This is a genomic window from Clostridium sp. HBUAS56010 (assembly GCF_007115105.1).
Taxonomy (GTDB): domain Bacteria; phylum Bacillota; class Clostridia; order Lachnospirales; family Lachnospiraceae; genus Lacrimispora.
The window spans coordinates 230,685-286,616 of sequence record NZ_SULJ01000001.1; the positions used below are offsets into that span (position 1 = coordinate 230,685).

At 40.1% G+C, this 55,932-nt stretch carries 65 protein-coding genes and 3 tRNA genes (2 of these 68 running past the window's edge); 54 read left to right on the forward strand and 14 right to left on the reverse strand.

Features of this window, described 5'->3' with window-relative positions:
• Positions 1 to 221, forward strand: partial view of a hypothetical protein gene (locus tag FAY33_RS01040; RefSeq protein WP_143318906.1) — the 3' portion only. The gene continues 31 nt to the left of window position 1, outside the view; only the last 221 of its 252 coding nucleotides appear in the window; the start codon falls outside the window, past its left edge; it ends in the stop codon at positions 219 to 221.
• Here the strand turns inward: FAY33_RS01040 and FAY33_RS01045 are convergent.
• Positions 208 to 657 (reverse strand): hypothetical protein, encoded by a 450-nt coding sequence (locus FAY33_RS01045; protein ID WP_143318907.1) that lies wholly within the window; start codon positions 655 to 657, stop codon positions 208 to 210. The genes FAY33_RS01040 and FAY33_RS01045 overlap by 14 nt on opposite strands.
• 108 nt (positions 658 to 765) lie before the next feature.
• On the opposite strand from FAY33_RS01045, the gene FAY33_RS01050 reads away from it, so the two are divergent.
• The 33 genes from FAY33_RS01050 (at position 766) to FAY33_RS20035 (ending at position 22,070) form a co-directional block, all read left to right on the forward strand.
• Positions 766 to 1,407 (forward strand): ASCH domain-containing protein, encoded by a 642-nt coding sequence (locus FAY33_RS01050; RefSeq protein WP_243126514.1) that lies wholly within the window; start codon positions 766 to 768, stop codon positions 1,405 to 1,407.
• Between the two features lie 3 nt (positions 1,408 to 1,410).
• Positions 1,411 to 1,563, forward strand: coding sequence for a hypothetical protein (locus tag FAY33_RS19225; protein WP_185967453.1), 153 nt, complete (start codon positions 1,411 to 1,413; stop codon positions 1,561 to 1,563).
• A 26-nt stretch (positions 1,564 to 1,589) separates the two neighbouring features.
• Complete coding sequence (locus FAY33_RS01055; protein ID WP_143318908.1) at positions 1,590 to 2,048, forward strand: hypothetical protein; 459 nt, start codon at positions 1,590 to 1,592, stop codon at positions 2,046 to 2,048.
• A 28-nt stretch (positions 2,049 to 2,076) separates the two neighbouring features.
• Entirely contained in the window at positions 2,077 to 2,337 is a 261-nt protein-coding gene (locus FAY33_RS01060) for a hypothetical protein (protein WP_143318909.1), read from the forward strand.
• A 222-nt stretch (positions 2,338 to 2,559) separates the two neighbouring features.
• A complete protein-coding gene (locus tag FAY33_RS01065; RefSeq protein ID WP_243126562.1) occupies positions 2,560 to 3,240 on the forward strand; it encodes a DNA methyltransferase in 681 nt (226 codons plus the stop codon).
• A gap of 100 nt (positions 3,241 to 3,340) precedes the next feature.
• Entirely contained in the window at positions 3,341 to 3,565 is a 225-nt protein-coding gene (locus FAY33_RS01070) for a YjcQ family protein (protein ID WP_143318911.1), read from the forward strand.
• Positions 3,566 to 3,677: 112 nt separating this feature from the next.
• A complete protein-coding gene (locus tag FAY33_RS01075; RefSeq protein WP_143318912.1) occupies positions 3,678 to 3,872 on the forward strand; it encodes a hypothetical protein in 195 nt (64 codons plus the stop codon).
• Between the two features lie 19 nt (positions 3,873 to 3,891).
• The gene (locus tag FAY33_RS01080; RefSeq protein ID WP_143318913.1) at positions 3,892 to 4,338 is read left to right on the forward strand and encodes a hypothetical protein; all 447 of its coding nucleotides are present in this window, start codon (positions 3,892 to 3,894) and stop codon (positions 4,336 to 4,338) included.
• A gap of 39 nt (positions 4,339 to 4,377) precedes the next feature.
• Positions 4,378 to 4,566, forward strand: a complete 189-nt coding sequence (locus FAY33_RS01085) for a hypothetical protein (RefSeq protein ID WP_143318914.1) — start codon at positions 4,378 to 4,380, stop codon at positions 4,564 to 4,566.
• Positions 4,567 to 4,581: 15 nt separating this feature from the next.
• Positions 4,582 to 4,818: a hypothetical protein gene (locus FAY33_RS01090; protein ID WP_143318915.1), complete on the forward strand. Its 237-nt coding sequence runs from the start codon at positions 4,582 to 4,584 to the stop codon at positions 4,816 to 4,818.
• 48 nt (positions 4,819 to 4,866) lie between these two features.
• Positions 4,867 to 5,340, forward strand: a complete 474-nt coding sequence (locus FAY33_RS01095) for a hypothetical protein (RefSeq protein ID WP_143318916.1) — start codon at positions 4,867 to 4,869, stop codon at positions 5,338 to 5,340.
• Between the two features lie 162 nt (positions 5,341 to 5,502).
• Positions 5,503 to 5,787 carry an HNH endonuclease gene (locus tag FAY33_RS01100; protein WP_243126516.1) on the forward strand — a complete coding sequence of 95 codons (285 nt, stop codon included), beginning with the start codon at positions 5,503 to 5,505 and terminating at the stop codon, positions 5,785 to 5,787.
• An 89-nt stretch (positions 5,788 to 5,876) separates the two neighbouring features.
• Positions 5,877 to 6,248, forward strand: coding sequence for a P27 family phage terminase small subunit (locus FAY33_RS01105; protein WP_143318917.1), 372 nt, complete (start codon positions 5,877 to 5,879; stop codon positions 6,246 to 6,248).
• A 25-nt stretch (positions 6,249 to 6,273) separates the two neighbouring features.
• Complete coding sequence (locus FAY33_RS01110; RefSeq protein ID WP_143318918.1) at positions 6,274 to 7,998, forward strand: terminase large subunit; 1,725 nt, start codon at positions 6,274 to 6,276, stop codon at positions 7,996 to 7,998.
• A gap of 1 nt (position 7,999) precedes the next feature.
• Complete coding sequence (locus FAY33_RS01115; RefSeq protein WP_243126517.1) at positions 8,000 to 9,193, forward strand: phage portal protein; 1,194 nt, start codon at positions 8,000 to 8,002, stop codon at positions 9,191 to 9,193.
• Positions 9,180 to 9,773 (forward strand): HK97 family phage prohead protease, encoded by a 594-nt coding sequence (locus FAY33_RS01120; protein ID WP_143318919.1) that lies wholly within the window; start codon positions 9,180 to 9,182, stop codon positions 9,771 to 9,773. The genes FAY33_RS01115 and FAY33_RS01120 overlap by 14 nt, the downstream gene beginning before the upstream one ends.
• Positions 9,751 to 11,223: a phage major capsid protein gene (locus FAY33_RS01125; RefSeq protein ID WP_143318920.1), complete on the forward strand. Its 1,473-nt coding sequence runs from the start codon at positions 9,751 to 9,753 to the stop codon at positions 11,221 to 11,223. The genes FAY33_RS01120 and FAY33_RS01125 overlap by 23 nt, the downstream gene beginning before the upstream one ends.
• Before the next feature lie 50 nt (positions 11,224 to 11,273).
• Positions 11,274 to 11,561, forward strand: coding sequence for a hypothetical protein (locus tag FAY33_RS01130; RefSeq protein WP_143318921.1), 288 nt, complete (start codon positions 11,274 to 11,276; stop codon positions 11,559 to 11,561).
• Positions 11,545 to 11,865: a hypothetical protein gene (locus tag FAY33_RS01135; protein ID WP_143318922.1), complete on the forward strand. Its 321-nt coding sequence runs from the start codon at positions 11,545 to 11,547 to the stop codon at positions 11,863 to 11,865. The genes FAY33_RS01130 and FAY33_RS01135 overlap by 17 nt, the downstream gene beginning before the upstream one ends.
• Positions 11,865 to 12,317, forward strand: a complete 453-nt coding sequence (locus tag FAY33_RS01140) for a hypothetical protein (protein ID WP_143318923.1) — start codon at positions 11,865 to 11,867, stop codon at positions 12,315 to 12,317. Before FAY33_RS01135 ends, FAY33_RS01140 begins: the two co-directional genes overlap by 1 nt.
• A complete protein-coding gene (locus tag FAY33_RS01145; protein ID WP_143318924.1) occupies positions 12,314 to 12,643 on the forward strand; it encodes a hypothetical protein in 330 nt (109 codons plus the stop codon). The genes FAY33_RS01140 and FAY33_RS01145 overlap by 4 nt, the downstream gene beginning before the upstream one ends.
• The gene (locus tag FAY33_RS01150; RefSeq protein WP_143318925.1) at positions 12,643 to 13,242 is read left to right on the forward strand and encodes a major tail protein; all 600 of its coding nucleotides are present in this window, start codon (positions 12,643 to 12,645) and stop codon (positions 13,240 to 13,242) included. The genes FAY33_RS01145 and FAY33_RS01150 overlap by 1 nt, the downstream gene beginning before the upstream one ends.
• Positions 13,243 to 13,251: 9 nt before the next feature.
• On the forward strand, positions 13,252 to 13,617 hold the full coding sequence (locus FAY33_RS01155) for a hypothetical protein (protein ID WP_143318926.1): 366 nt from the start codon (positions 13,252 to 13,254) through the stop codon (positions 13,615 to 13,617).
• A 110-nt stretch (positions 13,618 to 13,727) separates the two neighbouring features.
• Positions 13,728 to 13,874 carry a hypothetical protein gene (locus FAY33_RS19755; RefSeq protein ID WP_207705989.1) on the forward strand — a complete coding sequence of 49 codons (147 nt, stop codon included), beginning with the start codon at positions 13,728 to 13,730 and terminating at the stop codon, positions 13,872 to 13,874.
• Positions 13,871 to 15,541, forward strand: coding sequence for a hypothetical protein (locus tag FAY33_RS01160; RefSeq protein ID WP_143318927.1), 1,671 nt, complete (start codon positions 13,871 to 13,873; stop codon positions 15,539 to 15,541). The genes FAY33_RS19755 and FAY33_RS01160 overlap by 4 nt, the downstream gene beginning before the upstream one ends.
• The gene (locus FAY33_RS01165; RefSeq protein WP_143318928.1) at positions 15,541 to 17,292 is read left to right on the forward strand and encodes a DNRLRE domain-containing protein; all 1,752 of its coding nucleotides are present in this window, start codon (positions 15,541 to 15,543) and stop codon (positions 17,290 to 17,292) included. The genes FAY33_RS01160 and FAY33_RS01165 overlap by 1 nt, the downstream gene beginning before the upstream one ends.
• Entirely contained in the window at positions 17,285 to 18,388 is a 1,104-nt protein-coding gene (locus FAY33_RS01170; RefSeq protein ID WP_143318929.1) for a hypothetical protein, read from the forward strand. Before FAY33_RS01165 ends, FAY33_RS01170 begins: the two co-directional genes overlap by 8 nt.
• Positions 18,385 to 18,630 carry a hypothetical protein gene (locus FAY33_RS01175; protein WP_143318930.1) on the forward strand — a complete coding sequence of 82 codons (246 nt, stop codon included), beginning with the start codon at positions 18,385 to 18,387 and terminating at the stop codon, positions 18,628 to 18,630. Before FAY33_RS01170 ends, FAY33_RS01175 begins: the two co-directional genes overlap by 4 nt.
• Before the next feature lie 7 nt (positions 18,631 to 18,637).
• Positions 18,638 to 19,582, forward strand: a complete 945-nt coding sequence (locus FAY33_RS01180) for a BppU family phage baseplate upper protein (RefSeq protein WP_143318931.1) — start codon at positions 18,638 to 18,640, stop codon at positions 19,580 to 19,582.
• A gap of 367 nt (positions 19,583 to 19,949) precedes the next feature.
• Positions 19,950 to 20,246, forward strand: coding sequence for a hypothetical protein (locus tag FAY33_RS01185; RefSeq protein ID WP_143318932.1), 297 nt, complete (start codon positions 19,950 to 19,952; stop codon positions 20,244 to 20,246).
• Between the two features lie 88 nt (positions 20,247 to 20,334).
• Positions 20,335 to 20,697 carry a hypothetical protein gene (locus tag FAY33_RS01190; protein ID WP_143318933.1) on the forward strand — a complete coding sequence of 121 codons (363 nt, stop codon included), beginning with the start codon at positions 20,335 to 20,337 and terminating at the stop codon, positions 20,695 to 20,697.
• Positions 20,698 to 20,811: 114 nt separating this feature from the next.
• On the forward strand, positions 20,812 to 21,234 hold the full coding sequence (locus FAY33_RS01195) for a phage holin family protein (protein ID WP_243126528.1): 423 nt from the start codon (positions 20,812 to 20,814) through the stop codon (positions 21,232 to 21,234).
• A gap of 62 nt (positions 21,235 to 21,296) precedes the next feature.
• Complete coding sequence (locus tag FAY33_RS20035; protein ID WP_143318935.1) at positions 21,297 to 22,070, forward strand: N-acetylmuramoyl-L-alanine amidase; 774 nt, start codon at positions 21,297 to 21,299, stop codon at positions 22,068 to 22,070.
• A gap of 118 nt (positions 22,071 to 22,188) precedes the next feature.
• Here FAY33_RS20035 and FAY33_RS01205 read toward each other — a convergent pair.
• The 4 genes from FAY33_RS01205 to FAY33_RS01220 all read right to left on the reverse strand — a co-directional run bounded on the left by FAY33_RS01205 (position 22,189) and on the right by FAY33_RS01220 (position 25,000).
• Positions 22,189 to 22,261 (reverse strand) — tRNA-Thr (locus FAY33_RS01205).
• 245 nt (positions 22,262 to 22,506) lie between these two features.
• Entirely contained in the window at positions 22,507 to 23,148 is a 642-nt protein-coding gene (locus FAY33_RS01210; RefSeq protein ID WP_143318936.1) for a DUF4397 domain-containing protein, read from the reverse strand.
• Between the two features lie 315 nt (positions 23,149 to 23,463).
• A complete protein-coding gene (locus tag FAY33_RS01215) occupies positions 23,464 to 24,411 on the reverse strand; it encodes a flavodoxin family protein (protein ID WP_143318937.1) in 948 nt (315 codons plus the stop codon).
• Positions 24,412 to 24,929: 518 nt separating this feature from the next.
• A tRNA-Gly gene (locus FAY33_RS01220) sits at positions 24,930 to 25,000 on the reverse strand.
• A gap of 154 nt (positions 25,001 to 25,154) precedes the next feature.
• Between FAY33_RS01220 and FAY33_RS01225 the strand changes: the two genes are divergently transcribed.
• The 5 genes from FAY33_RS01225 (at position 25,155) to FAY33_RS01245 (ending at position 32,663) form a co-directional block, all read left to right on the forward strand.
• The gene (locus FAY33_RS01225; protein WP_143318938.1) at positions 25,155 to 27,074 is read left to right on the forward strand and encodes a DNA gyrase subunit B; all 1,920 of its coding nucleotides are present in this window, start codon (positions 25,155 to 25,157) and stop codon (positions 27,072 to 27,074) included.
• Positions 27,075 to 27,112: 38 nt separating this feature from the next.
• Positions 27,113 to 29,347, forward strand: a complete 2,235-nt coding sequence (locus tag FAY33_RS01230) for a DNA topoisomerase (ATP-hydrolyzing) (RefSeq protein ID WP_143318939.1) — start codon at positions 27,113 to 27,115, stop codon at positions 29,345 to 29,347.
• Between the two features lie 157 nt (positions 29,348 to 29,504).
• Positions 29,505 to 30,587, forward strand: a complete 1,083-nt coding sequence (asd, locus tag FAY33_RS01235; protein ID WP_143318940.1) for an aspartate-semialdehyde dehydrogenase — start codon at positions 29,505 to 29,507, stop codon at positions 30,585 to 30,587.
• 24 nt (positions 30,588 to 30,611) lie between these two features.
• Positions 30,612 to 31,673 (forward strand): aldose epimerase family protein, encoded by a 1,062-nt coding sequence (locus FAY33_RS01240; protein ID WP_143318941.1) that lies wholly within the window; start codon positions 30,612 to 30,614, stop codon positions 31,671 to 31,673.
• 78 nt (positions 31,674 to 31,751) lie between these two features.
• Positions 31,752 to 32,663, forward strand: coding sequence for a DMT family transporter (locus FAY33_RS01245; protein WP_143318942.1), 912 nt, complete (start codon positions 31,752 to 31,754; stop codon positions 32,661 to 32,663).
• Here FAY33_RS01245 and FAY33_RS01250 read toward each other — a convergent pair.
• From FAY33_RS01250 to FAY33_RS01270, 5 genes are all read right to left on the reverse strand, one after another.
• Complete coding sequence (locus FAY33_RS01250; protein ID WP_143318943.1) at positions 32,614 to 33,411, reverse strand: ATP-binding cassette domain-containing protein; 798 nt, start codon at positions 33,409 to 33,411, stop codon at positions 32,614 to 32,616. The genes FAY33_RS01245 and FAY33_RS01250 overlap by 50 nt on opposite strands.
• The gene (locus tag FAY33_RS01255; protein WP_143318944.1) at positions 33,398 to 34,309 is read right to left on the reverse strand and encodes an ABC transporter permease; all 912 of its coding nucleotides are present in this window, start codon (positions 34,307 to 34,309) and stop codon (positions 33,398 to 33,400) included. Before FAY33_RS01255 ends, FAY33_RS01250 begins: the two co-directional genes overlap by 14 nt.
• A 21-nt stretch (positions 34,310 to 34,330) precedes the next feature.
• Positions 34,331 to 35,338: an ABC transporter substrate-binding protein gene (locus FAY33_RS01260; protein ID WP_143318945.1), complete on the reverse strand. Its 1,008-nt coding sequence runs from the start codon at positions 35,336 to 35,338 to the stop codon at positions 34,331 to 34,333.
• 400 nt (positions 35,339 to 35,738) lie between these two features.
• Positions 35,739 to 37,037, reverse strand: coding sequence for a nickel-dependent lactate racemase (gene larA / locus FAY33_RS01265; protein WP_143318946.1), 1,299 nt, complete (start codon positions 37,035 to 37,037; stop codon positions 35,739 to 35,741).
• A gap of 38 nt (positions 37,038 to 37,075) precedes the next feature.
• The gene (locus tag FAY33_RS01270; protein ID WP_143318947.1) at positions 37,076 to 37,555 is read right to left on the reverse strand and encodes a YbaK/EbsC family protein; all 480 of its coding nucleotides are present in this window, start codon (positions 37,553 to 37,555) and stop codon (positions 37,076 to 37,078) included.
• Positions 37,556 to 37,711: 156 nt separating this feature from the next.
• Between FAY33_RS01270 and FAY33_RS01275 the strand changes: the two genes are divergently transcribed.
• Positions 37,712 to 39,766: a DNA topoisomerase gene (locus FAY33_RS01275; protein ID WP_143318948.1), complete on the forward strand. Its 2,055-nt coding sequence runs from the start codon at positions 37,712 to 37,714 to the stop codon at positions 39,764 to 39,766.
• A 12-nt stretch (positions 39,767 to 39,778) separates the two neighbouring features.
• The gene (locus FAY33_RS01280; protein ID WP_143318949.1) at positions 39,779 to 40,474 is read left to right on the forward strand and encodes a UDP-N-acetylglucosamine pyrophosphorylase; all 696 of its coding nucleotides are present in this window, start codon (positions 39,779 to 39,781) and stop codon (positions 40,472 to 40,474) included.
• A 62-nt stretch (positions 40,475 to 40,536) separates the two neighbouring features.
• On the opposite strand, the gene upp is transcribed toward FAY33_RS01280, so the two are convergent.
• Entirely contained in the window at positions 40,537 to 41,178 is a 642-nt protein-coding gene (gene upp, locus FAY33_RS01285) for a uracil phosphoribosyltransferase (RefSeq protein WP_143318950.1), read from the reverse strand.
• 4 nt (positions 41,179 to 41,182) lie between these two features.
• The gene (locus FAY33_RS01290) at positions 41,183 to 42,523 is read right to left on the reverse strand and encodes a uracil-xanthine permease family protein (RefSeq protein WP_143318951.1); all 1,341 of its coding nucleotides are present in this window, start codon (positions 42,521 to 42,523) and stop codon (positions 41,183 to 41,185) included.
• Positions 42,524 to 42,755: 232 nt separating this feature from the next.
• Here FAY33_RS01290 and FAY33_RS01295 point away from each other — a divergent pair, with 232 nt between their 5' ends.
• Together FAY33_RS01295 and FAY33_RS01300 are read left to right on the forward strand one after the other, a co-directional pair.
• Positions 42,756 to 43,301 (forward strand): GNAT family N-acetyltransferase, encoded by a 546-nt coding sequence (locus tag FAY33_RS01295; RefSeq protein WP_143318952.1) that lies wholly within the window; start codon positions 42,756 to 42,758, stop codon positions 43,299 to 43,301.
• A 383-nt stretch (positions 43,302 to 43,684) separates the two neighbouring features.
• Positions 43,685 to 44,326, forward strand: a complete 642-nt coding sequence (locus tag FAY33_RS01300; RefSeq protein ID WP_143318953.1) for a hypothetical protein — start codon at positions 43,685 to 43,687, stop codon at positions 44,324 to 44,326.
• A gap of 403 nt (positions 44,327 to 44,729) precedes the next feature.
• Here FAY33_RS01300 and FAY33_RS01305 read toward each other — a convergent pair.
• Positions 44,730 to 44,812: transfer RNA gene (locus FAY33_RS01305), tRNA-Leu, on the reverse strand.
• A 131-nt stretch (positions 44,813 to 44,943) separates the two neighbouring features.
• Between FAY33_RS01305 and FAY33_RS01310 the strand changes: the two genes are divergently transcribed.
• From FAY33_RS01310 to FAY33_RS01350, 9 genes are read left to right on the forward strand one after another with little or no spacing between them, the layout of a single operon-like run.
• The gene (locus tag FAY33_RS01310) at positions 44,944 to 45,291 is read left to right on the forward strand and encodes a zf-HC2 domain-containing protein (RefSeq protein ID WP_143318954.1); all 348 of its coding nucleotides are present in this window, start codon (positions 44,944 to 44,946) and stop codon (positions 45,289 to 45,291) included.
• Positions 45,292 to 45,302: 11 nt separating this feature from the next.
• Entirely contained in the window at positions 45,303 to 47,840 is a 2,538-nt protein-coding gene (gene polA / locus FAY33_RS01315) for a DNA polymerase I (protein ID WP_143318955.1), read from the forward strand.
• 16 nt (positions 47,841 to 47,856) lie between these two features.
• Entirely contained in the window at positions 47,857 to 48,450 is a 594-nt protein-coding gene (coaE, locus tag FAY33_RS01320) for a dephospho-CoA kinase (protein WP_143318956.1), read from the forward strand.
• Positions 48,447 to 49,244: an MBL fold metallo-hydrolase gene (locus FAY33_RS01325; protein ID WP_143318957.1), complete on the forward strand. Its 798-nt coding sequence runs from the start codon at positions 48,447 to 48,449 to the stop codon at positions 49,242 to 49,244. The genes coaE and FAY33_RS01325 overlap by 4 nt, the downstream gene beginning before the upstream one ends.
• Before the next feature lie 16 nt (positions 49,245 to 49,260).
• Positions 49,261 to 49,533: an ACT domain-containing protein gene (locus FAY33_RS01330; RefSeq protein WP_143318958.1), complete on the forward strand. Its 273-nt coding sequence runs from the start codon at positions 49,261 to 49,263 to the stop codon at positions 49,531 to 49,533.
• A gap of 39 nt (positions 49,534 to 49,572) precedes the next feature.
• A complete protein-coding gene (locus tag FAY33_RS01335) occupies positions 49,573 to 50,937 on the forward strand; it encodes a PFL family protein (protein WP_143318959.1) in 1,365 nt (454 codons plus the stop codon).
• Between the two features lie 22 nt (positions 50,938 to 50,959).
• Entirely contained in the window at positions 50,960 to 51,601 is a 642-nt protein-coding gene (locus FAY33_RS01340; RefSeq protein WP_143318960.1) for a histidine phosphatase family protein, read from the forward strand.
• Positions 51,602 to 51,624: 23 nt separating this feature from the next.
• Complete coding sequence (locus FAY33_RS01345; RefSeq protein WP_143318961.1) at positions 51,625 to 52,818, forward strand: SAM-dependent methyltransferase; 1,194 nt, start codon at positions 51,625 to 51,627, stop codon at positions 52,816 to 52,818.
• Complete coding sequence (locus tag FAY33_RS01350; RefSeq protein WP_143318962.1) at positions 52,805 to 53,149, forward strand: phenylpyruvate tautomerase MIF-related protein; 345 nt, start codon at positions 52,805 to 52,807, stop codon at positions 53,147 to 53,149. Before FAY33_RS01345 ends, FAY33_RS01350 begins: the two co-directional genes overlap by 14 nt.
• Positions 53,150 to 53,169: 20 nt before the next feature.
• Here the strand turns inward: FAY33_RS01350 and FAY33_RS01355 are convergent, their stop codons facing one another.
• Complete coding sequence (locus FAY33_RS01355) at positions 53,170 to 54,432, reverse strand: nucleotidyltransferase (protein WP_143318963.1); 1,263 nt, start codon at positions 54,430 to 54,432, stop codon at positions 53,170 to 53,172.
• Positions 54,433 to 54,592: 160 nt separating this feature from the next.
• On the opposite strand from FAY33_RS01355, the gene FAY33_RS01360 reads away from it, so the two are divergent.
• The gene (locus FAY33_RS01360; protein ID WP_143318964.1) at positions 54,593 to 55,162 is read left to right on the forward strand and encodes a phosphate propanoyltransferase; all 570 of its coding nucleotides are present in this window, start codon (positions 54,593 to 54,595) and stop codon (positions 55,160 to 55,162) included.
• Between the two features lie 21 nt (positions 55,163 to 55,183).
• On the forward strand, positions 55,184 to 55,932 hold the 5' portion of the coding sequence (locus FAY33_RS01365) for an acetate kinase (RefSeq protein ID WP_143318965.1). The gene runs 445 nt beyond the window's last position; 749 of the gene's 1,194 nt are visible here — the first part of the coding sequence; its start codon is at positions 55,184 to 55,186; its stop codon lies off the right edge, out of view.

The following is a 55,932-nucleotide window of genomic DNA, read 5'->3' on the forward strand; positions in this document are numbered from 1 at the left end:
TTGTTAAGAAACGGAAAGAGAATAAAGGCAATAGAAACCATGTGAAATCCGTAAGTAGCAGGTACCGGAAAGAAAATCATTTAGTGATTGTAATTGATTCAAAAACAGACAAATCATCTAAACGGTTAATGGAGGAACTAAAAAAGACGATCCAGAGAGAGAACCGTCTTTTGGAAGGTGGAGTTAGCTTTCAGATCAACTCCAATATTAGGAAATTTTAAACCCTTTTAAAAACTTTGCTAATTTGGCTTGCAAATTGCGGTAGGTTATGGAGGCGGTTTTTACATCGGAAAGCATATCTTTTGAAGTTTCAGGGTCATTCGATATTTCCTTAAAATATTCAAGGGAATTGCCTAAAGATTGTTTAATTGTGAGGATTTCACCGTAAGTAAAAGAAATAGTTCCGCAAAAATCATCTGCATGGAAATGTTCGGGAGTAGTAATGTCACTTTCGGTAGGAAAATCACAGGAATTAACACATTCAAAGTCTATACCTGCAAGATCCTCGTCAATGGCTTCAAAGGAAAGACCCAGAGGAAGACCGTCACCATCTTCATCTTCAAAGCCCTCAGATTCATTAACATCAACGTATTTGTATCCCTCGTTAATGATTTCAGAGATCATTTTTAACAGTTCAGCAGATTTGTATATAGCCATAATATAACCCTCCTTAGTATTTTATATTTCTAGTATAAATGGGGGAATGTAAAACATCAATATAATATTCAAATAAATGCAAGTTTACCAGAGGAAGGAGCGGAAATTGTGAGCGTAAAACCAATTTTATTTAATACAGATATGGTCCGGGCAATACTGGACGGAAGGAAGACGGTAACAAGGCGAAAGATTGATGTCGATATCTCAAACCAATTTGATATTGAAGTAGATGGAACTGTTATCTGTTACATAGATCAGGCAACCGGAGATAGTCATAATCATATTAACCTATGCAGATATCACCCGGGTGATATCCTCTATGTGCGTGAGACGTGGCACGAATACGTTAAGCGTGTTGGAAAAGGAGGAGACTGTTATTTGGCTGAGTTCTATGGGTATAAGGCAAGTGTTAAAAATTCGGAAGATGCAAATACACCATGGAAACCATCAATTCATATGCCAAAAGAAGCCGCCAGGATATGGATAAAGGTAACCGATGTACGGGTAGAGAAGTTGCAGGATATTACGGAAGAACAGGCAATTAAAGAGGGATGCTGTACATTTCAAGATAAAACCGGAAATGGAAAATTCAATGATATTATTGAGTTTGATTTGACCGCCAGGGACGCATTCGCTGAATTATGGAATAGTACTTTAAAAAAAGATTCTAATTGCACATGGGCACACAATCCCTGGGTATGGGTAATAGAATTTGAACGGTGTGAGAAACCGGGGCAGTGGGAGGAATGATATATGGATATGATGCAAGATGGAGTTGAGGTTTTCTGTTTACCGGACAGCACAAAATGCTGTGCAGACGAAGAAGGGAGAAGCCCTCTGGATATTGACGAATGCCCTATGGGATATGTTGAATGTACCGGGGATTGTAATTATTACGCTGAGTAGCTGCCAGGGCAGCAGGAAGGGGAACTATGGAGGATTTAACAACAGGAACAAGTGTCAAAGGCAAATATTATGTGCGTCCGGCTTCTTGGGCCGGGCAATGGAATAGCGAGGGCAAACTTGTATATGGAAATACCTTATTTGAATCAGAAAATAAAACTGAATGCACTGAGTATCTCAATCGCTATACATTGATCAAACTGATTAAGGAGAACCCAGAGCTTCCGGTACTTCCCATGGTGGCATATGAAGTGTGTGCTGGTGATGATTTCGCATATTGGGGTGGAAGCTGGGGAGCGGTGAAGATTGACAGCTATTTTATAGATGATGAGAGGGTTGTTTATAAAAGTGAAGATGAACCGGAAATAGTGGTGGAAAAAGCAGTGGGGCATGATGCTTTTATGAAAATGACTGATGAAGAGGTCAAGGAAGCGTGGGAAAATCTCCCCTGGATAAAAGCCATTGTGGTACATATTGAATTACCATAAAACCCGAATTTGGTGAGTAGGAGGAAACATGCTCGAAACAATAAAAACAACTGAATATTTTATGATGACGGAAGATGAACTTCTTTTCGTTCCAAGTGATGGAGAAACAACAGTAGAAGAAAGAAAGATATATAAAATTGGAACGACTCAAACTTTTTTTGATGATATGAATGAATACGAAGAAGAAAAGGAAGTTTTTGAGCGTTGGATTAAAACAGATTATCCTGAATCAAAACAAGTGGTAGCGTTAGAGACAGTCAATGGCAGAGTTGTGCTGATCTATGGTTAAATTAGGATTTGATTGATTAAAAGAAAGGGGTAAGGACATTTGCGGCCGCAATAAACCCGAATTTAACTGAATAAGAAAGGAGGCGGAACTCTGGCCAGAGTAATGTCATGACGGTTCCTTTCTAAAAATATGGGATTTGAAGTTTTTAACAATTATAAATGTGATGGACAGATAGAAATACCAGTATTGAGCAGTTTTATAAACGCAGACTGCAAAGACGTGATGAAGTTGTATCCAGACAATTATTTCGATTTGGCTCTCTGTGATCCTCAGTACGGTTTGAAGGAACATGGCGGGAAAAACAGGAGTGGATTTGTAAAACAGAAGAACGGTAGAAAAATTTATGTGAAAGATGGTAACTATGAAAATCGGGGCTGGGACAATGAACCTCCTGACAAGGAATACTTTGACGAGGTGATAAGAATATCAAAGCATCAAATCATATTCGGCTGCAATTACTTTGATTATCCTCTTGTCGGGGGCCGGATTATTTGGGATAAGTGCAATGATGGTTCCGATCAGTCAGATGCAGAGATTGCCTATAACTCCCTTAACAACCGGGTAGATATTATTAGGTACATGTGGCGTGGAATGATGCAGGGAAAATCTATTGAAGAAGGTTGGATTCAGCAAGGAAACAAAAAGCTGAATGAAAAGCGGATAACGCCTACTCAGAAACCCGTAGCACTGTACAAATGGATATTACAAAAGTATTTAAAACCAGGAGATAAACTCATAGATACCCATGTTGGTAGTGCCAGCAGCCTAATAGCCTGTGAGGATTTGGGAATCCAGTATGTGGGGACCGAAAAGGATACATACACATTCAATCTGGCGAACAATAGACTGCAGGAACATAAGTCACAGCTTGATATATTCTCCTATGGAGTGGAAAGGGTCTAATTATCTAAACTGAGATTTTGAAAGATAGGTAAATAGTACATTGACAATCGAATATGATAGTTGGATAATGAAGGAAATACTAAAGAAAGGGGGATGAATCATGAGTACAGATGAAATTATGAAAAAGATTATTCGGGGGATTAAAGATGGTAATTATGCGAATCCGAGTGATATAGGGCTAGACGGAAAAGAGTATTCACAAGTAATTGAAGATTTGCAGGAAGAAGGTTATATAAAAGGTGCTATAGTGGCCCAACTGGGGTCAGGAGTAATCTTGCAAAATGCAACGGTTACATTAAAGGGAAGACGCTTTATAGAAGAATAAATCCAAAACCAACTATCAATATTCGGTAGTTGGTTTTTTGTTACCATAAATCAGGTAAACGAAGGTTTACAGGAGTAAGCCAGAGACGGCAGCAGGACAGGAGGAAAACCAAATGGGAACAAAAAGAATATTCTCTTGCGATAGGTGTGGAAAAGAATGGCCAGAAGAGAATAACAATGGATTTGTAAATTATCCACGCCATGTAGATTATGAGGATTTGAAAAGGATTGATCTTTGCAAAGATTGCGAGAAAGAATTTTATAAACTCGTTGGAGGATTTATGAAAAAGGAAGATTTCCCGGAATAGTGGGGGAAGGAGATAAGAAATGAAAAGAATAATTATGTCAGGGAAAATGAGAGAGGCAATAAGAAATATAAGGCTAACGGAAGAAGAAATATTACAGGCCAGTAATGAAATATATGACATACTAAGGGGAGATGTAGCAACAGCAGAACAGCACAGAGGCAGAGATTACATAACGCAAGTGCCGGAAAGAAAAGTAGGGAAAACATACAATATAATAAAGATTGCAGCAGAGACAGGATATCCGGTAATTGTTCATAACTCAGCATGGGGGGATTGTTTAAAAAGAGAAGCCAAGAAAAAGTATGGATGGAATATAACGGTTATTAGCTACAGGTCAATACCAATGTATGCTGATGGTATGAAGTGTAGTGTAATGCTTAAAGACGAATTGGTAAATATTGTAGACGTAAGAGACAGACTGAATCAAGGTGGCTTAAATTGGATAAGCGTTGTAGGAATCAACTAATTTTCAGGAGTAAGCCGAAGAGGGCAGCAGGAGGCACGAATGAAACTTGAATGGGAATACACAAAAGCTGGTAAGCCAGTAGTACCATTAATTCCGGTAATGATTATACCTGAAAAATGGTATGGGGAAGTAATTGGAACCAGTAACAATCTGATTGGGGTATTGCTGAATACCGGAGAATATGTTGACGTACCAAATAATAGAGTCAGGCGAATACACAGGCCGTAAAAAAGGGGTGATCTTATGACGGCAGCAGAAATGCAGTTGATGCAGGAATGTGAATTCTATAGAATGAAAGCCGCTGAACTGGAAAAAAATGAAAATGCAGTAAACCAGATTAAAGATATCATTGAAAATGCAAAGCAAAGATATGGTGAAATAATGTGGAAAAAGGTTAATGATGTTCCATGGTTGCCAGAATTATATAAATGGAAAGCCTTAGATGATTTACAATGTGAAATTGAACAGATGCTAGAATAGCCTGCCGAATGGCAGGCAGGGCAGCAGGACCAGGAGGTGAAAAGAATAATGAAAGCAAAAGAATATCTGAGCCAACTGGAACAACTGGATCAGAAAATCAAACATAAAAAGCAGGAATTAATTGAAGCCAAGAGAAATAGGGGAATTTCAACAGCAGGAACGGAAACAGGGAAGATACAAACCACGTTAGCTGGATCAAGTGGAAAGCAAACAGAATCGCAGGCATTAAAAGTTGTTTCATTGGAGGAGATAATAGAGAGCCAAATTATTGAGTACATGGAACTAAAACATAAATACATAGATCAGATACATGATTTGAAAGATGGATTATATATAGATGTGCTGTATCGCAGATACATAAGGGGAGAAAAGAACTTTACTCAAATTGCTTGTGATATGGGTTATTCATATAAACATATTATTAATAAGCATGGAGAAGCACTAATTGCTTTTGAAAAAAGCCATCAGGATTTATTTGAAAACGAGGCTGTAACTGATGGAAAACTGATGGAAAAATTTTGAAATAGGTATGCTATAATAATATTATGTAGAAGGTGGTAAATAACATATGCTACATACTTCCTCCCCTGTAAATGGTTGATTCAACATTTCAAGAAATCATGTTCTCTCCAAAAAAACGCCTGTCAAGTGATGGGCGTTTTTTATGTAAAAGGAAGGATAATAATGGATTATAAAAGTAAACGCTGGTTAGCTAAAAGAGATAAAATTTTAAGGAGAGACAAATTCACTTGTCAGTATTATAAGCGTTACGGAAAACGAAAGGACGCAACCATGGTACACCATATCTATCCGGTGGAACAGTACCCGGAATTTATGTGGTGTGATTGGAATCTAATATCATTGTCTAACAAGGCGCATGAAAAGCTTCATGATCGTAAGACTGGAAAACTAACAGAGGAAGGAGAAAATTTGAAGAGAAAAACAATCCCCCCTCCCAAATTGAAATAAAAATTATCAAAATTTCACCGAGTCCCCCCGCCTTTTCCAATAGAACGAAAAAATTAAGTTGAAGTCCACATAGAAGGGAGATGTCAAAAATGGCTCCAAGGCCCACAAATAGAGAAACAATCAAAAAAAACACTGTTAATGATATGAGAAAATTAGGGGTATTTAAGGCCGAGTATACCCCCCTTATTGACATCTATTCAGAAATGATGGAACAATATATGAATTTGACAAAAAAATATAAAGATGGGGGATTTAAATATGATGAAGAAACCGATCGGGGAGGAACCAAAAAATCCACATTAGTTGCAACACTGGAATCGTTGCGAAAAGACTTATTAGCATATTCGGATCGCTTATGCCTTAATCCTAAGGCTTTGAGTGATAAGGATAAAAACAATAATAATAAAAAAGGGAAGGTGTCAGCATTGGCATTGGCACTGAAAGATATTGAAAAAGGATAAAATTTATCCCAATTATGAAATTGTCATGGAATATGCTAAGAGTATTGTGGAGGGCAGGAAAGTTGCATGTAAAGAGCAGATACAGGTGTGCGAACGTTTTATAGATGATCTGCAAAAACCAGATTATTATTTTAATCCCAAAGATGCGGAATTCGTAATTCAAATTATAGAACGTACATTCTGCCATCAGCAAGGAGAGAGGCTTGACGGTTCACCGTTGCGTGGTAAACCGTTTTTATTGGAACCATTTCATAAGTTTATTGTATACAATCTTCTGGGGTTTTACCGGGTAGGAACCAAAATTAGACGATTTAAAGAAGCCTTTATTTTTATTCCAAGAAAAAACATCAAAACGTCATTTGCGGCAGCTTTATCATGGGCTTTAGGTTTGCTAGAAAGGCGCAGCGGATCAAAAATATATATTGTGGGAGCGGCATTAAAACAATCTCTTGAAAGTTTTAACTTTATAAATTATAACTTGGAATGTATGGGGGAAAAAGAAAACTTCCGTGTAATCGACAACAACCAGGAACACAGTATAAGCGGAGATTTAGGAGATGGGGCTATTTATATACAGGCTCTTGCAGCTAATCCGGATAGGCAGGATTCATTGAACTGTAACATAGCTATAGCCGATGAAATTCATGCCTATAAGTCTCCCAAACAATATAACATCATAAAAGAAGCTATGAAGGCTTATACAAACAAGATGATGATAGGTATTACTACCGCCGGGGATAGCATGACTTCATTTTGTTACAGTAAGCTTGTTTATTGTAAAAAAATACTTGATAAAATTCTTACTGATGAGCAATATTTTATTTTTATTTGTAAAGCGGATCAAAATGAAAAAGGAGAGGTTGACTTTACAAATCCTAAAATTCACGAAATGGCAAATCCTGCTTATGGCGTTTCAATACGTCCAGAAGACATGATGAATGATGCGCTACAGGCACAAAATGATCCACAACAAAGAAAAGATTTTTTTGCAAAATCATTAAATATATTTACAGCTGCAATAAAGGCTTATTTTAACATTGATGAATTCAGGCACAGCGATCAGAAATACAATTGGACGCTGCAAGATTTAGCAAAATTACCGATTGTCTGGTATGGAGGTGCCGATTTGTCAAAACTATATGATTTAACGGCTGCAGCGTTATATGGGATATATCATTATGAATATGAAAAGGGGAAATTTAAAGATGTAAATATAATTATATCACATGCCTGGTTTCCAATTGTTGCCGCAAGTGAAAAAGCGGATAAAGACAATATTCCATTGTTTGGGTGGAAGGATGATGGTTGGTTGGATATGAGTAATAATCCAACAGTGAATCATGCTGAAATTGTAAACTGGTTTATAAAAATGAAAAAAAAAGGATTCAAAATCAAAGAGGTTGGTCATGATCGAAAATTTTGCCGAGAATATTTTATTGCAATGAAAAAGGCAGGATTTAAAATTGTTGATCAGCCTCAATATTTTTATAAAAAATCTGAGGGGTTTAGAAAAATTGAAAATGCTGCCAAAAATGCGGAGCTTTATTACTTGCACTCAGAGGCGTATGAGTATTGCGTGCAAAATGTTCATGCCATTGAAAAAACGGATGATATGATTCAGTATGAAAAAATCAAAGATGAAGCTCGAATTGATATATTCGATGCCTCCGTATTTGCGTGCATTAGAATGCTTGAAAACATGGAAACCAGCAAAATAAGTTCTGGATTTTTTGGAAAAAAAGGAGAATAACGTGCTTGGATTTAAAAAGAACAAAAAAAAGATACGGGCGGATACAAGTTATAAAGCCTATTTTATGTCGGATAGGGAAGACATACTCCCAATTGGATATACAAAAGTAAAAAACAATGAAGAGGTCAGGCTATGCGCCAACAGAATTGCTGATCTTGTATCAAGTATGACAATTATGTTAATGCAAAATGGGGAAAAGGGAGATAGACGAATAAAAAATGAACTATCAAGAATAATTGATATCGAACCAAATGAAACAATGATTAGAAAAACATTTATACATAAAATTGTTGTTGATATGGTCTTAAATGGAAATGCTGTTGCTGTTCCGGAATACAGTTATGGAAAATTGTTAAGGCAAACAATTTTAAATGCAGATCAATTGGTTTTTGAGGAAAAAGAACGTACATATTTGATTCGGTGTAATACAGCTTCTTTCGATCAAAGTGAAGTGCTTCATTTTCCGTTTATACCTGATGATGATAAACCATTTAAAGGTGTAGGGTATGTTGATCAGATTAAGACAACGGTAGAAAATTTAGTTCAAGCAAACGCTACGAAAAGTAGTTTTTTACGGTCTAAATGGAAGCCTCCGCTAATTATATCAATACAAGCCGATGAAGAGTTTTTACAGGACCCGGAGAAAAGAAAAGAAATACTTGGGAGTTACAGAGATGATACCGAAGAGGGGGAACCGTGGATTATTCCGGCTGGTGAAATTGATGTAAAATCAGTGCAACCGCTCACTCTTAATGATCTTGCAATCCAAGATGGTATTACACTTGACAAAAGAAGTGTTGCAGCAGCATTTGGTATGCCTCCGTTTATGGTCGGAGTTGGAGAATTTAACAAAACAGCTTATAACAATTTTATATCAACAACAATCATGCCAATTGCAATGGTAATACAGCAAGAATACACAAGGAAAATTAGTCCTCGTGATGATTGGTATTTTAAATTAAATCCAAGAAGTTTAATGCAATATGATATCCAGGAATTAACAAACCATGTAACAAACATGGTTACAACTGGCATGCTAAACAGAAACGAGGGCCGTTCGGAATTCGATTATGCTCCTGTTGATGCTCCGGGAATGGATGATTACGCAGTTTTGGAGAATTACATCCCTATAGATAAAATTGAAGACCAAAAGAAACTAGTGCAGAAAGGAGGCGTATTAAATGAAGATCAGTAAAAGAGGGGCAGTGTACCGAAGCAAAATCAAAACAAGGGAACTGGAAACAGGTGAGAGATGTATAGAAGGATATTTTGCAGTTTTTGATAAGAAGACAGAATTGTGGGAGGGATCGTATGAAATTTTAAAGCAAGGTTCATTTGCATCTTCAATAGCAATGAATGACATTAGATGCTTATTTAATCATGAGTCGGGAATTGTTCTTGGAAGACAATCAGCCGGGACATTAGAACTTAGAGAAGATGAAACGGGGCTGTGGGGAAAAGTAGTTATTAACCCCAATGATACTGCGGCACTTGATGTATATGCACGTGTGGCAAGAGGAGATATAACAGGGTGTAGCTTTGGATTTTATCCAGAAGATGAAACACCGGAAGAAGATAGTGACGGTGTTTTGTGGGTGATAAATTCGGCAAACACATTTGAAGTATCTATCTGCACCTTTCCCCAGTATGACGAAACACAGGTGCAGGCAAGAGATAAGGCATTTATAATCTGCCAAAAAAGAAAATTAGAAGAAAGAAGAAAAAAATTAAAGAGAAGGATTGGTGTAATCAATGAGAAAAAAAAGACTTATTAGAAAATTAAATACGTTAAAGGAAAAAAAGAAGGAGATAGAAAGAAAACGCTCCACGTTCGAACGCCGCAGAAAAAGACTTGAAAAAAGAAGCGAAGATGCAGAAACAGATGAGGAAATCACTCAGGTGGAAAAAGATGTTGACAAACTGGAAGAAGAAATTGCAACGTTTGAAGATAAGCTTGATGCTACGGAGGAAGAATTACAGGATCAGATTGAAGATATTATGGAAGAATTAGATGCGTTAGATGATGATCCTGACAAAGATCCGGAGGAAGAACCAACCGATGAAGAGGAAAAAACTCGTTCCAAAATTGGGAAAGCCAGAATGAATCAGAATGTACATAACATGGACAGCAGAACAATGCGGCGTACAAAAGTATGGGGGGCAATGACACGCTCTCAGGTAGAAAATTTTGTAAAAGATGAAAGGACAAAAGCGTTCCTCACACAGGTGCGTAGCCTTGGAGCACAGAAACGCAGTATCAAGGGTGCTGAATTGACGGTTCCAGACAATGTTTTGGAAATTTTAAGAGATACAACAAATAGATATTCAAAACTTATTAAACATGTTAATTTGAGGCACATAAAGGGTACGGCAAGGCAGACGATTGCACCAAATGTCACAGAGGCGATCTGGACAGAAATGTGTGCAACTTTAAATGAATTAACAATCATGTTTAATCAAGTAGAAGTAGATGGCTATAAAGTGGGCGGATATGTCGTCATTTGCAACTCTACTTTGGCAGATTCAGACATCAACATGGCGGAAGAAATTCTGGATGCGCTAGGTCAGGCAATCGGATATGCTTTAGATAAAGCAATCATTTATGGCAAAGGGAAAAAATCAAAAATGCCTTTGGGATATATCACAAGACTTGCGCAGACAGTAGAGCCGGAAGACTGGAACAAAAATGCACCAGAGTGGAAAGATTTACATTTGACACATATTACACAGGCATCAACAGACAAATTGACCGATACTAAACTTTATCAAGAGTTTGTAATGGCAACCGGAGAAGCAAAAAGCAACTATTCCAATAATGAAAAAGTGTGGGTTATGAATGAAAAAACATGGACCACATTACAATCAAAGCTGCTTTCATTTGCGGCAACAGGTGCTCTTGTATCTGGAATGGGTGATGAGATGAGAATGCCCGTTATTGGTGGAATTATCGAAACACTTGATTTTATCCCTAATGGAGATATTTCGGGTGGTTACATGTCAAACTATTTACTTGCTGAACGTGAGGGAGCGAACTTTGCACAGTCAGAACATGTAATGTTTATACAGGATAACACTGTATTTAAAGGGACTGGAAGATATGACGGCCTTCCGGTTTTCGGGGACAGTTTTGTAGCTTTTAATATTAACGGAACGCCTGTTACAACTAAAATGGCATTTGCTCCAGATAAAGCCAATGAAGAAACGGGAACACCTGAAACACCGTAAAATAAGGGGGGAGATATCTCTCCCCCTATTTTTATATGGAGGTAATAAAGATGGAAGAAGAGATGAAGAGAGTACTTACTCTTTTTAAACTTGATTTAGGGCTTACATCTACGGCAAGAGATGACTATTTTATAAGTATGATTGAGGCTTGCTGCAAAGAATTGGAAAAGAAGTTTAAGCTAAATATAAAAGAGACAGAAGACCTTATGATGTTGTGTGATTATGCCACTTGGAGATACAGGCACCGGATAAACGGAGAAGATATGCCGAGAAATCTAATGGATAGAATTAGAAATCGGTCAATAAGGGGGAGGTTGAGAAGTGGAACGTTCTCATGATGAAGAAATTTCATTAATTACACTGATCCCGGAAGAAACTGAAATACGAGAAAAGAAAGTTGATGTCTTTGCAACAAGGATTTCCACAACCAGAACCGAATTTTATGAGGCATATAGAAGCGGCCTAGATGCAAAATGGGTATTTTCTCTAAACAATGATGACTACTTGTTATCAAGAGAAACTATTGAGAGCAATACGGAAGTTTTTGCAACAATTGTTGAGTATAATGGAGTGCGTTACGATGTTGTACGGGTGTTTTGGGACGGGAAAGGAGATAGCGATATTGAATTGGTGGTGAAGTAATGAAGGTTGATATAGATTACAAAGAAAGCATTTTTGAAATTGATCAATTGATTAACAATCTTCCTAAAGAACTTGATGCAGAAGAAAAAGTAGTCCTTAAAAAGATCGGAACGATTGTAAAAAAATGGGTGATATACTTCCTGCATCGTAGTGACATTGAACAGAGAGCAAAAGAAAAGGCAGCGTCAAATTATGACGGCAGCAGGCCATATATACATGCTAAAGATGAGGTCTTATCTTCTGTTAGAAAAAGCAAAAATGGAGATCTCTATGTAAGCATCCGTGGCGGTAAAAAGACAGGATATAAATGGAACTTAATTAGCAATGGTCATGTGGCCAGAGATGGCAGGACTTGGGTGCCAGGGAACCATTTCATTGAAAAGGCATTAGCAAAAGCACAAACAGAAATAGATAATGCCATTAATGAGATGTTGAGGAAGGTGGTAAATTGAACCTTGTTGAACTAATAGAGGAAAGATTAAGCCTTAAAGTGTTATTAGATTTTGGCACATTGCTGCCACGCTCGGTTATGGTAGAAGAAATTAGTAACACTCCTGGAGTAGTCGGAAATGGAAAGACAGTAAATGAGGTTGTATCATACAATATAGTATTTGCTTATGCTGACAAAACGCAACTTGATAGAGATACAGCTATTATAAAAACTATGCTGATTGATCTGCCGAACTGCTCACTCCCGGAATGTGATAAGAGTAGTGATCCAAATAATAAAAAGTGGTTAGCAAATATTAGTTTTCAAATCCAGGAAGGAGATAATTAATGTTTTTTAAAGAAAAGCAACGGTCTTATAGAATTAATGTTAACAACCCGGTATATTGCAAAATGCTTACAGATGATAGTGCAGGAGTAACATATGAGCCGGAGATAAAGAGTTTAGGTGAAGCAATGCAAGTACAAGTAACTTCCCAGACTGCATCTGGAGAAATATTCGGAAATGGTATAAAAGTCAACAAAGAGGATCGATTGGTTGGTATGACGCTTGCTATGGATATTACAAAAATACCACCTGCGAGTGCGGCGGAAATTTTAGGTCATGAAGTAAAAGATGGTGTTGTAATTGATAATGCTGATGATGATGCTCCATACATAGCGATTGGTTATCAAGTAGATGGGACTGGCAAGAACAAAGAATGTGTTTGGCTGTTAAAAGGCAAGGCTCAACCGATTAATGATTCGGTACAACAGCGAACCACAACAATTAATTATAGTACCCAAACTTTAAACGTGAATTTTATAAATCGTAAATTTGACGAGAATTTACGATTTTATGCTGACTCGACACATGAGGATTTTACCGATGAGCAGGCAGACAAATGGTTTTTGGAGCCTCCTATCAAACCTGTGTTTAAACGGAGCTAAGGAGAATGTATGGCGAGAAGAATAACTGCAATGCCAGTAGAAGAAATTATTATTGCCTTTAATGACAAAGAAATGGTTGCAACCTTTAATATGAAGGCTGTAAGTTATATGCAACAGGAACTTTTTAAAAGTAAAAAGAAAAAAAATTCAATCACGGAGTTTGGGTCACTAGTGTTATACGGGGGAATTAAAGCCAATGATCCAAATTTCACAATTGAAGAAGCCAGAGCATTGGCATTGACGATAAATCCATCAAGCCTTAATGAAATTATAGAGGCTTACACGGAATCCATTGGGGCAAGTGCGGAAAATGAATTACTTGATGAAGCGAAAAAAAAAATCTTAGCGCAGATGATAACGAACCTTGTGAAATAAACACCGAGTCTTTGATTATAGATTTTGATTTATTGTTTTACAAGTACTGTTTTCAACTTCGGCGCACAGAAGTTGAATTCTTTTCCAGCTCACTTGAAAAAGTAGTAAAGATGATTGACATAGCCAAGGATGAAGAACTTTTAAGGGCGAGTATCATGAATGATGAACCGTACACACCAAGATATTTTAAGGTGGAAAACGGATATTCAAGTGATGTGGAAATAACAAGCATGAAGGAGGTCGAAGGTTTTGTATGAGCAGCCAGTATAAGAAAACAATTGTAATCGGGATGGATTATTCGGAGTTCTCTGGAGGTATTACTGAGATAAACCGAAAGATGGGCCTTCTTGATGCGGAGTTTAAACGTGCGACCGCAGAAGCTGATTTATATGGGAATTCAACAGATAAACTTGGCGTACAGCAAGAGATGCTTAGCCAGAAAATCGCATTGCAACAGAAAAAAGTTGAAGAAACAGCTAAATCTTACGATAAAATCGTGGCTGCACATGGCTATGAATCAAAAGCAGCCGATCAGGCAGATAAGGCTCTCTTGAACGAAAGAACAACATTGCTTAAACTTGAAAAGCAACTAGAGGATACCGGGGAGAAAATCAAAGAAACATCAGATGAAAGTAGATCATTTGGAGATACAATAAGAGATGTAGCAGACTACTTGGGAGTAAGCGCAAGCCCGGCAGTGGAGGCGTTTGCATCAAAATTTGATGGAACAAAAGAAAAAATAGGAGAAGCAATCCTTACTATAGGTACAATGGCTACGGTTTTGGGAACATTGACACTTAAAACTGCGGAAAGTGCAAAAGAAATAACTAATGTATCACAAAAAATGGGTATGACCACAGATCAGTACCAAGAATGGGATTACATCATGAAGATGGTGGGTAGCGATGCTGAAAGCATGACTGGTGATATTGCAGCTCTCGCAGAAAAAGCAGTGGAAGCCACAGATAAAACAAGTGATACGGCAAAAATGTTCCGCCTATTAGGCGTAAATGTTCGTGATTCGCATGGGGCAATGAAATCACAAAATGAAATTTTTAAGGATGTGATTACTGGACTGCAGAAGATGGAAGATGTAACCACTCGTAACGCTATAGCAAGTGAACTTCTATCTACCACTGGGGAAAATATAATACCAGTATTAAATATGACCAAGCAAGAACTTAATGGATTAAAGCAAGAGGCACATGATGTGGGATATGTAATGAGTAAAGATACGCTAGATGGATTTAGCGATCTGAATAGGGTTATGGGAAAATTCAAAGATTCAGCAGAAGGACTATCCAACAGCTTTGGGACAGCTTTATTACCTATGCTGACGGCATTTTTCTCTGTTTTGTCTTCCATCCCTGTTCCAGTTTTGCAATCAATAATTACAATAACAGGAATGATTGCAACTATGGTTAGCATTACAAATGCAGTTGAAAGTACTACGGGGTCATTCGAAAAATTCAAAAATTTCCTTGGAGGACTAGATGCTAAGACGATAAAAACTACTGCGATTATTTTAGGTGTAGTAGCTGCCCTGATTGCCCTTTTTGCTATTATTGCTGCAATAGTTGGCCAAGGAGATCAGGTTTCAAGAACCATGGACAGCGTAGGGACTAATGTTGGGAAAATCACTAAAGGAATCCAGGGACAGCAAAGCGGATCGCAGTATTATGCTTCTGGTACCGACTATGCTCCGGGTGGAGAAGCCTGGACAGGAGAGAATGGGCCGGAAAAGGTGATATTACCTAGAGGTGCACGAGTGTTGACTGCAGAAGAATCAAAACGCTCTATAGGAGGAAATACATACATAATTAATGCAAATATTGATGCTAAAAACATTAAGGATTGGACTGATGTTGTAAACTTCATGCAACAAGTAAAACCAGCAACAAGGGCAGGAAGGAGCGTGCTGTAATGGCTACTCAGATAATAGCTTGCAAGGCAGATACCACGGTTTGGACGGATAACCAGTTTCAGGACGATTATTACAACAACGATCCGGGTATATATCCGATGCGCATACTAACAAGCCGCCCCAATGTAGGATTTTTACAGTTTGATTTTCCCACTTTTCCAAATAAACAAATCACAAAAGCAGAGTTAAAACTATATTGCACAACCAAAAGGCGAAGAAATATATTAGGAGCAGGACAGTTTAACATCCCTATAAATATAAACACTTTAAATGGTCGCAAGTTTAAAAATCAGTATATTGATGCTGACATGGCTTGGAGTCCGACAGAATTAACCTCAACTTACGATCAAATATTTGATGCAAACGAATGGGTGTCATTTGATTTGACGAGCATTGTCGCGAATAGCCAGGGATTGGCTAATGCGGTAATTGCTTTAGTGGTGAATGAAGACACCGGAATGTCCGGTAGCTGGAGTTTTAATTCCATTGAGGCTGACTCAAACAAGCCATACATTGAGGTTACTTATAATGATGCCGTTCCAGACCTTCCGACAATCCTGTACCCCAACGGTGATGTAATTGAAAAAGGAAATGCGCTGACGTTTCAGTGGAAGCACAATTCACTTTATGACACAGGGCAGGTGAAATACGATTTCGGGTGGAGGCAGCAGGGCAACACATCTTGGGCGGATACATTAGGTGTCGTATCAACAACACAAAGCCGAACACTTGACTCCAACGCTCTACCAACAGGAATTATCGAATGGCGGGTGAGAACCTATAATGCCAACAACGCAGCTTCCGGGTATGCGTACGGTTCCTTTGAATTAACAGGAAGACCTACCGCACCTATTATAGACAGTATGAAGAACGATGCCATTACAGAAATAGCATGGCGTAGTAATGCAGCTGAAACGGCAATATATCGGCTTTGGATTTACCAGGGTGGAACATTGATTCATGACAGCGGCGAAAGACCGGGGGGCATATCAAGTTCTTATATTCCTAACATGATGTTCGCCAATGGTCAATATACGGTCAGAATGAGGATAGGGAGTGTTTACGGTGTGTGGTCTGACGAAAGTGCAAAAGTATTTACTCTGTCTGCTGCGATTCCTGCTGCGCCTGATATCACTCTATCAGCAGCGCAAGGCGGTATTTTGATTTCAACATCATCTACTGCAGCAGACAAGATAATTTACCGTTCAGAAGATGGGATTATATTTACACCGATTGGACGTTTTCCGGGGCAGACCTATACGGACTATGCTGTGAAGTCTGATGTGATGTATGAGTATTACATATGTGCACATAATGGAGGATTTGCAGACAGTGTCAAGCGGACAATGAGGATAAAATACAAAGGGTGCCTGCTCTCGGATGTAAATACACCAGACGATTTTATCAAGATGTACAAATCAGATAGTGACTGGTATAACATCATCAAAACAAGCCACGAAAACGAGGCTGAATTAATCCAGTACGAGGGGAGGATATATCCAGTAAAAGAGTCTGGTATACACCGCCAGTCGGAGTTCGGCACATCGTTTTACCTTGATAATAAAGATGCTTACAAAATGGAAGAAATGTATAAAAAGAATAGTATATATCTGTTTCGAAATGATGAGGTATGCCTTTGTTGTGAAATAAGCAATTATAATCACCAAAATACACTGTTTAACAAAGGCAAGAACGTGGAAATTTCCTTAATCAGAGTTGATTACAATAATGGGGTGAGATTCGATGTATAGCCTTGCGCAAGAAACATATACACATAATGATGTACTAAATATGCTTCAATCTGACAGATCTATAAACTTTAGATATGAGTTGCTTGATAAAAATGAAATTAAAATAAAAGACCTAGAAAACGTGAAAGGAAACATTAGATTTGACAGTTCGCAAGAAATAATGGGGACTGCGTCATTTTCAATAAAAGAGATTGGAGACATGGAGCTTAAAAGTGTCGATTTAAGGATACGTCCATTTATGTGTTTGCAAGCACCTACAGGTTGGATTGAATATCCTCTTGGTACTTATATAATGAGTAGTCCGGAACGATCAAAACAGGGGAGCAAAGTTGTGCAGCAAGTGGATTGTTACGATTATAGCACGATTCTTAAAGAGGACAAAATAACTACAAGAATGTTTGTCGCAACCGGAACCAATTATGTTTCCTTGGTGAGGAGTATTATAACTACGGCTGGTATCAAAAAAACGAATATCGAAACTTCCATACTGACAGTTAGTAAAGTTTTAGAATTTGAAATTGGCACAAGCAAACTTGATATTATAAATTCACTACTCACAGCAATAAACTATGAACCTTTACATTTTGACAATAGAGGGTATGCGGTAAGTCGGAGGTACATAGAACCGCTGAACAGGCGTACAGAGCAGGAGTATCAGACTAACAATAGGAGCGTGATTAAAAGCGGAGCAAAACAAAGCGTGGATATGTATAATGTGCCAAATATATTTATTAGATATACAAATGACCCGGACGGAGCGGAATTAAAAAGCCAGTATATCAATGATAGCGTAGCAAGCCCTATATCAACTATAAATAGAGGGCGTAATGTGGTAGATATTGAGAGCGTAGACGATGTAGCTGATCAGACAACGTTAAACGATTTAGTACGGCGCATTGCCATAGAAAAAAGTCAGACTTACGATGCCGTTATCCTTCCTACTGCTCTAATGCCGCATCACTCTTACCGCGATTGCGTTTTTGTAGGAGAGAGCGGACTTGGTGTTGGAAATAAATATATTGAGTATGCGTGGGAAATGAATCTTGTTGTAGGCGGTACTATGACGCACACTTTGAAAAGGGTGGTAAAATTATGATATACGGGAATCCAGGGGAACAACTGGATGAGTTGAAAGAAATATTTGCACCAGAAGTGGGGTATCGTATGGCGGTGGTTGATAGCATAATGGGCGGTAGACCTTACATCCGTTTTTATGGGGAAGATGTATCCAGTCAAAAACCTTATAAATATCTGCATTCATACACACCAGCAAAAGGGGATAAAGTTCTTGTTGCTCGTGTGGGAAAATCCTATGTAATCCTCGGAAAGGTGGTTTGAAAAGAAAATGAATTATGATGTAGTACTAAATGCAAATGATATCGCGGCACTGGAAACGCAATATGCGTTTACCCAGGGCGATTATGGCAATATACAATTCAGCGTCCGTGTAAAGGCTGACGGTCAGTATGTTACTGATGCGGGGCGTGCATATATAGTGTTTACTTTACCTAATGGTTTAATAGTTACTGGAGACGATATGCCTAAGAGCGTGGCAACATATACATACGTATTTCAAGGCAACGAATTACAATCGCCGGGTAAAGTTGTTGCGGATGTAAAACTGGTATATGCAACTGGTCAAATATCATCCAATAAATTTACTTTTGTATGTCGATATGATCCGCTTGCAGATAAAAATATACAGGCAGGTTCCTATATAACTGCACTCCAAAAAATAGTAAATGAGGGTCAAGAAAAGATTGATTATTTGCAGATGCTTATAGATACCCTACAAGAAAATCTTAACGAGACAGCATTGACAAGAAATGATCTACAGGATAGCAGGGAGCCTATAAATTCAGGGTTAAAAGCTTTAGATGCACATATGGCACAGTCTCTACTTTTAAAGAGTGAGTTGGCAAACAATGGCCTTACAAATCAAGAAGGTTTTGCTCTTGATGCTCGTTATGGCAAGACTTTAAAAGATTTACTTGATACGACAAATAGCAATTTAAATAACATTAGTAACGACCTAAGCAATAAAGCTGGTCTAGGGGAGAACGATTACAGTGGAAGGCAATCAATAACGTCAATTGTCGGTTTAGGAAACAATTCCTACACCCACGCTCAAGTCGCAGTAAGAGCACCATACAACCAGAATAATGCTGCTCGTGCTATGATCGGGTTTGAAAATGTGGGCAACACCGCAGGAATTTTGTATTTGGATACCGATGGTCGCCTAAAATGGCATGGTCACGATGGTATTAGAAAAGTAATTGATTGGACTTAAATGATCATTTAAAACAGTTGATGCCATGTTCCAACAGTATATGTAGTTCCATTTGTGGAGGCCATTCTCGCTATATATACATGGTCATCGTATAATTGATATGCTGTAAGCCACACAACCCAACTGTCTTGTAGCGGGGAGTAGGCTTGAAAAATAAATTCCTGAGTATTATCAGGCGTATACGCTTTATTCACAACAGAATACAAACCGCTACGCCGGATTAGGTCTAGCCATTCGATTGGTACCGCATCTTTATTAAGCTTCTGGTCCATTGAAGTATTCACATCTGCAACATTTGCCTTGTTAGCTAAATTGCTATTTAACGTAGAACCGGAGCTGTCCGTGAAACAGCAGAAAGGAAAAATAAATGTATTATTTAAGAAAAGAACCGTATGAAAAAACTATACCCGTAATTGAAAAAACTGACGGAACCATCATACCAGAAAGAAAGTATATGGTAGAAGACAGGGCATTATATAAAGCCAATGGATTGAGCAGATATTATAGGCAAGAATTTGTAGGGGATAAGCAGCCTGGATTTACTTTATATAAGGTGAAAAAAATATCAACAATTTTAAAACAACGAGAAGCGTTGTTTAATTATTGTGGTGAATGGTTTGACGTATACGATGAAAATGGAAAGGTAGAACTTCCAGTAAGTTAGTTGCTATTTACCAAACTAAATAAACTTGTAAACCAGTCCCATAAGGGGCTTATTTTTATGCCTGAGAATAGGCGGAAAGGATTTTTATATGAACAAAGAAAAAATGATTCTTAACGATGGAACAACAGTTGAATTGGAAACAAGCGCAAGCTTGACGGGACTTACCACAATCTTTCCAGACTGGACGGGGGCGGCAGTGCTGCAAAAGCTGACAAAAGAAAACCTTGCAAGCGTCCGGTTGGAGAATGGGGAAGGACTCACGGTAGGAAATTACACTGATCTTGTGCTGCAGCCAGGAAGCTGGCAAGTAAAAGAAGATGGTGTACATATCACGGTTTCCTTACGTGAAAAAACGGAAATTGAAAAGCGTCTGGACAATGTGGAGGCAGGACAGGAAACTCAGGACGGAGCAATTGAGGAACTGGCCGGAATGGTAGGAGGTGCGCAGTAATGGTGGCATTTTATTTGATGAGGATTGAAGCTGGCAAAATGAATGTGGAGGAAGTTCCTCCAAGATGGAACGATGAAGTTAAGGAAAAATTAAAGAAAGTGTGAGGAAATGAAAATGAAAAAAGAAGCAGTTTGCATGGTATTGGGTGCATTGGCATCGGCAGGAGTAAAATTATTTGGAGGGTGGACACCGACATTAAGCGTTGTCCTCATTCTAATGGCAATTGATTTTGCAGCAGGCTTTATTGTGGCAGCTGTATTTAAACAATCCCCTAAGTCGAAAACAGGAGCAGCAGATTCCATGTCCATGTTTAAGGGATTGTGTAAAAAGTTTGGTATGATATTTGTTATTGCGGCAGCGCACCAGATAGATATTGCTTTAGGAGTAGACTATATTATGACTGCTACAATATACGGCTTCATTGCCAACGAGGCACTTTCGATTGTAGAAAATGCAGGACTTATGGGTATTGTTAAATCAGAGGTGCTTATTAATGCCATAGAGGTGCTGAAAAGTAAAGGGAGTAAAACAGAGTAAGTATTAATTATTTGGGCCTAGGATAATCCTGGGCCTTTTCTTTGCGAAAGGAGAAAAATATCATGGATATTAGCAAACAGTTTATAAATGTCAGCAATTACAACAGACCGGGAACGAAAAGAAAAAACACTACCGCCGTAGCTTGCCATTACATAGGGAACCCTGGCACCAGTGCGCAGAATAATAGAAATTATTTTGAAAGCCTAAGAACAGTAGGGCCGCAGAAAGAAGCCAGAGGAGAAAAGGCAACAAAAGCAAGCTGCCATTACTTGATTGGCCTTGAAGGAGAAATTATTCAACTGATTCCGGAGGATGAAATATCATGGTGTACAAACAGTGCAAACAGCTACACTATATCAATTGAAGCCTGTCACCCAAAGGCAGACGGGGTATTTAATCAAAAGACCTATAATGCTTATGTAGAACTGTGTGCAGACCTTTGTGCAAGATGGGGGCTTGATCCTCTCCATGGGGGCTTGATCCGGCATTATGATGTGACGGGAAAAGTATGCCCTAAATGGTTTGTAGATGCTCCACAGGAATGGCAGAAATTTAAGGAAGCTGTTTCTGCAAAAATGAAACCATCATATGATTTGGAGTGGAATCATGATGCGAATGGCTGGTGGTATGCAGATACAGAAACTTCCTATTATAGGGCGAAATGGGAACTTATAAATAATCACTGGTACTATTTCAATCCAGATGGATATGCAGTTACAGGCTGGCAGGTCATTGATGGCAAGGATTACTATTTTGAACCGAGAGCAGGACACCCGTTAGAATGTGCGTTGTATGTATCAGACAGTAATGGTGTGCAGGCACCAGGTATATTTTAAGGTAGAAAAATAAAACAGTCGGATAATAGTCGGATTAACAGAGCTATTGAAGAAGGAAAGAATAAATAACAAACTGTAAAACAGGAAAAAGCCCTGATAAATCAAGGCTTTTTGTTTAAGCTTTCGGGGGGACTCGAACCCCCGACCCACGCATTACGAATGCGTTGCGCTACCAACTGCGCTACGAAAGCAATCCAATATTCGGTTTTGAGCCGAAACCTTTGATAGTATAACAGCAAATGCTTGAAAAATCAACCCTTTCAAGAAAAAATAAATCGAGATTTTACCATTTTTTTCTAAAGCTGTTCTCTGGATTATTTACATTCAGCAGTTGAAATGTAAAACGAAAAGATATGAATTGAGCAAGGTCAAATTTAACCCACATAAATATCGTTTATCAGAAAAACGCATCTATGTGGGTCAGTCAATCCGTTTTTTAGTATTCACCATCTGCAGCAATAACTGCTTCTAATGGCGGCATATCTCCAGCAAGACCAACTGCAAAAATGCTGTAAATTGCTCCGGGCATAAGATATACGTCTGGTATCGTTAATGCAACCTGATTGCTTCCTGTAGGTCTGACTTGAAGGGTATAGGTTCCTGGATTTACGGCAATGTAATCAGTAAATTGTGTATAGGATAAATTTCCAAAGAGTTCCGTTCCGTCTGACAGTGTAATGTCTACTGCGGGAGCGTTCGGAGAAAGATGTACAAATCGTACATAAGAAGCGTTTCCTATTCCCATTGGCGTAAACATTTCAGGAATAGGCATTAAGCCAATATCTGATAATTCGCCTGCAGCGGCTACCGTAAATGCACTGTCTTGCGGAATGGTTATATTGGTATCTATGACAGCGTTTGCTTGGGTTCCTGCCGGATATACCTGTATCTGATAATTGCCGGGCATAATCGGAAGGTAATTAGTTATCTGTTTATAGGAAAGTCCTTCTGCAATTATATTATTATTTGCATATATGTCCACAGCAGGAGCATCGGGAGAAGCATGGAGCAGTCGTACGAAAGACACCTGATAGGGGGCCTGCATGGAATAGTAAGAGTTACCTTGATGGGTATACATATACATAGTTCTCAACTTTAAGACTTTTGATATATAGTATGAAATGAGTTTTGCCTTGTTACCTTTAGCGGCCTGATTTTCTGTTTTTTTTCCAATTTGATTTTTCACTGGCTGGATACAGGCTTAAAACGGTTAGTGGGAGTATAATCAAAATGAAATATTAGTAATAAGTCAGTGAATTAATCAAAATCTCAGTAAACATATACCAATAATAAATTTGATATTTTTTGAGATTTCTTCAAATATGACGATCTCATATGATTAATGAACGGACAACTCCCACTTTCCATATATTAACTTCTGATCATTCAAACATTATACTATGGTTTTGAAATGAATATTTTTGTATTTATCTAGCCGTTTTTTAACAATATTACGTTGCTCTCCGCTTTGGAAAAAGCCACCCTGTGTGTGTGCGATTTCTTCCAGGTGCTTGGCGCGTCCAGCCACAGTAGTGCGGTCTCTTGACAGCCCATTATTCTGAATAACAAATTTCCAGGTACCCTCTGATGTTTGTTTCAATGTTCCGCCAGCACCGCACACCTGGCACTCAATTGGGAAATGGAGTCCATCCCATTGAATTTCACCAAGAATCAATGCGTTAGAATGACAATTGGGGCACCAGCCCATATCTTCTTTTCCCAACCATTTGCGTTCCTGGGCAGGAGTGTTGATTGCAGTCATAATGTTTTGACCAATCTTACGGGAATTTTCCAGTAATTCATCATTCAACAAGCACTGTGCAGGTGCTGGGACACGGGTAGCCAATAGCATATCTATGACTTTAAGATCCAGTGTAAACATTGCTGCCTGCATGGATTCCAATGCCATGGATTGCCATGAACGGGTTGAGCCGCCCACAGCAATAAGTGCGCTTACCCGGTCTTTATGAGCAATCGCACCAATGGTTTCAAGAAACGAAGTTTCATAACTAAGGCTTCTCTGTGCAAATTTGGCAAAGGTGGAGCAGGCCATAAGGTCATATGTAGGTGCGGCAAAAATAACAGCATCACAATTCAGAAGGACATCCATGATTTTTTTCTTATCATCCTTATCATCCAAGACACACCCTGTATTCTTTCCCTGAGACATCCCAATGGTGCATGAGGTGCAGCCGGTGCAATCCTGTATATGATAATCGCGGAGGGATATCATGGTGACATCCGCTCCATTTTGTTCACATTCCAGAAGTGCTTCCTTTAATAAAATATCGCTGTTACTGTTTTTGCGGCCCGCAGTGATTCCTAAAACTTTAACTGACATGTTGAATTTTTCTCCTTTTTCTACGAATGGTTGAAATTATAGCATAATAAATTTTTTTGTGTAAGTAATTTTTTAGTTTGTAGAAAAATTGAAAGTAAACCAATAAAAACATAATTTTTAATTTCATGAAAGGAGAAATAAGATTAACTATTTTTATATTACGAATTGTTCTAATATCCTTTTTTATAGAAGAATATTTCCAAATTGGCAGGTTATAATGCTTGTTGTATCTTTCTACTAATTATATTTATTTGGAAGGACAATGATGGCATACCAATAATAAAACTGGCGCAGCAGAGAACAATTCTTTTATGAGTCAATAAGGATAAATACAGTTTTTAAAACAATATCTTTATCAATGTGTTCGGAGATCAGCAATGAGATCGTAAAAATTATGAACTAGAAACCGATCTATATAAGGCTGGGTTAGCCGTTCAGCGAATCTTATATACAAGACGCAAACAACAAAAACCCTGATATTTACAAGGATTCCTTGCATCTACCAGGGTTAAAAAAACAGCAGATAACGGGAATCGGACCCGCCTCCTCAGCTTGGGAAGCTGATGTTCTACCAATGAACTATATCTGCATATTCACATTTAAGCATCATTATTATATCATAAAACTTTTAAAAATTACAATAGTATTTGAGAAAAAAAGGAAAAAAATTACTAGTAACTTGCCAAAAAAGGAAAAAACATTGTATAATGGAGGTTGAATATACAAGATGTGGAGGAAGTATCATGGCGAAAACGCAGTATAATGCGGACAGCATTACCGTATTGGAGGGCCTTGAGGCTGTACGAAAGCGTCCAGGAATGTACATAGGAAGTGTCGGGACCAAAGGATTAAATCATCTGATATATGAGATCGTTGATAATGCGGTGGACGAGCATCTGGCAGGTTATTGTAATCAGGTCTGGGTGACATTGGAAGCAGATGGTTCCTGTACCGTGAAAGATTCCGGTCGTGGAATTCCAGTGGAGATGCACAAAAAAGGCGTTTCAGCAGAACGGGTGGTGTTGTCAACACTTCATGCAGGTGGTAAATTTGACAATGATGCCTACAAAACAAGCGGTGGACTTCATGGAGTTGGTTCTTCTGTAGTGAATGCACTGTCTGCCCACATGAAAATTAAAATATATAAGAACGGTCTGATTCATTATGACGCATATGAGCGGGGCATACCATCGGTGGAACTGGTGGATGGCCTGCTTCCTACGTTGGGCAAGACAAAAGAGACAGGTACGGAGATTAATTTTCTTCCTGACGTGGAGATTTTTGAAAAGATAAAATTTAAAGCTGATTGGATTAAAAGCCGGCTTCACGAAACGGCATATCTTAATCCACAGCTTCGCATTACCTATATAAATAAAAGGCAGGGTGAACAGGAAACGATTGTTTATCATGAGCCGGATGGAATCGTAGCTTATGTAAAAGAACTCAATCATGGAAAAGAGACAATTCACGATCCGGTTTACTTTAAAGGGATTGTAGATAAAGTGGAAGTGGAAGTGGCACTTCAATTTGTAGATACATTTGAGGAAAATATTCTGGGATTTTGTAATAATATCTTTACCCAGGAAGGGGGTACGCATCTGGCGGGCTTTAAAACACGTTTTACCCAGATGATTAACAGTTACGCAAGGGAACTTGGTATTTTAAAAGAAAAAGACACGAATTTTACAGGTGCAGATACAAGAAATGGATTGACGGCAGTTGTAGCAGTAAAACATCCCGATCCTATATTTGAAGGGCAGACCAAGACAAAACTGGCAAGTGCTGATGCTACAAAGGCGGTCTTTGCTGTAGCAGGAGAAGAACTGCAACGATATTTTGACCGGAATTTAGAGGTTTTAAAAGCAGTGATCAGTTGTGCGGAGAAATCAGCTAAGATCAGGAAAGCAGAAGAAAAGGCAAAGACCAATATGCTGTCCAGATCCCGTTTTTCCTTTGACAGTAACGGGAAGTTAGCCAATTGTGAAAGCCGGAATGCAGAAAAATGTGAGATATTTATCGTGGAGGGAGATTCGGCAGGCGGTTCCGCAAAGACTGCCCGGAACAGACAGTACCAGGCAATTCTTCCCATTCGCGGAAAGATTTTAAATGTAGAAAAAGCCTCTATGGATAAAGTGCTTGCCAATGCGGAGATCAAAACCATGATTAATACATTTGGATGCGGATTTTCCGAAGGCTATGGCAATGACTTTGATATTACGAAGCTACGCTATAATAAGATCATATTAATGACGGATGCCGATGTGGATGGAAGTCATATTGACACGTTGCTTCTGACCTTTTTATATCGGTTTATGCCGGAACTTATCTATGATGGGCATGTGTACATTGCCATGCCTCCGCTGTTTAAAGTTATTCCAAAACGGGGGGAAGAACAGTATCTGTATGACGAAAAAGAGCTGGAACGTTATCGTCGGACCCACAAAGGGGAGTTTACGCTGCAAAGATATAAAGGTCTTGGAGAAATGGATGCACAGCAGCTATGGGAAACCACCCTTGATCCGGAACGCCGGGTCCTTAAACTGGTTGAAATTGAAGATGCCCGTATGGCATCGGAGATTACGGAGATGCTCATGGGAAGTGAAGTATTGCCCAGAAGGCAGTTTATCTATGAACATGCAGACGAAGCTGAAATTGATGCGTAGGAAGCATGACCGGAAAATAAGGATAAGAGAGAGGAACTATGGCAGAGAAAATTATTAGAACAGAATATTCCGAGGAAATGCAAAAGAGCTATATGAACTACTCCATGAGTGTTATTACAGCCAGAGCAATCCCGGATGCAAGGGATGGATTAAAGCCGGTTCAGCGGCGTGTTTTATATGATATGAGCGAGCTTCGTCTAAACCATGATAAGCCGCATAGAAAGTCAGCCCGTATTGTAGGTGATACCATGGGTAAATATCACCCCCACGGTGACAGCTCTATATATGAGACCCTGGTTGTTATGTCCCAGATATTCAAAAAGGGAATGCCCCTTGTTAATGGACACGGCAATTTTGGTTCCATTGAAGGAGATGGAGCGGCTGCCATGCGTTATACGGAAGCCAGACTCGAGAAATTTGCGGAAGAGGTATATCTAAAAGACCTGGACAAGACCGTTGAATTTATTCCGAATTATGATGAGACAGAAAAAGAGCCGGAGGTTTTGCCTGTCCGGGTTCCCAATCTTCTTATTAATGGGGCAGAGGGAATTGCCGTAGGTATGAGTACCAGCATTCCGTCCCATAACCTGGGAGAAGTCATTGATGCGGTTATGGCGTATATTGATAATCCGGATATTACTACAAGTGAATTAATGGAATATATGCCTGGGCCAGATTTTCCCACAGGAGGTATTATTGCTAACAAAAGTGATTTGCCATCTATTTATGAAACCGGTGTTGGGAAGATCAAACTTCGAGGCAGGCTTGAAGTGGAGCTGGGCAAACGTAAATCAGATAAAGATAAGCTGGTCATTACTGAGATTCCTTATACGATGATCGGTGCCGGCATTAACAAATTCCTGATTGATGTAGCAGACCTGGTAGAGAGTAAGAAGCTTTCCGATGTGGTGGATATATCCAATCAATCCAATAAAGATGGGATTCGGATTGTATTAGAACTGCGGAAAGATGCAGATGTGGAACGAATCCGCAATATTTTATATAAGAAGACAAAGTTAGAAGATACATATGGAGTTAATATGCTGGCAATTGTAAACAGCCGGCCTGAAACTCTGAGTCTAAGAGGGATTTTAAAGAATTATCTTGATTTTCAGTACAGCAATGCCACTAAGAAATATCAGGCGTTATTAGAAAAGGAACTGGATAAAAAGGAGATTAAAGAAGGTCTTATTAAAGCCTGCGATATTATTGATTTAATCATTGCTGTTTTAAGAGGTTCAAAAAACTTAAAAGATGCAAAAAACTGTCTGATGACCGGAGATGTTTCCAACATTAAATTCAGAGTCAGTGGATTTGAGGAAGATGCTGGAAAACTTCATTTTACGGAAAAGCAGGCAACCGCAATTCTTGAAATGCGCCTTTATAAGCTCATCGGCCTGGAGATACTTCAGTTGGAAAAAGAGTTTAAAGAGACCTTGGAGAAGATTAATCAGTATGAAAAGATTCTTTCCAGCAAGAAAAATATGGATGAGGTGATCAAATCAGACCTGCAATCCATAAAAAAGGAGTACGCCACACCCAGAAGAACATGTATTGAGGATGGGAAAGAAGCCGTATATGATGAATCTGCTGTATCTGTTTCAGAAGTCACCTTTGTTATGGATCGGTTTGGGTATTGTAAAATCCTGGATAAAAATACATATGACAGGAATAAAGAAACCATTGAAACCGAGAACTCATATGTGGTAAACTGTTTCAATACAGATAAGATCTGTATTTTTACTCATACAGGCAACCTTCACCAGGTAAAGGTTCTTGATATTCCGGGAGGGAAACTCAGAGACAAGGGAGTCCCCATTGACAATTTAAGTAAATTCGACGGAACAAAGGAGAACATTATCTATCTGAGCCATGCCGAAGGTTTAAGAGGTCAGAAACTTCTTTTTGCCACCAGTCAGGCTCTGGTTAAACTGGTAGCCGGAGAAGAGTTTGAAACGAATAACAGAACCGTGGCAGCTACAAAGCTTCAGGAAGGGGATCGTCTGATCGCTGTCCAGCTTTTTGAAGGGCAGACGGATGTAGTACTTCAGACATCATCTGGTGTTTTTCTACGGTTCCGTACGGAAGAGATTTCTGAGTTAAAGAAAAATTCCAGAGGAGTCAGGGGAATTAAGCTGTCTCAAGGAGAAGAACTGGAATCTATATATCTGTTAGGAGAAGAACCAGTGATTCGTTACAAGGAAAAAGAAGTTCACCTAAACCGTTTAAAAGTTGGAAAACGGGATGGGAAAGGAAGCAAAGTTCGCCTCTAGTACGCTGAGACGCGTATAATTTCACGAAATGTCTTTATCACACGCACAAATGTATTTTTATGGCGAATAAATATTGATTTTTCTCCTTGTTTGTTATAGGATAGTTAAGAATTTAGCATATGATAGAAATACAACTGGAAAAAGTGAGGAGAAAAAGATGGAAAAAAAATTGCAAGTGGGCATCTTGGGAGCAACTGGAATGGTGGGACAGAGATTCATCTCCCTTCTGGAGAATCACCCGTGGTTTGAAGTGGTGACAGTAGCGGCAAGTCCACGCTCAGCAGGAAAAACATATGAGGAAGCAGTGGGCGGTCGTTGGAAGATGACAACACCTATGCCTGAGTCTGTGAAGAAATTAACGGTAATGAATGTCAACGAAGTGGAAAAAGTGGCTGCTGGTGTTGATTTTGTTTTCAGTGCTGTGGACATGACAAAAGAAGAAATCAGAGAGATTGAAGAAGCTTATGCAAAAGCAGAGACTCCTGTTGTATCAAATAACAGTGCACATAGATGGACTCCAGATGTACCAATGGTTGTGCCGGAGATTAATCCGGAGCATTTTGAAGTGATCAAAGATCAGAAAAAACGTCTTGGTACAAAACGTGGATTTATTGCAGTAAAACCAAACTGCTCCATTCAAAGTTATGCTCCAGTGCTTACTGCATGGAAGGAATTTGAACCATATGAAGTAGTGGCAACTACTTACCAGGCGATTTCCGGGGCAGGAAAGACTTTTAAGGACTGGCCTGAGATGGAGGGAAATGTGATTCCTTACATTGGCGGTGAGGAAGAAAAAAGTGAGCAGGAACCTCTTCGACTTTGGGGAAAGGTTGTAGATGGGGAGATTGTAAAAGCAAGTGAACCATCAATTACCTGTCAGTGTATCCGTATTCCTGTTTTAAACGGACATACTGCGGCTGTATTTGTTAAATTCCGTAAAAACCCTACAAAAGAAGAGTTAATTGACAAGATCAGAACGTTTCAGGGGATTCCACAGGAACTTAAACTTCCCAGTGCGCCAAAACAGTTTATTCAGTATATGGAAGAAGACAACCGTCCTCAGATTGCCCTTGATGTGGATTTTGAGAAAGGAATGGGTATCTCCGTAGGCCGTCTGCGTGAAGATTCCATTTATGATTACAAGTTTGTGGGAATGTCTCATAACACAGTTCGCGGAGCAGCCGGCGGAGCAATTCTCTGTGCAGAACTTTTAGCGGCAAAAGGATACATGAACGCATAAAAGGCAGGTCAGAAAGGGGTAAACATGGCTTATAAGAAGGAACTTTGGGGTAAGATGCCTGATGGCAGACATATATTTTTATACACCTTGGATAATGGCAATGGAGTCACCGCTTCTTTTACAGATTTGGGTGCTGTCTGGGTAACCATGATCGTTCCGGATAAAACCGGGAAAAAGACTGATGTGATTATGGGGTATGACAGTGCAGAAGAGTATCTTTTGAATATCCCTCATTTTGGTGCTCCTATCGGCAGGAATGCCAACCGCATTGCCAATGCACGGTTTACATTAAACGGAAAAGAGTTTCAGTTAGCAGCCAATAGCGGAACCAATAATCTGCACAGCGGTCCGGATCTGTATCATACCCGTTTATGGGAAGCTGAGGCAGAGGAAACCGATCAGGGAACAAGAATCAGTTTTACCCTGGAATCCCCGGATGGCGATCAGGGATATCCGGGCAATGCGGCGATTACTGTGGCATATACACTGGCACCTGATAACAGCCTGATGCTTTCCTATCATATGGTTAGTGATCAGGATACCATAGCTAATTTCACCAATCACAGTTATTTTAACCTGGCAGGACATGATGATGGGTATGCCATGAATCATCGGGTATGGATTGATGCCGATACCTATACAAGAGCAGATGAAAAGTCCATTCCTACGGGAGAATTAGTACCAGTAAAAGGTACTCCTATGGATTTTACAGTTATGAAACCAATTGAGCAGAATTTGAATGATGATTACAAAGATCTTGTTCTTGGCAACGGATATGATCATAACTGGGTTCTCAATCACCCCCAGGGAGAAGTTTCATTATGTGCGGCAGCAGAAGCCGAAAAGAGTGGCATTCGTATGGAAGTTTACACAGATCTTCCTGGAATGCAGTTTTATACAGCCAATTTCTTAAAAGATGGAACTATAGGGAAACATGGAGCGGTTTATGCGAAAAGATACTGTTACTGTTTTGAGACACAGTATTACCCCAATGCAGTGAACACTCCCGAATTTCCATCTCCTGTATTAAAGGCAGGAGAGGAATATAAGACTGTAACCGTTTATAAGTTTTCTAATATAGAATAAAGAAACAGGCAATACCAAACAGGGACGCAGATGATCTGCGCCCCTGTACTTATCTGAAAGGATTTGATTTGTGTACATATGAATATACAAAATGGAAATGGAGTGAAGGTACTGTCCGTATTGGGTCTGATCGTAACAACTATTATCTGGGGCAGTGCGTTTGTTGTAATGAAGAATTCGGTAAATGTTATTTCGCCGACATATTTGCTGGCGCTGCGTTTTAGCATCGCATCTTTTGCATTAGTGGCAGTATTCTGGAAAAAGATAAAGACCATCAGAAAGTCTGATTGCATATCGGGCGGTCTTCTTGGGGTCTTTTTATTCCTCAGCTATCTGCTGCAGACTTATGGACTGAAATATACCACAGCAAGTAAGAATGCGTTTATTACAACATTGTATGTAATCCTGGTTCCTTTTCTTCACTGGTTCATTAACCGGAAAAAGCCCTCGGCAAACAATATGTCAGCAGCAGTTCTTGCTGTGGTTGGGCTTGCACTTATTTCTTTAGAAGGAGACTTCTCTGTCAATATAGGAGATATACTGACCCTTATATGCGGTTTTTTCTTTGCAGTACATATTGTATTTATTGACCGGTATACAAAAAAGCATGATCCGGTTATCCTGACTGTCATCCAGATGATAGGGGCGGCGGTGTTAAGCTGGATTCTGGCACCTTTCCTGGAGGGAGCACAGGACTTTTCTGTCATCAATGGCTCTATGGTTGTTGGTCTGCTCTATCTTGGCGTATTCAGTACCATGCTTTGTTTTCTCCTGCAGAATGTGGGACAAAAATATTTAAGCCCTGGCACTTCTTCAATTATATTATCCTTTGAGGCAGTGTTTGGTCTTGGATTTGCGGTTATCTTTCTCTCAGAGCCAGTAACCTTTAAGTTGATCCTGGGGTGCGTTCTGATGTTTATTTCTATCTTATTAGCAGAATTTAAGAGGAAAGAAGCGCCCTGTCCTGATCAAACGTCTTCTTGCTCTTAGCGGAATAGAGATCTAAAAGTTCTGGAACGTTCATTTTTTCTTTTTCTTTTCCGGAGATATCAAGAATTATATTTCCGGAGTCCATCATAATAATACGATTCCCGGTGGTAAGTGCAGATGTCATGTTATGGGTAATCATCATGGTAGTAAGCTGATGTTTTTTGATGATTTGATTGGTGATTTCCATGACCTTTTCTGCAGTAGCAGGGTCTAAGGCAGCCGTGTGTTCATCCAAAAGCAGAAGCTTAGGAGGTACAAGGGTACACATGAGCAGTGTGACAACCTGTCTTTGACCGCCTGAGAGAAGCCCCATCTTTGTATTCATACGGTCTTCCAGTCCCATATGAAAGTCAGAAAGAAGTTCTCTGAAACGGCTGCAGTCCTGTTTATTTAAAGCCGGGAGAAGCAATCCACGCTTGCTTCTGGAATAGGACAGTGCCAGATTTTCTTCTATGGTTAGCCCAGGAGCAGTTCCTTTCATGGGATCCTGGAACAGACGGCCAATGGTCTGCGCCCGTTTGTGCTCCTGTAAAAAAGTAATATCTTTTCCATCCAGATAGATGGAGCCTTCATCCAGCCAGAATCCTCCGCTGACTGCATGGAACAAGGTTGATTTTCCAGCTCCGTTGGAGCCGACAATCGTAACAAAATCCCTCTTTTCTAAGGTTAAGTTAAGATGATTGAGAGCAATATGTTCATTGGGGGTATTTTTTGAGAATATTTTAACAGCGTTTTCAATGGTTAACACGGTTTTTTCCTCCTTTTTTAATTTTCTGCAGTTGTCTATGGTATTCAATTGCAGGGATAGAAAGGGCGACTGCAACGATACAGGCGGATACAAGCTTTAGGGCATAGGCTGGAAATGGACTGTATTTTAAGGCTATGGCAATCATGAAGCGGTAGATTACAGATCCAAGAATTGCAGAGAACAGACCCAGTGTCACACTTTCTTTGCGAATTACCAGTTCGCCCATAATAACGGAGGCGAGCCCCACCACAATGATACCTACTCCAGAGTTAATATCCGCAAATCCCTGATACTGGGCAATCAGTGCGCCTGAAAGTGCAATGGCTCCGTTGGAGGCAGCCAGTGCGATGATTTTAGTCCCATCGACATTGATGGAGGATGCCCGGACCATGTCTTCGTTGTTGCCTGTGGCACGAATACAAAGACCGATTCGCGTTTTAAAAAAGAATGCAAATAAAAGTGCAGCAGTAATTGAAATAAAAAGAGGAAGTAAGATTTTAATTCCTTCTTTTGGCAGGAATACAAAATGATCCGTCATGAGTTTGAATATTGTATTGCCTCCAATCAGAGATAAGTTGGAACTGCTTCCCATGATCAGCAGATTAATGGAATAAAGACCACTCATAGTCAGAATTCCTGCCAGAACTGGATGAATAAAAAGTTTGGTCTGCAATAAACCGGTGACAGAACCGGCAAAAGCGCCGGCAGCAATGGCAGCCAGGATGCCAAGATAAGGATGTCCAAGAAGGGTAAGCCTGGCTGAGACTGCCAGACCAAAGGTAAAACTTCCTTCTGCAGTCAGATCCGGAATATTTAAGATTCGAAATGCGATAAATACACCGATTGCCAATAGTCCATAGATGAGTCCCAGTTGGAGAGAACCTAAGAATAGTGTCATAATTATTCTCCTTCGCTTCGATTAATTTTCGTCTTCTACGAAAACAGCAGTTTTGTTTATTTCTTTATGAAATGTAATTCCGAGAGCTTCTGCAGCATTTTTATTGATAACGGTGGAAGATGCTGGGACAATTTGTGCAGGAATTTCACTGACAGGTGTTCCCTCCAAGTGCTGGATTGCCATATCTGCTGAAATTTTACCAATTTCCTTATCACTGATAGCAATGGTTGCAAATGCTCCAGACTCTACGGTAGTAGCGGAACTGGCATAGATGGGAATTCCTGCTTTCCGGGCAACTTCAGAAACCAGAGGCATGGCACTTTGGATGACGCTGTCGTTTGGAACAAAGATGGCATCTACTTTTCCGGCAAGGGACTGGGCTGCCTGCTGAACCTCGGAAGAGTTGGTTACGACTGCTTCTTCATAGGTCATTCCGATGGAATCCAGATATTTTTTTGAATTCTCTACGGTCGTGACAGAATTGATCTCTCCGGTATTATATAGAAAACCAAAGGACTTACGTTCTGGTGTCAGTTCCTTTGCAAGATCAAAGATTTCATTGACCGGAATGGCATTGGAAGTTCCTGTGGCATTTTTGTCGGGTTTTTCCATATCTGTAATTAATCCTGCGCCCACTGGATTTGACACAGAGATGAATATTACAGGTATATCGGAATCCAGATTGACCATGGCCTGTGCGGCAGGTGTGGCAATCGCTGCTACCAGGTCCACCTTGCTGTCTGCCATTTCCTGACAGATGGAGTTTAAATTCGTGGCATCTCCCTGAGCATTCTTGTAATTAATGACAAGTTTATCTTTTCCGTAACCTCTGCGTTCCAATTCTTCTGTAAATCCTTCCCTCATATCTGTAAAGGCACCATTGTCAACCAATTGGATGATTCCTACTTTTAACTTTTTGTCTTCAAAGCCGGATAAACTTTCTTTCGTTTTATCTGACTGACAGCCTGTAAATAAAAGCAAGGATGCAGCCAAAGACAGTGCAATTGTAATTTTAGATGTTTTTTTCATGTTAAATCTCCCTTTTCATTTAGTTGTTCGGATTTTAAGAGCGGGGGATTGAATCAAAAAAAGCACCTATCCTTAGATATACTCCAAGGACAGATGCTTATGATCTGCGGTACCACCTTGATTGGCAAAATTTGCCCGACTCATGCAGAGTGCCGACACACTCCTCATCCGTTAACGCTGATGCTGCGTCGCAGAATACTCAGATTATAATCTTTTCCCTGCGCCCTCAGTGGCCCATTGTACTACGCCGAATCGTTGTAAGGGTTCCACCATCCCAAACTCTCTGTAAACACGTATCGTAGTTTTACTTCCACTTCACTGGTTTCATTGTAGTAAATATAATCATATCAGACACCATTTGTCAATAGAATTATAAAATTTCTGTTAAAACTTCAAATAATTAAGCGGTGTGATGCTGAGGCAGGGCATTTCCGCCGTATGGCATTACATAAACAGACTTGTCTGTAAAGTCTACATGGCTTAAAAGTTCATTTATATCGCAATAAGCTGAGATGTTCATATCCTTTAAAGCTTCCTCGTTTAAGTCCTGTGAAAAAGAAGTCAGCATCAGCACATTTCCTTTGGAGATGGCTTCCATACCAGCATAAAAGATATATCCGGCAATGGTAAAGCTCTCTCGCAATTTTTCATCCAGAACGCCGTCTTTTAATGGAATTCTCCAGTCAAAAAAGTCAGGTGAACCGCCGCCTTCCCGGCACTGTGCAATAAATATCATGGTTCCGCCTGGTTTTACGGCAAGAGACATATTTAACAAAGTTTTAATTCCCTGATATAAGTTGATGTCTTTTGGATAACCACCGCAGGAGGCAATAACAATATCCGCTTTTTCCTCAATGGGAACGCTGAAAGAATCATGAACAGTCTCACAGCTTTTTAACCAGGCTTTTTCCCAGTGTCCACAGATGATGTGGCTGTGTCTGCCTTCGGGAGTGGAGATAATGTTAATGCTAAATAAAGGGTTTACCATGGCAGCAGCTTCCATCATGTCTTCATGAACCGGATTGCCGGACAGGGCACCGCTTCCAATGGCAGTACTGGACTTCGGGAGGTTTTTATCAAGGCAAAGAAGGTGATTCTGCTCAATTGTTTTTTTCCCTGAAATGCCAGGAAGAATGCTTTTGCGTCCTCCGCCAAAGCCTGCCATCAGATGGTGAACCGTTCCTCCGATCAGGATTACTTTGCGGTTGACGGCAAGGGCGTTGACCCATACGTCAGTTCCCTGTCTGGTTGTGCCCATAAAAACAAGATCGTCTGCAGTTGCGTCGTGGTTTAGAACCTTTACCCGATTGTAAACATATTCTCCAACAACCTTTTTCTGCTCTTCCTCACTATGACCTCTATGGGTTCCGAGAGCAACCACAATTACCATATTTTCATAGGGAATCTGTGACTGGCTGTGCAGAAAATCAATCAGTTCCCGACAGATTAAATCCTGGCGCATCCAGAAACGGGTAATGTCGCTGACTACGATGGTAACCAGATCTTTGGAGTTTAAAAGCTGATCTAAGGGTTTTGAATCCACAGTTTTTGCAGTAACGGCTTCTTTAAATGTGGTTTTTAAGTCCGTAATGGGCAGGAGAACCTTACCTTTTAGAAAGAAGACAGATGTGGCTTTACTAACGTCAATGTCAATGTCTGCATCTCCGTATTTTAATGAAACAGATTCATGGGTTTTCATAGATAGTTTCCTCCTTTTGCTCAGGTGAAAAACAGGGATTATGCTTCCGGAATTTTACAGACGTCAATCCATTCTACCGCATTAGAAAGCATCAGCAGTTCCTCGCAGGATAACTGAATTGCAGAATTGGAACTTCCTGCTGCAGGGTAGACAGATTCAAATCTCTGCAGGGAAACGTCTAAATAAGTGGTTGCCTGTTTTGGATTGGCAAATGGACAGACCCCGCCGATTTCGTGTCCTGTTAGGGAAACTACTTCATCAGGAGCAAGCATCTTTGCTTTAAAACCGAATTTCTTTTTAAATTTTGCATTGTCAATCTTTGCATCACCTGCAGTTACAATCAGAATACAGCCCTCTTCGTCGTTTTTATGAAAAGAAAGAGTTTTCGCAATGTGAGCCGGGGATACGTTCAGTGCCTTTGCCGCTAACTCTACCGTTGCACTGGAAACAGGAAATTCCTGTACCTGACAGTCCCTGCCGTAGTCTTTTAAGTATTCTTTTACCTTTTGTATTGACATGGTTTCTACACTCCTCTTCGTAAAATTGTTTACCATTGTACCATTGATATTCCCATTTTTCAATGATATAATTAGTTTTAAAGGTCAAATAATTGCTATTCATAAGTTTTAATGATATACTAGACGGGTTACTATTATAAAGCAGTGGAGAGATATATGTCGAAATCGTTATACATTGCAGAAAAACCAAGTGTAGCGCAGGAGTTTGCCAATGCTTTAAAAGTAAAGGGAAGGCGCAGCGACGGGTACATAGAATCGGATCAGGTTATTATAACCTGGTGCGTAGGACATCTGGTAACCATGAGTTATCCGGAACGCTATGATCCAAAGTTTAAGCGATGGAGTCTGTCCACACTTCCTTTCCTTCCAAAAGAGTTTAAGTATGAGGTAATCCCCAGTGCTGAAAAACAATATAAGATCGTAAGCAGTCTGCTTAACCGCCCGGATGTGGATACGATTTATGTTTGCACTGACTCAGGACGGGAAGGAGAATACATATACCGTCTTGTTGCCCAGTTGGCGGGAGTAAAAGACAAGCGTCAAAAGCGTGTGTGGATTGATTCCCAGACAGAAGATGAGATATTAAGAGGAATCAGGGAAGCAAAGGATGAATCTGAATATGACAATCTTTCTGCGTCTGCCTATCTTCGTGCAAAAGAGGATTATCTGATGGGAATTAATTTTTCCCGATTGCTTACACTAAGGTATGGACAGCATATTTCCAATTATTTAAGAACCGGAAAGAATACAGTGGTATCTGTAGGCCGGGTCATGACCTGTGTTATGGGTATGGTAATACGCAGGGAGAGGGAAGTTCGGAACTTTGTAAAAACTCCATTTTACAGAGTTATGGGAACTTTCATAAAAGATGATATGGACTTTGAAGGAGAGTGGAAAAGTGCTCATGGATCCCGGTATTTTGAATCTCCGTATCTTTACAAGGAAAATGGTTTTAAGGAACGCAAGCATGCAGAAGAGTTGATTCAAGCCCTTTCTGTTCTTGATCCCATGGAAGCAGCGGTTGTTTCCATTGAAAAGAAAAAGGAAACCAAGAATCCACCTCTTCTATATAATCTGGCAGAGCTGCAGAATGATTGTTCCAAAATGTTTAAGATCAGTCCGGATGAGACCCTGAAGGTTGTTCAGGAACTTTATGAGAAGAAGATGGTTACTTATCCAAGAACCGATGCCAGAGTTCTTTCATCGGCAGTTGCAAAAGAGATTCATAAAAATATTGGCGGACTAAAAGGATATGAACCTTTAGCAGCAGCGGCTGAGGAGATTCTCAGTACCGGATCTTATAAGACCATTGAAAAGACCAGATATGTCAATGACAAACAGATCACAGATCACTATGCCATTGTGCCTACGGGTCAGGGTCTTGGGGCTTTAAGAGGATTGTCTTCTTTGTCATCCAAGATTTATGAAGTAATAACAAGGAGATTTCTAAGCGTTTTTTATCCGCCGGCGGTTTATCAGAAATATGCCCTTGAACTGATGGCAGATAGAGAACATTTTTTTGCCAACTTCCGTGTTATGCTGGAGCCTGGATACTTAAAGATTGCAGACGTTTCCGGAGGAAAGAAAAAAAATTCGGATGAAAAGAAACCCTCTTCTTTGGAAGAGAACGGCACGGAGGAAACCCGTTCCGATTCTCCTCAGAAAAACATGGATAATCCGGCTTTTATAGCCATGCTTGGAACATTAAAAAAAGGGATGAAGATTCCAATCTCTTCGCTGACGATCAAAGAAGGAGAGACATCACCTCCCAAACGTTATACATCTGGTTCCATGATTCTTGCCATGGAGAATGCAGGGCAGTTAATTGAAGATGAAGAACTGCGGGCTCAGATTAAAGGAAGCGGGATAGGCACCAGTGCAACAAGAGCCGAGATATTGAAAAAGCTGTTCCATATCAAGTATCTTTCTTTGAATACGAAGACCCAGGTCATTGTTCCGACTTTACTTGGCGAGTTGATTTATGATGTGGTCAATGCCTCCATCAGGCAGTTATTAAATCCAGAGCTTACAGCCAGTTGGGAAAAAGGCCTTACCTATGTATCAGAAGGTTCCATTACTCCTGAGGAATACATGCAGAAACTAGAGAATTTTGTTGCCGGGCGCACTACAGGAGTGTTAAGGCTCAATAACCACTACGATCTTCGCAGTGTGTTTGATGCCGCGGCAGCTAATTATAAAAAACAGAAATAGGAGATTATAAGAATGAAAAAAGAAGACATGACAAACCAGGATTTATTTGATACAAATCATACGATTGCAAAATTATTATTTGAGCAGACCACATATCCGTGGGAGATTCTTCCTAAAATCAGCGAATTTATCGTTTCTTTAGGAGAACGTCTTCCAAAAGATGAATACGTTCATGTTGGAAAAGCTGTCTGGATTCACAAATCCATCAATCTGCCCCCCACAGCATGTCTTGGTGAGCATGTAATTATCTGCAAAGGTGCTCAGGTTCGTCATTGTGCTTTTATCAGAGGAAATGCGATTATCGGAGAGGGTGCTGTTATAGGTAATTCTTCCGAAATTAAGAATTCTATTCTGTTTGATGGTGTTCAGGTTCCTCATTTTAATTATGTGGGAGATTCTATTTTAGGATACAAGTCACATATGGGTGCTTCCTCTATCGCATCAAACGTTAAGGCAGATAAATCTCTGGTTACCGTTCATGCAGAAGAGGGTGAGATTGAGACAGGGCTGAAGAAATTTGGTGCAATTATCGGAGACTTCACAGAGGTTGGCTGCGGAGCAGTTTTAAACCCAGGTACTGTTATTGGACCAAAATCCAATGTTTATCCTCTGTCTTCCGTAAGAGGCTGTATTGATGCCAATACCATTTATAAGAATCAGGGTGAAGTGGTTGAGAAAAAGGCAGTAGAAGAAGTGCAGAATTCATAATAAAACGAAGTATTAAAAAAAGAGCTGTTTCATTGTGAAACAGCTCTTTTTTTAATACCAATTTATCTTGTTCCGAAAATACGGTCTCCTGCATCTCCAAGACCAGGACAGATATAAGCATTTTCATTTAACTGACGGTCTAAATGTCCTACATAGATCTGGATGTCCGGATGTGCTTCGTGAAGCTTCTTTAAGCCCTCTGGTGCTGCAATGATAGCCATGAATTTAATGTGTTTTCCACCATGCTGTTTGATAAAGTCAACAGCAGCCACAGCAGATCCACCGGTTGCCAGCATAGGGTCTGTAACAACAATGGTTCTCTGTTCAATAGGATTTGGCAGCTTGCAGTAATATTCGTGAGGCTGATGTGTCACTTCATCCCGGTACAGACCGATATGTCCCACTTTTGCAGAAGGAACGAGAGCTAAAATTCCATTAACCATACCAAGACCTGCACGCAGGATTGGTACAATTGCCATCTTTTTTCCTGCAATCATAGGAGTCATACAGGTTTCAAGAGGTGTTTCTACTTCCACATCCTGCAACGGAAGATCTCTTAATGCCTCAAAACCCATTAGCATGGCGATTTCTTCAATCAGGGCACGGAACTCGTTGGTTCCTGTATTCTTATTTCTTAAAATAGAAATCTTGTGCTGAATCAGAGGGTGAGTAAAAACGGTTATATTGTCTGTAGAAAAATCCATAATGTTATTTATCCTTTCTTGAATCTCTTGTTGAATCAGGGCTTTCTGGCAGTATCAGGTTCATAAAGACACCTACAACAACTGCAATGAAGAGACCTGAAATGTTTAAGGTAACGGAACCTATTTCCGCATTCAAACCGCCAATCTGTCCGAAACCAAGACCAAACACAAGAATCAGCCCTACAATAGAGAGATTTCTGCTATGTGTGAAGTCAAGATTCGCTTCTGCCAGAGAACGGATACCCACTGCGGCAATCATTCCGAAAAGCATGATTTCAACGCCGCCCTTTACCGGGCCTGGAATTGTCTGGAGTATGGCTCCCATTTTTCCAAACAGTCCAAGGATAATAGCGAAAACTGCAGTCAGCCGTAATAATCTGGGATTGTAGTTTTTTGTGGTTGCCAGAACACCGGTGTTTTCCGCATAGGTGGTATTGGCAGGGGCACCCACAAATCCTGCGAATAAGGTTGCAATACCATCTCCTAAAAGTGTGCGGTGAAGACCTGGGTCCTTAAAGAAGTCTTTTCCAACTACGGTTCCGTTCGTTGTAATGTCTCCGATGTGTTCCATAAAGGTAACGCATGCAATGGGAGCGATGGAAAGAATTGCCCCAAGACTGAACTTTGGAACCGTCATGAATGCAACACCGTTTAAGTCCTTTGTGACATAGGGAATGTTGATCCATGCTGCTGAGGTAATAGGAGAATAGTCCATATGGAATACGCCTGCTGCACCTAAAATTACGCACAACAAATAGCCTGCCGCTATTCCTATGAGAATAGGGACAAGTTTAAAAAAGCCACGGGCAAAGATCGAGCATAGGATTACCACGAACAGGGTAAAAAGTGCGATTCCCAGGTTTAACGCAATGGTTGGAGTCAAACCATCGGCAAGACTTAAATTGCCGGTAGCATCATTGATTGCGGTACTTGCCAGGTTAATGCCGATTACTACGATGACTGGACCAGTCACCACCGGAGGGAATACCTTTCTAATCTTGTCTGAACCAATGATAAAAACAAGAATTGCAAATAGAAGATAGACAAAACCGGCAAAAATAATTCCACCCTGTGCTAAAGGTATGTTCTCTGGGATCACGGTTCCTTCCGGGCGGATAATGGTAGTAACCGCAGCCAGGAATGCAAAGGAAGAACCAAGAAACACAGGAACCTTAAATTTAGTACAGCAGTGGAATATTAAGGTACCAACGCCTGCAGAAAAAAGTGCCAGCGATGGGTTGAGACCTGTCAGTAAAGGAACCAGTACGGTTGCGCCGAACATGGCGAACAGATGCTGGATGCTGAGCAGATAATCTCGAGTTGTGAGTTTAGCATGATTACTCATTTTTTGACTCCATTTCTTTATATTTTCCGTCCTATTTTATCAAAGAAAGGAGGAAATGGCAACTATTTTTCCTATTTTGTCTCATATAATAGAAAAAGCAGTGGGGGAACTTTTGGTTTTATTAACTTTTTAGGGGAAATAAGAAAAATGAAGGAATAATAAATTGATTATATGATTGATACTTATAAAGTTTTTCTGTATTATAAAATTAGAACAAAAGTGAGGGATTATAATGGATAACAAAAAAATCATAGCAGAGACGGACAGATTAACTTTGAGAAGGTATCAAGAAGATGATTTACAGGATTTATTTGAATACTTGTCAAATCCTAGAGTGGTAGAATTTGAACCTTACACGCCAAAGACCATGAAAGAAACGGAAAATAGTTTGAAATGGAGGATTTCAACGGATGAAATGATTGCAGTAGAATTGAAATCCATAAACAAGATGATTGGTAATGTGTATCTGGGTAAAAGTGATTTTAATTCACTGGAAATAGGATTTGTTTTTAACGAACAGTATTGGAAAAAAGGATATGCCCAGGAAAGCTGCGAAAAACTTATTGAATTAGAATTTCAAAAGGGAATTCATAGAATTTACGCTAACTGTGATCCGATCAATCAAAATTCATGGGGATTATTGGAGAGAATGGGATTTGTTCGGGAAGGGCACTTGAAGAAAAATGTGTATTTCAGAAAAGATAAAGACGGACAGCCAATTTGGAAAGACACTTTTATCTATGGAAGGCTGAATGAAAAGGAGAATATAAATTCGTAGTTTTGTTAGCAGCAAAACCTTGGTTAATATAAGGAGTTCTTGTATCAACCAGGGTTTATAAATAGTGCTGACAGTGGTACTTGAATCCGAAAACAACACCGTAACTATAAGGAAATTTAGACTTCGTGCATTATGGAATTAACCGGATATGTCTAATATTGGATATGCGGCCAAAAGATTTAATAGAGTTTAAAGCAACTGAAGAAGAGGAGGAATATCAAAAGGTGGTTTTTTTGAAATAAATTCAAGCAGAGAATGGTCTATTAAGCCAGTAAAATAATCAGTCAGTTTATAGTGCTAAAAGAGCAGAAAACCCCCTGTTCTTTTCTTGAATATTGTTATAGAATATGGTATGTTTCATATATACGAATAGGGGGTGTACTATGAAAAGGTACCTTTTAACAATGGTTTTAGCTCTTGGATTCATCTTTATATCTGGTTGTTCAAAAGACGGGCGGGAAGTGCAAAATAATGATGAAACTAAGAACGATGTTAGAATTTCTGAAGGTGATAAGAGAGTGATATTTACCTTGGAGTCTTTGCCTTATGATATGGAATACATGGGACATACACTTCAATTTTCATCATGCCAACTGTATCAGGAAAAGTCAGATGTAAATAATTCTTATATACCCTATGTAATTGCAAAAGTTAAAATAGAAGGAATTGATGATGAGACACTGAATCTGTATAATGAAGGTTTATATGTTTACGGAAACATAAATAATGAAAAAAACCAATTAGGCAATAAGGCATTGTCAAAAATATGTGAGGTTGATAATGAAGGATACCGATATTATGTATTCTCACAGTGGTTACTTTCTTCTCATGATTATAGATACGATTTTTCAGAATCTGATTTTAACGTAGGCTTTTTGATTCTTCAAGGTGAAGATTATAGAGCTTTACAATTTATCTATAATGGACATTCGGGTTCGAATGTTGAGGATTTGAGAGATATAGGTGAAGAGGTCTGGCACGCAATCAAACAAAAACAGCATGAATCAATGAAACTTAAAAGTTGAGAATTTAATTACTATAAAGAAAGAACGCTTTTAACCGGACGTTTTTTCTTTTACCACTTAATTGTGATTTGAGTTTGAAATGGTAAGCAGAACAACGCAAAAAAGTGGATTTCTATGGGTAATCACTCGTCATCTACTCCTAATGTAGGAACTACATATAATGTTAACCGAGAACTTTTTGATATGGTAGATACGAAAGCATCAGTTTCTTTTGACAAACCCTCATGATTTTAAAACTGGGTTATCTATTGAATTAAATACTGTACTATCTGGCATTATTGATTAAGAGAAGATGGCTAATACGATGGCACCGATTGAAAAGACTGCTTTTTTATACAAACTATAATAAGAAAAACCCCAGTGTTTACAAGAAAATCTTGTATTCACCAGGGTTTACAAATAGTGCCGGCAGTGGGACTTGAACCCACACGATGTTGCCATCAACGGATTTTGAGTCCGCCTCGTCTGCCATTCCGACATGCCGGCTTTGTCTGCAACGTTCATAATTCTAACACAGGATTTTCCATTTGGCAAGTATTTTTTGAGATTATTAAATTGAAAATAGGCAGAATATATTGTATGATAGAAAAAGGAATTCTTAAGGAGGTGTCTGAACGATGACTTGCAAAGAAGCAGAAAGTCTTGTCATGCCATACATCAGAAATGAACTTACAGATGAAGAACTGACAGAATTTTTGGCACATATGGAATCCTGTCCAGGATGCCGGGATGAACTGGAAACTTATTTTACCGTGGAAGTGGGAATCAGACAATTAGACTCCGAAACTGGGAATTATAACATTAAAGGTGCATTAGAAGCAGCAATTGAACAGTCCAGGCAGAGAATACAGGCAATCAGGCTGATTAAGGTGATTCGGTATGCGGTGACTACTTTGAGCATTATGGCATTGATTGTAACCATTCTTTTGCAGTGCAGAATATGGATGCAGCAGGGCTTACTATGATAGGAGAACAGATGAGCAGAAAACGAATCGTATTAATAGATGGAGACAGTATGTTGAGGGAAGCCTTTTATGGTCTTCCGGTCAATGCTGCAGATGGGGTTTGCAGTCTTATAAAGGAGATTCTGGATCAGAAAGGTGCGGATTATCTGGCTATTGCTTTTTCTGCTGAATCAGAAGAATGTGAAAATGGAGTGACAGTTCTTAAAGAACTGAAAGAGCAGCAAAAACTTCTGAAAGAACAAAGTGGTCCCTTTGGGGCATCACTTCTTTTAAAAGATGATGCACGTGCATGCGATCTATTGTCCACCCTGGCTGCAAAGCGCAAAGAAGAGGAAGATATCGTGATTCTGTCAGCAGACAAAAAACTCTTGCAGACAGTGGAAGATCATGTAACAGTCCGAATGGCAGACATGGGAGAAGAAGGACTTATTTTAAAAGATTACACCCTGGATGCGGTGCAAGAAAAATATGGTCTGGAACCGGAACAATTAAAAGGAATGTTCGCTCTCTGCACGGCAGAGGGGATTGGTAAGAGAAGTGCAGCACGTCTCATAAAAGAATTTGGAAATGTTTCTAATCTTTATGATCAGATAGAATCTGTGGATTCTGTTAGGGTAAAAGAAATACTGAAACAATGTGAAAGTGAAGTAAAGCAGGAAGAAAAAACCTATTCTCTTTCCAGAGATTGTGATATTGAACTGGATTATTCCCAATCGGTTTTAGAAACAGAGATCAGAAACATCATGGACATGGAGTTTGTGCCATCGGATTTTCCAGAGGAAGAACAGGTGACATCAGAATTTCCTGGTGATAAAGTGGTTACGGACTTAACTCAGGCGGAGGAATTGTTTTCCAGAAGTCTGGATGCAGATAGAATTGGATTACAGCTTGTAATTGAAGACAAAGCCATATCAGCCCTGTCTCTATGTTTTGGAGAAACAGAGTGCTACTGTGTGGTTCCAGAAGGATTTATGACAGGGGAATATCTTGCTGGAAAAGCAGAGGAACTCTGCAACAAATCAGGACATGTTACGGTGCTGGATTTAAAAAGCCAGCTTCCTTTTTTACATCTTGATGAGGAAAGTCAGGTGTTTGATGCAGGAGTTGCAGCATATCTTCTCAGCCCGTTAAATGATTCTTACAGTTATCAGGAACTTGCCATGGACTATATGGGAAAAGCTCTTCCTTCAAAGACTGATTTAATTGGTAAAAGCACTATACGCCGTGGATTGGAGGAAAACAGGGATCAAGCCGCTGCCTGTGTTTGTTCCATGTCTTATGTGGCATATGAATGCGGACAACGTCTTCGTCAGGCTTTAAAAGAGACAGACATGGAAACATTGTATTATGAAATCGAACTTCCCTTGATTTACAGCCTGTTTTCCATGGAATCCGTAGGAATTAAGGTGGAACGTGGCCAGTTAAAAGAATACGGAGACCGGTTAAAGGTAAAAATTGCGGAACTGGAACAGAAAATCCACGAAGAAACAGGAGAAACTTTTAATATTAATTCTCCAAAGCAGTTAGGGGAAGTTCTATTTGAGCATATGAAGATTCCAGGTGGAAAAAAGACAAAGACCGGTTACTCTACGGCTGCTGATGTGCTGGAAAAACTGGCCTCGGATTATCCGGTTGTCAGTCTCATACTGGATTATCGGCAATTGACAAAATTAAATTCCACTTATGCGGATGGTCTGGCAGCTTATATCGGGCCGGACGAGCGGATTCACGGAACCTTTAATCAGACAATTACGGCTACAGGAAGAATCAGCAGTACAGAACCGAATCTGCAGAATATTCCTGTAAAAGTAGAGCTTGGAAGAGAGATTCGAAAGGTATTTGTGCCAAAGGAAGGTTGTGTTTTTGTGGATGCAGACTATTCCCAGATTGAACTGAGGGTCCTGGCGCATATGTCAGGGGATCAGCGCTTGATTGGAGCGTACCGACAGGCAGAAGATATTCATGCAATCACAGCTTCTGAGGTATTCCACGTTCCTCTTGATCAGGTAACCTCCCTGCAGAGAAGAAATGCCAAGGCAGTAAACTTTGGAATCGTATATGGAATCAGTTCTTTTGGTTTAAGCGAGGGACTCAGCATTACAAGAAAGGAAGCATCGGAATACATTGAGAAGTATTTTGAAACTTATCCAGGCGTTAAATCCTTCTTAGACGGACTGGTCAAAGATGCCAAGGAACACGGTTATGCTGTCAGCATGTTTGGCAGACGACGTCCCGTTCCAGAATTAAAATCATCGAATTTTATGCAACGGTCTTTTGGAGAACGGGCAGCGATGAATTCTCCTATACAGGGAACAGCGGCAGATATCATGAAGATTGCCATGATACGGGTAGACAGGGCTTTGAAAAAACAGGGACTGAAATCCCGGATTGTCCTTCAGGTGCATGATGAGCTTTTAATAGAGACTTATATCGATGAACTGGATCAGGTAAAAAAACTTTTAACAGAAGAGATGAAACATGCGGCAGATTTGGATGTATCCCTTGAAGTGGAAGCAAATGTAGGAAAGTCCTGGTTTGACGCAAAATAAGGAACCGGTGGAATGAATGAGAGTAATTGGATTAACAGGAGGAATTGGGGCAGGAAAAAGCCTGGTTCTTTCTATATTAAAAACAGAATATGCAGCAGAAGTAATCAAAGCGGATGAAGTTGCCCATGACTTGATGAAGCCAGGCAGGGGAGGCTATGAAGCGGTGGTAAAGGTCTTGGGGAACAGCATCTTAAAAAAAGATGGAACCATTGACCGTCAGATTCTGTCTGAATGTATCTTTCGGGATGAGCGGATACGCAAAATTGTAGACGACCGGATTCATCCTCTTGTGTGGAAATTCATAAAGGACAAAATTTCTTCTTCCCAATCAGACCTTATTGTGGTAGAATTTGCAATTATGGGTGAAAGGGAGGATCTGGATTATGACGAAATGTGGTATGTCCATGCTTCTGAGCAGACACGGGTCCACCGTCTTTTAGAAAACAGGGGTTATAAAATAGAACATTCCAAACGCATTATAGCTGGCCAGGCAACCGAAGCAGAATATCTGGCACGTTGTGACAGGGTTATTAAAAATGATGGTTCCATGGAAGAAGTGAGGAATCAACTTGCGGAAATATTGAAAAACAGGGGACAGAAGGAATTATGAGACTGGTAAGTATTGCAAGCGGAAGTAGTGGTAATTGCATTTATGTGGGGTCTGATACCACCCATATCCTGGTAGATGCAGGAATCAGCAATAAGCGGATTGAACAGGGATTAAATGATATCGGTATAAAGGGAAATGAACTGGCTGGAATCGTTATTACCCATGAACATTCCGATCATACCAAGGGATTAGGGGTTTTAGCCAGAAAGCATGGCGTTCCCATCTACGGAACAAAAGAGACCTTAGATGAGATATCCAAACAGAAAAATCTTGGAGAATATCCCCAGGAACTTTTTTGCCCCATTAAGCCTGATGTGGATTTTTCCGTAGGAGACTTGGATGTTAAGCCTTTTTCCATTGACCATGACGCAGCCAATCCGGTTGCTTACCGGGTACAGCATGGTGATAAGGCAGTGGCTGTTGCTACGGATATGGGACATTATGACCAGTACATTATTGAGCACCTGCAAGGGCTGGATGCCCTTCTTTTAGAGGCGAATCATGATGTAAACATGCTGCAGGCAGGTCCCTATCCTTACTATTTAAAACGCCGTATTCTTGGAGATCATGGTCACCTTTCCAACGAAAATGCAGGCAGATTGTTATGCTGCGTACTTCATGAGAATTTAAAGCGGATTTTATTAGGGCATTTAAGCAAGGAAAATAATTATGAACAACTTGCTTATGAAACAGTAAAGCTTGAAATTACAGAAGGAGATACCCCATTTCAGGCTTCTGATTTTTCCATTGCAGTTGCAAAAAGAGATCAGATGTCTGAGATTATCACTATATAACAAAGAGGAGAGCATTATGAATAAGACAATTATTACAGTAGTTGGAAAAGACACCGTTGGGATTATTGCAAAAATCTGTACATACCTGGCTGATAACCGGGTGAATATTCTGGACATTTCACAGACAATTGTTCAGGGATTCTTTAATATGATGATGATTGTGGACATGGATGATTCTGTAAAACAGTTTGGAGAGTTATCAGATGAATTAGCACAGCTTGGTGACGAGATCGGCGTAAAAGTAAAATGCCAGAGAGAAGAAATTTTCACAAAGATGCACCGGATCTGATGATGACAAAATGCTTTTAGAAAAGGATGGATTCCCGATATGTTAAATATGTTTGAAGTAAATGAAACCAATAAAATGATTGAACAGGAACTGCTGGACGTGCGGACCATTACTATGGGAATCAGTCTTCTTGACTGCTGCGACAGCGATTTGGATGCTGTCAATGAAAAAATCTATAACAAGATTACCACAACCGCCAAGAACCTTGTTTCCGTGGGAAAAGAAATTGAAAAAGATTTTGCTATTCCCATTGTAAATAAGAGAATCTCTGTGACTCCAATTGCCATGGTAGGTGGTTCTGCCTGCAAGAAGCCGCAAGATTTTGTCACAATCGCCAAAACACTGGACCGGGCAGCAAAAGAGGTAGGGGTAAACTTTATCGGCGGTTATTCTGCTCTCGTAAGCAAAGGCATGACAACAGCAGATGAGAATCTGATCCGTTCCATACCAAAAGCACTTGCATGTACGGACCGGGTATGCAGTTCCGTTAACCTTGGTTCCACCAGAACAGGTATTAACATGGATGCGGTTGCTCTTATGGGCAGGATTGTGCTGGAGACAGCCGAAGAGACAAAAGATAATGATTCCCTTGGCTGTGCAAAACTGGTTGTCTTCTGCAATGCTCCAGATGATAATCCATTTATGGCAGGTGCATTCCACGGTGTGACAGAAGCAGATGCCATCATTAACGTAGGTGTCAGCGGTCCTGGTGTGGTAAAGACTGCCATTGAATCTGCCAGAGGAAAAGACTTTGAAGTTCTCTGTGAGACAATTAAAAAGACTGCATTTAAGATCACCCGTGTGGGACAGTTAGTGGCTCAGGAGGCTTCTAAGCGGTTGGATATTCCATTTGGAATTATAGATCTGTCTCTTGCTCCTACTCCGGCAGTTGGTGACAGTGTAGCTGAAATTTTAGAAGAGATCGGTCTGGAGCGGGTCGGTGCCCCAGGAACCACAGCAGCACTTGCACTTTTAAATGATCAGGTCAAAAAAGGCGGCGTTATGGCCTCCTCCTATGTAGGCGGATTAAGCGGTGCATTTATTCCGGTCAGTGAAGATCAGGGAATGATTGATGCAGTTTCTTTAGGTGCTCTTACATTGGAAAAGCTGGAAGCCATGACCTGTGTTTGTTCTGTAGGTCTTGATATGATTGCGATTCCAGGGGACACTCCGGCTACTACCATTTCCGGAATTATTGCTGATGAATCAGCCATTGGTATGATTAATCAGAAGACAACTGCTGTCCGCATCATTCCTGTTATTGGGAAAAGTGTTGGAGAGACTGTAGAATTTGGCGGACTTTTGGGATATGCTCCGGTTATGCCTGTTAACAAATTTTCCTGTGAGAAGTTTGTTAACAGAGGCGGAAGAATTCCGGCTCCAATTCACAGCTTTAAAAACTAACTCATCTATCGAGGGGAATTGTATGACTATCTATCTGATCCGTCATGGACGGCAGTCAAGCAAGCTTTGCAACGTAAATGCAGGTTTGGCAGAAGAAGGTTTTCTCCAGGCAGGAATGCTTGGAGAAAGACTTTTAAATAAACACATTGATGCAGTTTATTCCAGCGATTTAATCCGGGCAGTACAGACTGCCAAGGAGGCAAACCGTTACTGGAAAGTTCCTCACATGATCAGACCGGAATTACGGGAGATATCCTTTGGGGACATGGAGGGAATGACGGATCAGGATATTGCGGTGACCTTTCGTGAATTTAAGAAAGAGCAGGCAAGGATGGAACGGGACCTGCCCTATCCCGGCGGGGAATGTGCAGCTGATGTAATAAAAAGGGCAATGCCTGTTTTGAAAGACATTGTGAAGTGCGGACACCAGAATGTGGCGGTTGTCACTCATGGCGGAGTGATCCGTGCTGTGGTAGCTGCACTTCTTCATATGGATCCGAAAGATTATCGTATTCTTGGAAACTCTCTGGAGAACTGCTCTATTACAGAACTGCATTTCATGGAAGCCTCAGAAACTTTCCTGGTGGAACGGTTTAACGATTATGCCCATTTAGAAGCTTATCCGAAGCTTTTGCGGGCAGGCTGGGTAGAAGCAGAGAATTAAATGGAAAGGAATTGCTTGATTGAATGGAACAGACAGAACGAAAACAACTGGTTGAGATAGGAGAGTCTTATCTGAACGAGAATCTGATTCGGATTGTAGTCAGCAATCCTACAGGGAAGCAGGAGATTATAAAGGTGAAGATACGCCCCCTTCTTTTAAAAGGTAATCTGGTTTTCCAGGCGGAAGAACAGTGGGGGAATCAGGCGTTTCATAAGAATTTATCGGCTGTTGAATGTACTTCTTATCTTGCAGATTTATTAGACGGAAAACTCCGTCAGATGGAGCTGGAATCAGCAAACGGGCAGGTAAGGGTTCTGGTCAGTAAAAAAGGGACTCTGAGTGTAAAAGAGAAGCGGACTCCGTCAAAGATGGAAGCGGCTCCATTGGTTTTAGAACATAACAGACAGAAAAGCTATATTTTAAAAGAAGGAAAAGCGGTTCCGTTTCTCATTGATCTTGGGGTTATGACAGAAGAGGGAAAGATTGTAAAATCCCGGTATGATAAATTCCGGCAGATTAACAGGTTTCTTGAATACATCGAAGATATTCTTCCGAGGCTTTCGAAAGACCGGGAAAATGTGATCATTGATTTTGGCTGCGGCAAGTCATATCTGACTTTTGCCATGTACTATTATCTTCATGAGCTAAAAGGATATTCTATCCGGATTATTGGACTTGATTTAAAACAGACAGTCATTGATGGCTGCAACCGCCTGAGAGAAAAATATGGTTATGAAAAACTTGATTTTTACCATGGGGACATTGCCTCCTATGAAGGAGTCGATCATGTTGATATGGTAGTAACCCTTCATGCCTGCGATACAGCTACTGATTATGCACTTTTTAAGGCGGTCCGCTGGGGCGCTTCTGTGATTTTATCTGTTCCCTGCTGTCAGCATGAATTGAATAAACAGATGAAGAATCCATTGATGGCACCGCTATTCCAGTATGGTCTTATCAAAGAACGCGTGGCTGCATTGTATACAGATGCTTTGAGAGCAGAACTTCTGGAACAGAATGGATACAGGACTCAGATTCTGGAGTTTATTGATATGGAACATACACCGAAGAATATTCTGATCCGGGCAGTGAAACAAGGCCAAAACAAGGAGAATCAGAAGGAAATCAAAGCAATCATGGAAGCACTTCAAAGCAATCTGACTTTGTATGACCTGCTTTCCAATCAGGAAGGAGAAGAAAGAGATGCCTTTTATTAATTCAAAAGTAAATGTACCCTTGTCGGAAGAAGAGAAAAAAGAATTAAAGACAAAACTGGGACAGGCAATCAGTCTGGTACCTGGCAAATCAGAAAACTGGCTCATGCTTAATTTTGAAGAGAACTGTTCTCTCTATTTTAAAGGGAAGAATAATACCAAGATGGCTTTCATTGAAGTGAAAATTTTTGGCCGTGCTTCAGAACGGGATTATGATCGTCTGACCATAGAGATCAGCAGAATTTACCGGGAAGTCCTTGGAATCTCACAGGATAAGCTTTATATTAAATATGAAGAAGTAGAACACTGGGGTTGGAACGGCACAAATTTTTAACCTATAAAAACAATCCGCCGTTATAGGATGACTACGGATTGCGTATATTCATTTTTGGTGCTTATGCCATACTTGTTCTGCAGTACAGACTGGTAAATGTGGGAGCAGTAAAAGTCCTGCAGGAGCATGGAAGCACCGGTATTTGTAAGTGCGGATTCTGCGTGTGCAGTTTTTGTAATCAGAGGGATGCTCCCTCTTTTTTTTATTTGTGAAAGAATGTCGGCGGAAGCACGCTTAAACCCTAAAACTCTTGCATAGGGAGCATATCCCGCTTCTTTTGCTAATGTAACCTGGTTTGAAGTCATGCCTAAAATAAGGTGGAGCATTCCCCTGCTGATTCTGGTATAAGTATACTGTCTGGTCTTTAAACCGGCTATTTTCTCATCAAATGGAAGAAAGTCCGGAAGCTGTCTGGCGATTCTGGAAGCCAGTTCCTGTGAAATGTCCGCATAGGATTCAAAGGGAATTCCAGCCTTGGAAAGGGTCAAAAGAGCCGTATTTAAAAGAAGGCTGAAATCGTCACTGAATATGGGATATCCGTTCTCGACAAGATGCTTTACAGAGTCAGGAATGTGCTGCAGAACCGAATCTTTTTCAGTTCCTTTGTTTTGGTGCTCCTTAAGCGATGTCCGGATTCCGGTTGCAGAACTGAATTGATGATTAACCAGAACCGGATCGTGATAAGAACTTCCTTCTCGTGTAATTGTAAGGGGGGAAAGATTGCTGCCCTGTTTTTTTATGGCTTTACAATATTCGATTCCTAGTATATTATTGGGGGAAGACAAGATGGAAGCTTCTTCCTGGTCAAGAATGTTGCAGGAAACAAGAGCCTCTTTTCTGGCTTTTGGAAAGCTTGCTCCTTTTTTTAGTTCCTGCCGAAGAGCCTGGACGTATTCCGGAGGTTCTTCTTCCAGTATGGAAGCGATCCTGTTTAACTTCATTACGTCACCGCATTCACTTCCAAAGCACAGAGTGTCTGCAATTCCCAGTTTGTCAAGCAAAGCCACTCCGCAGGCTGCAAAATCTTCTGCGCTGCTGGTAGCAAAAAGGGAAGGCATCTCAATAACCAGGTCTGCACCGCAGGAGAGAGCCATGGCGGTCCGTGTGTATTTGTCATATACGGCTGGGGCGCCTCTTTGCACAAAATCCCCGCTCATGACCACGATGCAGTACTCAGCGTGAGCCAGTTCTTTGGCTTTTTTTATATGATAGGCATGTCCATTGTGAAATGGATTATACTCTGCAATAATACCCACTGCAGAGAAAGGTTTGATGTTTGTCATAAATTAGTCCTTTTTTGCTGTTTTATACTCTATTATGCTATTGTTTCGTAAAAAATGCAAATTATTTCAACTCTGCACTTGAAAATTTTGAGGAATCCTCATAGAATAGAGTGAGGGTCATTAAAAATCTTTGAGGAAAAGAACAGGAGATTAGGGAATCATGAATTTTATTGTTGAAACATCAGCTCGTCATGTACATTTATCTCAAGAACATCTTGAGATTTTATTTGGAAAGGGTTATGAACTGACAAAGAAAAAAGAATTGTCTCAGCCTGGTCAGTTTGCATGTGAAGAAAGAGTCACCGTTGTTGGTTCCAAAAGTGAATTTAAGGGAGTGTCTATCTTAGGACCGGTCAGAAAGTCAACTCAGGTAGAACTTTCTCTGACAGATGCCCGTTCCGTAGGGATTGCTGCACCCGTAAGAGAGTCTGGCGATGTTGCAGGTAGCGGTGCCTGCAAAATTGTAGGTCCTGCAGGTGAGATTGAGATTACAGAAGGTGTGATCGCAGCAAAACGTCATATCCATGCAACTCCTGCAGATGCTGAGAAGCTTGGCGTTAAAAACGGTGAGATTGTATCTGTTAAGATTGATACAAACGGCAGAAGTCTTGTTTTTGGAGATGTAGTAGTTCGTGTAAGCGACTCCTACGCTCTTGCTATGCACATTGATACTGATGAATCTAACGCAGCAGGATGCGGGAGAGAACAGTACGGCGAAATTGTTAAATAGTCGAAGGAGAAACTAGTTCATATGAAAATATTAGTTATTAACTGTGGAAGTTCTTCATTAAAATATCAGTTGATTGATATGGAGAATGAAGGAGTATTAGCAAAAGGTTTATGCGAAAGAATCGGTATCCCGGGCTCAAAGCTGACACATAAGGCTGAGGGAAAAGGCGAGAAGGTAGTGGAGAAGGATATGCCCAACCACACCATTGCGATTGAACTTGTTATGGAAGCTCTGGTTGAGCCGGAATACGGAGTAATCAAAGATACCAGCGAGATTTCTGCAGTAGGACACCGTGTTCTTCATGCCGGAACCATTTACAGCGATTCTATCGTAGTAACAGAAGATGTTAAGAAAGTAGTTCGTGAATGCTTTGATTTAGGACCTCTTCATAACCCGGCAAACTTAATGGGAATCGAAGCTTGTGAAGCTGCAATGCCTGGCGTTCCAAATGTAGCTGTATTTGATACTGCTTTTGGTATGGGTATGCCAGAGAAAGCGGCTTTGTATGCAATTCCTAATGAGTATTATGAGAAATACAGCATCCGTCGTTATGGGTTCCATGGTACAAGCCATAGCTTTGTATCCAAAGAGACCATTAAGTTCTGTGGATTAGATGAGAAGAATGCAAAAGTAATTGTATGCCATTTAGGTAATGGAGCCAGCATCTCTGCTTCCATCGGAGGCAAATGCGTGGACACCAGCATGGGTCTTACTCCATTAGAGGGACTTATCATGGGAACCAGAAGTGGTGATATTGATCCTGCTGTGAT

Excerpts from the sequence above, each read along its gene's own strand:
- FAY33_RS01280 (WP_143318949.1), top strand. The coding sequence starts at position 39,779 with ATGAAAAAAGAAGACATGACAAACCAGGATTTATTTGATACAAATCAT.
- FAY33_RS01155 (WP_143318926.1), top strand. The coding sequence starts at position 13,252 with ATGGCGAGAAGAATAACTGCAATGCCAGTAGAAGAAATTATTATTGCC.
- FAY33_RS01065 (WP_243126562.1), top strand. The coding sequence starts at position 2,560 with ATGAAGTTGTATCCAGACAATTATTTCGATTTGGCTCTCTGTGATCCT.
- FAY33_RS01180 (WP_143318931.1), top strand. The coding sequence starts at position 18,638 with ATGAATTATGATGTAGTACTAAATGCAAATGATATCGCGGCACTGGAA.
- FAY33_RS01185 (WP_143318932.1), top strand. The coding sequence starts at position 19,950 with ATGTATTATTTAAGAAAAGAACCGTATGAAAAAACTATACCCGTAATT.
- FAY33_RS01075 (WP_143318912.1), top strand. The coding sequence starts at position 3,678 with ATGGGAACAAAAAGAATATTCTCTTGCGATAGGTGTGGAAAAGAATGG.
- FAY33_RS01060 (WP_143318909.1), top strand. The coding sequence starts at position 2,077 with ATGCTCGAAACAATAAAAACAACTGAATATTTTATGATGACGGAAGAT.
- FAY33_RS01085 (WP_143318914.1), top strand. The coding sequence starts at position 4,378 with ATGAAACTTGAATGGGAATACACAAAAGCTGGTAAGCCAGTAGTACCA.
- FAY33_RS01330 (WP_143318958.1), top strand. The coding sequence starts at position 49,261 with ATGAATAAGACAATTATTACAGTAGTTGGAAAAGACACCGTTGGGATT.
- FAY33_RS01360 (WP_143318964.1), top strand. The coding sequence starts at position 54,593 with ATGAATTTTATTGTTGAAACATCAGCTCGTCATGTACATTTATCTCAA.
- FAY33_RS01080 (WP_143318913.1), top strand. The coding sequence starts at position 3,892 with ATGAAAAGAATAATTATGTCAGGGAAAATGAGAGAGGCAATAAGAAAT.
- polA (WP_143318955.1), top strand. The coding sequence starts at position 45,303 with ATGAGCAGAAAACGAATCGTATTAATAGATGGAGACAGTATGTTGAGG.
- FAY33_RS19755 (WP_207705989.1), top strand. The coding sequence starts at position 13,728 with ATGATTGACATAGCCAAGGATGAAGAACTTTTAAGGGCGAGTATCATG.
- FAY33_RS01255 (WP_143318944.1), bottom strand. The coding sequence starts at position 34,309 with ATGACACTATTCTTAGGTTCTCTCCAACTGGGACTCATCTATGGACTA.
- FAY33_RS01335 (WP_143318959.1), top strand. The coding sequence starts at position 49,573 with ATGTTAAATATGTTTGAAGTAAATGAAACCAATAAAATGATTGAACAG.
- FAY33_RS01230 (WP_143318939.1), top strand. The coding sequence starts at position 27,113 with ATGGCAGAGAAAATTATTAGAACAGAATATTCCGAGGAAATGCAAAAG.
- FAY33_RS01090 (WP_143318915.1), top strand. The coding sequence starts at position 4,582 with ATGACGGCAGCAGAAATGCAGTTGATGCAGGAATGTGAATTCTATAGA.
- FAY33_RS01195 (WP_243126528.1), top strand. The coding sequence starts at position 20,812 with ATGAAAAAAGAAGCAGTTTGCATGGTATTGGGTGCATTGGCATCGGCA.
- FAY33_RS01260 (WP_143318945.1), bottom strand. The coding sequence starts at position 35,338 with ATGAAAAAAACATCTAAAATTACAATTGCACTGTCTTTGGCTGCATCC.
- FAY33_RS01355 (WP_143318963.1), bottom strand. The coding sequence starts at position 54,432 with ATGACAAACATCAAACCTTTCTCTGCAGTGGGTATTATTGCAGAGTAT.
- FAY33_RS01275 (WP_143318948.1), top strand. The coding sequence starts at position 37,712 with ATGTCGAAATCGTTATACATTGCAGAAAAACCAAGTGTAGCGCAGGAG.
- FAY33_RS01160 (WP_143318927.1), top strand. The coding sequence starts at position 13,871 with ATGAGCAGCCAGTATAAGAAAACAATTGTAATCGGGATGGATTATTCG.
- FAY33_RS01095 (WP_143318916.1), top strand. The coding sequence starts at position 4,867 with ATGAAAGCAAAAGAATATCTGAGCCAACTGGAACAACTGGATCAGAAA.
- FAY33_RS01350 (WP_143318962.1), top strand. The coding sequence starts at position 52,805 with ATGCCTTTTATTAATTCAAAAGTAAATGTACCCTTGTCGGAAGAAGAG.
- upp (WP_143318950.1), bottom strand. The coding sequence starts at position 41,178 with ATGGATTTTTCTACAGACAATATAACCGTTTTTACTCACCCTCTGATT.
- FAY33_RS01190 (WP_143318933.1), top strand. The coding sequence starts at position 20,335 with ATGAACAAAGAAAAAATGATTCTTAACGATGGAACAACAGTTGAATTG.
- FAY33_RS01325 (WP_143318957.1), top strand. The coding sequence starts at position 48,447 with ATGAGACTGGTAAGTATTGCAAGCGGAAGTAGTGGTAATTGCATTTAT.
- FAY33_RS01105 (WP_143318917.1), top strand. The coding sequence starts at position 5,877 with ATGGCTCCAAGGCCCACAAATAGAGAAACAATCAAAAAAAACACTGTT.
- FAY33_RS01290 (WP_143318951.1), bottom strand. The coding sequence starts at position 42,523 with ATGAGTAATCATGCTAAACTCACAACTCGAGATTATCTGCTCAGCATC.
- FAY33_RS01070 (WP_143318911.1), top strand. The coding sequence starts at position 3,341 with ATGAGTACAGATGAAATTATGAAAAAGATTATTCGGGGGATTAAAGAT.
- FAY33_RS01345 (WP_143318961.1), top strand. The coding sequence starts at position 51,625 with ATGGAACAGACAGAACGAAAACAACTGGTTGAGATAGGAGAGTCTTAT.
- FAY33_RS01340 (WP_143318960.1), top strand. The coding sequence starts at position 50,960 with ATGACTATCTATCTGATCCGTCATGGACGGCAGTCAAGCAAGCTTTGC.
- FAY33_RS01175 (WP_143318930.1), top strand. The coding sequence starts at position 18,385 with ATGATATACGGGAATCCAGGGGAACAACTGGATGAGTTGAAAGAAATA.
- FAY33_RS01130 (WP_143318921.1), top strand. The coding sequence starts at position 11,274 with ATGGAAGAAGAGATGAAGAGAGTACTTACTCTTTTTAAACTTGATTTA.
- FAY33_RS01270 (WP_143318947.1), bottom strand. The coding sequence starts at position 37,555 with ATGTCAATACAAAAGGTAAAAGAATACTTAAAAGACTACGGCAGGGAC.
- FAY33_RS01150 (WP_143318925.1), top strand. The coding sequence starts at position 12,643 with ATGTTTTTTAAAGAAAAGCAACGGTCTTATAGAATTAATGTTAACAAC.
- FAY33_RS01120 (WP_143318919.1), top strand. The coding sequence starts at position 9,180 with ATGAAGATCAGTAAAAGAGGGGCAGTGTACCGAAGCAAAATCAAAACA.
- larA (WP_143318946.1), bottom strand. The coding sequence starts at position 37,037 with ATGAAAACCCATGAATCTGTTTCATTAAAATACGGAGATGCAGACATT.
- FAY33_RS01125 (WP_143318920.1), top strand. The coding sequence starts at position 9,751 with ATGAGAAAAAAAAGACTTATTAGAAAATTAAATACGTTAAAGGAAAAA.
- FAY33_RS01055 (WP_143318908.1), top strand. The coding sequence starts at position 1,590 with ATGGAGGATTTAACAACAGGAACAAGTGTCAAAGGCAAATATTATGTG.
- FAY33_RS01240 (WP_143318941.1), top strand. The coding sequence starts at position 30,612 with ATGGCTTATAAGAAGGAACTTTGGGGTAAGATGCCTGATGGCAGACAT.
- FAY33_RS01225 (WP_143318938.1), top strand. The coding sequence starts at position 25,155 with ATGGCGAAAACGCAGTATAATGCGGACAGCATTACCGTATTGGAGGGC.
- coaE (WP_143318956.1), top strand. The coding sequence starts at position 47,857 with ATGAGAGTAATTGGATTAACAGGAGGAATTGGGGCAGGAAAAAGCCTG.
- FAY33_RS01310 (WP_143318954.1), top strand. The coding sequence starts at position 44,944 with ATGACTTGCAAAGAAGCAGAAAGTCTTGTCATGCCATACATCAGAAAT.
- FAY33_RS01165 (WP_143318928.1), top strand. The coding sequence starts at position 15,541 with ATGGCTACTCAGATAATAGCTTGCAAGGCAGATACCACGGTTTGGACG.
- FAY33_RS01045 (WP_143318907.1), bottom strand. The coding sequence starts at position 657 with ATGGCTATATACAAATCTGCTGAACTGTTAAAAATGATCTCTGAAATC.
- FAY33_RS19225 (WP_185967453.1), top strand. The coding sequence starts at position 1,411 with ATGGATATGATGCAAGATGGAGTTGAGGTTTTCTGTTTACCGGACAGC.
- FAY33_RS01170 (WP_143318929.1), top strand. The coding sequence starts at position 17,285 with ATGTATAGCCTTGCGCAAGAAACATATACACATAATGATGTACTAAAT.
- FAY33_RS01215 (WP_143318937.1), bottom strand. The coding sequence starts at position 24,411 with ATGTCAGTTAAAGTTTTAGGAATCACTGCGGGCCGCAAAAACAGTAAC.
- FAY33_RS01295 (WP_143318952.1), top strand. The coding sequence starts at position 42,756 with ATGGATAACAAAAAAATCATAGCAGAGACGGACAGATTAACTTTGAGA.
- FAY33_RS01210 (WP_143318936.1), bottom strand. The coding sequence starts at position 23,148 with ATGTATACCCATCAAGGTAACTCTTACTATTCCATGCAGGCCCCCTAT.
- asd (WP_143318940.1), top strand. The coding sequence starts at position 29,505 with ATGGAAAAAAAATTGCAAGTGGGCATCTTGGGAGCAACTGGAATGGTG.
- FAY33_RS01140 (WP_143318923.1), top strand. The coding sequence starts at position 11,865 with ATGAAGGTTGATATAGATTACAAAGAAAGCATTTTTGAAATTGATCAA.
- FAY33_RS01245 (WP_143318942.1), top strand. The coding sequence starts at position 31,752 with ATGAATATACAAAATGGAAATGGAGTGAAGGTACTGTCCGTATTGGGT.
- FAY33_RS01300 (WP_143318953.1), top strand. The coding sequence starts at position 43,685 with ATGAAAAGGTACCTTTTAACAATGGTTTTAGCTCTTGGATTCATCTTT.
- FAY33_RS20035 (WP_143318935.1), top strand. The coding sequence starts at position 21,297 with ATGGATATTAGCAAACAGTTTATAAATGTCAGCAATTACAACAGACCG.
- FAY33_RS01110 (WP_143318918.1), top strand. The coding sequence starts at position 6,274 with ATGGAATATGCTAAGAGTATTGTGGAGGGCAGGAAAGTTGCATGTAAA.
- FAY33_RS01100 (WP_243126516.1), top strand. The coding sequence starts at position 5,503 with ATGGATTATAAAAGTAAACGCTGGTTAGCTAAAAGAGATAAAATTTTA.